Raw genomic sequence first — 56,895 nt, forward strand, 5'->3', positions numbered from 1 at the left:
CCCTCGCCGGGCTCGCGGACCTCGGTGGAGTCCCAGGGCCCGTCGGGCCGCGGCTCCGGCTCGAGCCGGACGCGCTCGGACCGTCCCGCGGCGTCCGCACCGGCGCTGTCGGCCCCGTCGACACCGTCGACCTGCTCGGCCTCGCCCGCCGCGTCCACTGCGTCTTCAGCGGAGCCGTTCTTCTTGCGACGTCCGAACACGTCACTGTCCTTCCCGGTCGGATACGACCGATGCGTATCGATTCCCACCCTGTTGACCGTCCGCGCCCACCGAGGCATGGCCTCCCGTGGACCCGAAGCCCCCCTCGGCCCGCGCGGAGCCGGGAAGCTGCGCCACCTCCTGGAAGCGCACCCTCTCGACCTGCTGGACGACCAGTTGGGCAATCCGGTCGAAGCGCTCGAACCGCACCTTCTCGCGCGGGTCGAGATTCACCACGATCACCTTGATCTCCCCACGGTACCCGGCATCCACCGTCCCCGGGGCATTCACCAGAGCGACACCGCAGCGGGCCGCGAGCCCGGAACGCGGGTGCACGAAGGCCGCGTACCCCTCGGGCAGCGCGACAGACACGCCGGTGGGCAGCACGGCGCGCTCCCCCGGCGCGAGGGTGTGCGCCTCGGTGGTCCGCAGATCGGCGCCCGCGTCACCCGGGTGCTCGTAGGCGGGCAGCGGCACGTCCGGGTCGACGCGCCGGATGAGCACGTCCAGCGGCTGGGTCACGGGTTCACCTCGAAGGCACGGGCGCGCCGGACCTGGTCCGGGTCGCTCATGGCCGCCTGGATCTCCTGCGGGCGGCCGTTGTCGATGAAGTGGTCGACCTTGACCTCGATGAAGAGGGCGTCGGCCCGGACGGCGACGGGGCCGTCGGGGCCGCCGAGCCGGCCGGTCGCGGTCGAGTAGATCTTGCGCCCGGCGACGGCGGTGACCTCGGCGGACAGGTGGAGCACGGTGTCCACCGGGACGGGCCGCACGAAGTCCGTCTCCAGCCGGCCGGTCACGGCGATGACCCGCAGCAGCCAGTTCAGCGAACCGAGCGTCTCGTCGAGCGCGGCGGCGAGCACGCCGCCGTGGGCCAGGCCGGGCGCGCCCTGGTGGGCGGCGCGCACGGTGAACTCGGCGGTGACGCGCACGCCGTCACCGGCGCGCGCCTCCAGGTGCAGTCCGTGCGGCTGCTCGCCGCCGCAGCCGAAACAGTGGCCGTAGTGCGCGCCGAGGAGCTCCCCGGGGGCGGGAGCGTCGGGGTGCCGCACGGGCGCTATGGCGTCGGCGGGGGGCGTCAGAGCTGCTGAAGTACCACTCACAGGCGCAGACCTTACCTGCGCGTCCTGTGCCGTCGCGCATCGTGCCAAGCTTGGCTGCATGGAGCTCTCGACGACGCCTTACGAAGAACGACTCACCGCACCCCGATCGTGGTGGCTCGTCACCTTCCTGGTGGGGGTCGCCTGCGGCCTCACCCTGCTGCCCTTCGGCACGCTGCCGCTGCTCGGCGGGTTCGTCGGCGGGCTGCTCGTGGCGGCCGTCATCACCAGCCAGTACGGCTCGGTGCGGATCCGCGTCATGGGGGACTCGCTGGTCGCCGGGGAGGCGCGGATCCCGCTGTCGGCGCTCGGCTCCGTGGAGATCCTGGACCCGGAGGAGGCGCGCGCCTGGCGCACCTACAAGGCGGACCCGCGCGCCTTCATGCTCCTGCGCAGCTACGTGCCCACGGCGGTCCGCGCTCAGATCACGGACCCCGCGGACCCCACGCCGTACGTCTACCTGTCGACGCGCGAACCTGAAACTTTGGCAAAGGCTCTGGGCGCCTGAGTCCGGCCGGGTCCGGGCCCGCGCCGCTCGCCCGTGCCGGGAGGTCAGTCCTCGATCTCCAGGGCGTCCTCGGGCACGGCCAGCGGCGGCAGCTCGGGCAGGGCGTCCCAGGGCACCTGGAGGCGCCGCAGGTCCTTGCGGACCCGCTCGGCCAGCTTCTTGGTGTCCCTGCGGTTCATGGCCGCGCCGACGGCGGCGCCGACCAGGAAGGGCATCAGGGCCGGGAGGTTGCGGACCATCCGCTTCATGATCTGCTGGCGCAGTTCGCGCTTCATCTGGCCGCCGAGCGCCGCGTTCAGCGTCGACGGCTTCGAGACGTCGATGCCGCGCTCCTCGGACCACGAGGTCAGATAGGCGCTGCTGCGGCTCGGGAGGTTCCCGGGGGGCCGTACCCCGTAGACCTCGTGCAGTTCGGCGATGAGCTTCAGCTCGATCGCCGCGACGCCGGTGATCTCCGCGGCCAGCTCGGCCGGCATCGCGGGCGGTACCGGCAGCATCGCGGCCACGCCGACGCCCGCGCCCACCGTGGACGAGGCGGCCGCCGCGCCGGAGACCAGCTTGTCGGCGATCTGCTCGGGCCCCAGGCCCGGGAAGTGTCTGCGCAGGGTCGCGAGGTCCCGCACGGGCACGCGCGGGGCGATGTCGATGATCCGGTCGGCGAGATGGCCGACCGCTGCTCTGGCGACGCTGCCGCTCTTGACGAGGCCGGTCCGCGCGGCGCTGCCGCCCTTGACCATGCCCGCGCGCGCGGCGCTGCCGCTCTTGCGGACGCCGTCGCGCACGGCGTCCGTACGGCGCCGGGCCGGCTGTATGTCGGTGCCCGTCGCTTCGGCCGCGTCACCGTCGTGCGGTACCACGACGCCGTGCGCCGCTTCGAGCGAGGCGTCTTCACTGGTGGAAGAGCCCCGCTCGTCGTCGTCACGCACGGCCTCTGACGGGCCTTGTGCCGCATCCCTGTCCTTGCTGCGGATGCGGCGCTTCCAGGGCGGGGTCGAGCCACTCATGCCCGACCCCGCCTCAGTCGCAGTCGCGGCAGATCGGCTGGCCGTTCTTCTCCCGCGCGAGCTGGCTGCGGTGGTGCACCAGGAAGCAGCTCATGCAGGTGAACTCGTCCTGCTGCTTGGGCAGGACCCGGACGGCCAGCTCCTCGTTCGAGAGGTCGGCACCCGGAAGCTCCAGGCCCTCGGCCGCCTCGAACTCGTCCACGTCGACGTTGGACGCCGACTTGTCGTTCCTCCGGGACTTCAGCTCTTCGATGCTGTCCTCGTTGAGGTCGTCATCTGTCTTGCGTGGGGTGTCGTAATCCGTTGCCATGTCGCGCTCTCCCCCTCTGGGTGTATGCGGTGTCTCAGCGCACGTAACGCATGAGAGGCCGGACTTGTGCCCGACCTGAGGCGGAGATTTTGCCTCACATCAAGGTCTGTTACTCAATCGACACCCAACCGGACCCCTCTTGAGTGATCGGCTTGGGTGGCGAACGGGACCGTACACGGTCCGATTTCGCACCGCACGGGCGCCACCCCGTGTACTTCCCGTGATCAAGGTGCCCGAAAACTCGGATTTTCCGGCTTTCAAGCGGCTTTTTCGATCACGGAGCGTAGAAGGCGGGAATGTGCGGGAAGTCCGCCCTTGTGATCGATCACACAGGGATCGACCGGTTGCAGGTCCCGAAAATTCCGCTATAAGCGAACTCCTCCAGCGCGTCGGCGGAAGCATGACAGATCCCTCCGCGCGGCGCACCTCGAACCGGCCTAGATCGGCAGGGTGACACGCATCACGAGGCCTCCCCCCTCGCGGGGCACCGCGGTGATCCGGCCACCGTGCGCCCGTGCCACCGACCGCGCGATGGACAGGCCGAGCCCGACGCCCTTGTCGCTGCCGGTGCGCTCCGTGCGCAGCCGCCGGAACGGTTCGAAGAGGTTGTCGACCTCGTAGGCGGGGACCACCGGTCCGGTGTTGGCGACCAGCAGGACCGCCTGGCCGTGCTGGGCCTCGGTGTCGACCTGGACCCAGCCGCCCTCCGCGACGTTGTACCGGATCGCGTTCTGTACGAGGTTCAGCGCGATGCGCTCCAGGAGGACGCCGTTGCCCTGGACGACGGCTTCCTTGCGCTCGCCCCGGACCTCCACGCCCTTCTCGTCCGCCTCGGACCTGGCTTGATCGAGCGCCTGCGAGGCGACCTCCGCCAGATCCACGGGCTTGCGCTCGACGATCTGGTTGTCGCTGCGGGCGAGCAGCAGCAGCCCTTCCACGAGCTGCTCGCTGCGTTCGTTCGTGGCGAGCAGCGTCTTGCCGAGCTGTTGCAGTTCGACCGGGGCGCCCGGGTCCGAGAGGTGGACCTCCAGGACGGTGCGGTTGATGGCGAGCGGGGTGCGCAGCTCGTGCGAGGCGTTGCCCACGAACCGCTGCTGGGCCGTGAACGCCCGCTCCAGGCGGTCGAGCATCTCGTCGAAGGTGTCCGACAGCTCCTTCAGCTCGTCGTCCGGGCCGTCCAGCTCGATGCGGCGCGTCAGGTCCGTGCCGGCCACGCGGCGCGCGGTGCGCGTGATGCGGCCGAGCGGGGACAGGACGCGGCCCGCCATCGCGTAGCCGAAGGCGAAGGCGATGATCGCGAGGCCGAGCAGCGCCATCAGGGAGCGGCTGAGCAGGACGTCCAGGGCGTGCTGGCGCTGCTGGTTGACGCAGTCGTTCAGCGCGTCGTTCAGCTGGCCGTCGGACGGGCTGGAGGGGAAGGTGCAGACGTTGCTGACGAGCTGCTGATTGATGATCTTGAACGGCAGGTCGCTGCCCACGTTGAGCGCCTGCGCCGCGAGCATGTAGATGATCGACAGCAGCAGGATGCCCGCGATGAGGAACATGCCGCCGTAGAGCAGCGTGAGCCGTATGCGGATGGTGGGGCGGAGCCAGGGGAAGGGCGGATCGACCTTCGTGCCCGGTTTCCAGCTCGGCTTCGGGGGCGCGGTGGGGGGCGCTGGGGCGGCCATGGAGCGCTCAGATCCGGTAGCCGGAGCCGGGCACCGTGACGATGACCGCGGGCTCGCCGAGCTTGCGGCGCAGCGTCATCACGGTGACCCGCACGACGTTCGTGAACGGGTCAGTGTTCTCGTCCCAGGCCTTCTCCAGGAGCTGCTCCGCGGAGACGACGGCGCCCTCGCTGCGCAGCAGCACCTCCAGGACGGCGAACTCCTTCGGGGCGAGCTGGATCTCCTTGCCGTCGCGGAACACCTCGCGCCGGTTCGGGTCGAGCTTGATCCCGGCGCGCTCCAGGACGGGCGGCAGCGGCACGCTCGTACGGCGGCCGAGGGCCCGCACCCGGGCGGTCAGCTCGCTGAACGCGAAGGGCTTGGGCAGGTAGTCGTCGGCGCCCAGCTCCAGGCCCTCCACGCGGTCGCTGACGTCGCCGGAGGCGGTCAGCATCAGGATGCGGGTGGGCATGCCCAGCTCGACGATCTTGCGGGCGACGTCGTCGCCGTGCACGAGCGGGAGGTCGCGGTCGAGCACGACCACGTCGTAGTCGTTGACGCCGATGCGCTCCAGGGCCGCCGCACCGTCGTACACGACGTCGACGGCCATGGCCTCCCGGCGCAGTCCGGTGGCCACCGCATCGGCGAGCAGTTGCTCGTCCTCGACGACGAGTACGCGCACGTCGCTGTCCTTCCTCTGGCCACCCGCGGGCAGGTTCGGGCGCACGCGGGCAGGTCTTCCTGGGGTGTGAGCCTCCATCCTGCCCCTTTCGGCCATAAACCGGCGGTAAGGCGGCGGGCCGAAGGGGGAATGCCGGTATTTCTCCCGGGGTTGAGGTTTCCGCGGAAGGGAGCGGGGGGAGGACGGCTTTACACCCGCGATCACGCTTTGTATGTGGCGTGCCACGAGCTGCTCATCTCCGGGCCGTTCGAGTCGTGATCGCCCCTTCCACAGGGCACACCCCCGTGCCACCGACCCACGACCCAGGACGAGGGGGCGCAACCATGGACGCTTTCACCGCAGGACTGCTGCAGCGCATAAAGGCGGCCGAGTCCGACCTCACGCTGGCGCGCGAGACCGGCGACGACTTCCTTGCGGAGGTCGAGCAGGGCGAGTTGGACGACCTCCACCGCCTCGCCGCCGAGCACGGCGTGGAGATCCACGCCGCGAGCGCCTGACCGACCGCGGAGACAGACCGACACAGGGAAGGGCCCCGGCGCCTGATATCGATCCAGGCGGGCGCCGGGGCCCTTCGTCGTGTCCGGACGGCGTCCCGTCAGTCGTGCCAGGCGCCGAGCTCCTCCAGCCGGGCCTGCAGCGGCTCGAAGAGGCCGGGCGGCGCGGCGACGGTCAGCTCGGGCGACACGGGGTCGCCGGGGCGGCCGCCGGTCAGGGCGCCCGCCTCGCGCGCGATCAGCTCGCCGGCCGCGTAGTCCCAGGGGTTCAGGCCGCGCTCGTAGTACGCGTCCAGGCGGCCGAGCGCCACGTCGCAGAGGTCGATCGCGGCCGAGCCGCCGCGCCGGATGTCCCGCACCCAGGGCATCAACTCCCGCACGACGTCGGCCTGGTGGGCGCGGCGCGACTCCAGGTAGCCGAAGCCGGTGCCGACCAGGGCCTGCCCGAAGGGCGGCGCCACGCGCACGCGGGCGGGCCGGTCGTCGACGTGGGCGCCCTCGCCGAGGACGGCACGGTAGGTCTCCGCGCGCATCGGTGCCGCGACGACGCCGACGAGGGTCTCGCCGTCCTTGCGGGCCGCGATGGAGACGGACCACTCGGGGCGCCCGTAGAGGTAGTTCACGGTTCCGTCGATGGGGTCGATCACCCACTGGACACCGCTGGTGCCCTCGCGGGAGGCGCCTTCCTCGCCGAGCACCCCGTCGTCGGGGCGCCGCTCGGCAAGGAAGTCGGTGATGAGCTTCTCGGAGGCGATGTCCATCTCGGTGACCACGTCGACGGCGCTGGTCTTGGTGGCGGCGACGCCGAGGTCGGCGGGGCGGCCGTCGCGCAGGAAGGTCCCGGCGCGGGCAGCCGCCTCCAGGGCGACGGCGAGGAGTTCGGCCTTGAGGTCGGTCACGTCGGCGTCCTTACGCGTACGGGCTGTCGGCGCCCGCGGCGGCGGGCCTGGGGGCGCGGGCGGGGCAGCAGCCCACCGGGCACAGGTCGTGACTCGCGCCGAGGGCGCCCAGCGCGCACGGCGTGACCTCCCGGCCGCTCTCGGCCGCGGCCCGCTCGAGGATCAGCTCCCGGACGGCGGCCGCGAAGCGCGGGTCGGCGCCCACGGTGGCCGACCGGCGAACCGGAAGGCCCAGCTCCGCCGCCTTGTCCGTGGCCTCGGTGTCGAGGTCGTACAGGACCTCCATGTGGTCCGAGACGAACCCGATGGGGGCCATGACGACGGCCGGGACACCGGCGCCGTGCCGCTCCTCCAGGTGGTCGCAGATGTCGGGCTCCAGCCACGGGATGTGGGGGGCGCCGGAACGCGACTGGTAGACGAGCTGCCACGGGTGGTCGACGCCGGTCTCCTCGCGCACGGCGTCGGCGATCAGCCGCGCGACGTCCAGGTGCTGCTTCACGTAGGCACCGCCGTCGCCGTGCTCCGCCACGGGCCCGGAGGTGTCGGCGGCCGCGGTGGGGATGGAGTGCGTGCTGAAGGCGATGTGGGCGCCGTCCCGGACGTCCTCGGGGAGGTCGGCGAGGGACTTCAGGACGCCGTCGACCATGGGCCGCACGAAGCCGGGGTGGTTGAAGTAGTGGCGCAGCTTGTCGATCTCGGGCAGCTCGCGGCCCTCGGCCTCCAGGGCGGCCAGCGACTCCGCGAGGTTCTCGCGGTACTGGCGGCAGCCCGAGTACGAGGCGTAGGCGCTGGTGGCGAGCACGAGGATGCGGCGGTGTCCGTCCGTGACCATCTCGCGCAGGGTGTCGGTCAGGTACGGCGCCCAGTTCCGGTTGCCCCAGTAGACCGGCAGGCCGAGGCCGTGCTCGGCGAAGTCCTTGCGCAGCGCGTCGAGCAGCGCCCTGTTCTGGTCGTTGATCGGGCTGACCCCGCCGAACAGGAAGTAGTGCTGCCCCACTTCCTTGAGCCGCTCCGTGGGGATGCCGCGGCCCCGCGTCACGTTCTCCAGGAACGGGACGACGTCGTCGGGACCCTCGGGGCCTCCGAAGGAGAGCAGCAGCAAGGCGTCGTAGGGGCGGGCGTCGAGGCAGGCAGCGTCTGGCATGTCCTCGATCCTGCCACCCGCCACCGACAGGCGGAGAACTGCCATGCCGCCCGGCTGTGACACGCGTAAGCTGTATCGGTCGCACAGCCGACCCACCCCTTACGCCCCGTCCTGACGCCGGAGTCCCAGTGCCCAGCCCCTACCGCGCCATCTTCGCCCTGCCCGGCACCAAGAGCTTCTCCGTGGCCGGGTTCCTGGGCCGGATGCCCCTGTCGATGATGGGCATCGGCATCGTCACGATGGTCTCGCAGCTGACCGGGCGCTACGGCCTCGCCGGCGCCCTGTCGGCGACGGTGGCGCTGTCCGCTGCGGCGATCGGACCGCAGATCTCGCGTCTGGTCGACCGGTACGGCCAGCGGCGCGTGCTGCGCCCGGCCACGCTGGTCTCGCTCGCCGCGGTCGCCGGCATGCTGCTGTGCGCGACATACGGGGCCCCGGACTGGACGCTGTTCCTGTGCGCCGCGTTCATCGGCTGCGTACCGAGTGTGGGCTCGATGATCCGCGCGCGCTGGGCCGTCCTCTACCAGGACGCGCCGCGGCAGCTGCACACGGCGTACTCCTTCGAGTCCGTGATCGACGAGGTGTGCTTCATCTTCGGGCCGATCCTCTCGATCGGGCTGTCCACGGCGTGGTTCCCGGAGGCCGGGCCCCTCCTTGCGGGCGGTTTCCTCGCGGTGGGCGTCTTCTGGCTGACCGGGCAGCGCGCCACCGAGCCGGCGCCGCACCCGCGCACGCAGCACAGCGGCGGATCGGCGCTCCGCGCGCGCGGGTTGCAGGTCCTCGTGACCACGTTCGTGGCGACGGGCGCGATCTTCGGGGCCGTCGACGTGGTGACGGTGGCCTTCGCCGAGGACCAGGGGCACAAGTCCCTGGCCAGTGTGGTGCTCGCCGTGTACGCGTCGGGGTCCTGCGTCGCGGGCGCCGTCTTCGGCCTGCTGCACTTCACGGGGGCGCCCGCGCGCAGGTGGCTGGTGGGGGTCGTCGCGATGGGCCTGAGTATGATCCCCCTCCAACTGGTCGGGAACCTGGCGTTTCTGGCCGTGGCGCTCTTCGTTGCGGGCCTGTCCATCGCACCGACGATGATCACGACGATGGCCCTCGTCGAGCAGCACGTACCACGCGCGAAACTGACCGAGGGCATGACCTGGGTGAGCACCGGACTCGCGGTCGGGGTCGCGCTCGGCTCCTCCGCGGCCGGCTGGGTGATCGACGCCGCCGGTGCGAGGGCCGGGTACGGGGTGCCGGGGGTCGCCGGCGCCGTCGCGGTCGTCGTCGCGTTCCTCGGCTACCGCCGGCTGCAGCAGCCGGTTCCGCGGCGGGGAGGAACGATCGATGAGCACGGCGCAGACGGGCAGCGGCGCGAAGAGCGGCGCAACGTGGCGTAACTGGGCGGGGAACGTCACCGCGCGTCCCGTACGGGAGGTGACGCCCGCCTCCGTGGAGGAGCTCACCGCGGCCGTACGCAAGGCGGCGGAGGACGGTCTGAAGGTGAAGGCCGTCGGCACCGGCCACTCCTTCACGGCGGCGGCCGCCACCGACGGGGTGCTGATACGCCCTCAGCTGCTGACCGGCATCCGCTCGGTCGACCGGGTCGAGGGCACGGTGACGGTCGAGGCCGGCACCCCGCTCAAGCGGCTCAACCTGGCCCTGGCCCGGGAGGGCCTGTCGCTCACGAACATGGGCGACATCATGGAGCAGACCGTCTCCGGCGCCACCAGCACCGGCACGCACGGCACGGGCCGCGACTCGGCCTCCATCGCCGCCCAGATCAAGGGCCTGGAGCTGGTGACGGCGACCGGCGAACTCCTGAGGTGCTCCGAGAAGGAGAACCCGGAGGTCTTCGCGGCGGCCCGCGTCGGCCTGGGCGCCCTCGGCATCATCACGGCCCTCACCTTCGCCGTCGAGCCGCTCTTCCTGCTCACCGCACGGGAGGAGCCGATGAGCTTCGACCGGGTCACGGCGGACTTCGACGACCTGTATGCCGAGAACGAGCACTTCGAGTTCTACTGGTTCCCGCACACCGGGAACTGCAACACCAAGCGCAACAACCGCAGCGCAGGCCCCGAGGCCCCCGTGTCGCGGCTCAGCGGCTTCGTCGACGACGAGCTGCTGTCCAACGGCCTGTTCCAAGTGGTCAACACGCTCGGCCGCGCGGTGCCCGCCACGATCCCGGCGATCGCCAAGATCTCCAGCAAGGCGCTCTCCGCCCGGACGTACACCGACATCCCCTACAAGGTCTTCACCTCGCCGCGCCGCGTCCGCTTCGTGGAGATGGAGTACGCCGTTCCGCGCGCGGCCCTCGTGGAGACGCTGCGCGAGCTGAAGTCCATGGTGGACCGCTCGGACCTGCGCGTCAGCTTCCCCGTGGAGGTCCGCACCGCCCCCGCGGACGACATCACCCTGTCCACGGCGTCCGGCCGCGACAGCGCGTACATCGCGGTCCACATGTACCGGGGCACCCCGTACCAGCGGTACTTCACGGCCGCCGAGCGGATCTTCACCGCGCACGAGGGCCGCCCGCACTGGGGCAAGATGCACACGCGCGACGCCGCGTACTTCGCGTCGGCCTATCCGCGGTTCGGCGAGTTCACCGGGGTGCGCGACCGGCTGGACCCGGACCGGCGCTTCGGCAACGCCTATCTGCGCCGCGTCCTCGGCGACTGAGCGCGGCTATTCGGCGGGGCTCTGCCGGCCGGAGCCGGCGCCCGGCCCGGTACCCGTCTCCGAGCCCGCGCTCCCCGAGGGGGTCGGCGTGGGCGTCGGGGTCGGCGTCGCCTTGCCGTCACCGGAGTCCCCGCCGCTGTCCGCGCCGTCGCCGTCGTCCGGGTCGGAACCCGGGTCGGTCCCGGTCTGCGAACCGCCGGAGGTGCTCGGCGTCGGAGTGGGCGTGCTGTTCCCGTCCGTGGCCGGATCGCCGCCCTCCTGCGGTGTGCCGCTCTCGGAGCCGGTGCCGCTGCCGTCGGAGGGCTCCGGGGTGGTGCTGGGGGCCGGATCGCTGTCGCCGGACGACTTGTGCCCGCTGAAGGCGTCCCGGAACGTCGTGCTGCCGCTGTCGCCGCTGAAGCTGTGCCCGGCCACCAGCTCGTAGGTGGTGATGCCGCCCATGGTGACGCCGAAGACGACGGCGGCGGCGATCAGCGGCTTCTTCCAGCGCTTGACCCGGACCGTGTGCACGGTCCCCTCGGTGAACTCCTCGTCCCCGGGGGTCGTCTGGTGCGGGAGGCCGGTGGTGGCGGCCGGTCGCAGCATCCTGGTGGTGTCGTCGGCCGCGCCTGCCTGGAGGAGCTGCGTCCTGTCGGGATCGGCCGCCCCGAGGTACTGCGTCCTCTCCGGGTCGGCCGTCCCGAGGAGCTGCGTCCTGCCCGGGTCGACCGTGCCGAGGAACTGCGTCCTCTCCGGGTCCGCGGCACCCTGCGGCCGGCCGTCCGGTCCCAGGAGCTGCGTGCCGTCCGGGTCGGTCGTACCCGCCGGCCGCGTGCCGTCCGGGTCGACCGCTCCCAGGAGCTGCGTCCCCTCCGGGTCGGCCGTTCCCATCAGCTGCGTCCTGTCCGGGTCGGTCGCTGCGGACAGCCGCGTCCTGCCGGTGTCGTCGGGGAAGAGGTCGGCCACCCCTCCGGTGTCGAGCAGGTGCGTCATGTCCTCGTCGTCCGGGCCGTGCGACAGGGCAGCCGCCCCGGCGTCCGCCGCTCCCGGCGTGCCCCACGTCGTGGTCGTCGGCAGCGCGCCCGTGGCGGGCCGGGCGACGGGCGGTCGGGCTCCCGTGGCCATGGCCTTCGTGGCGTCCATCGACGCGTCCGAGCGGAAGGTGCGCGGGACCGGACGCCCTTCGGACGTGACCGGGACCTGTCGACCCTTGGGCTTCGTCTGCACCGCGACGTCACGTATCTGCTCGCCGGTACGGCTGAAGAAGTGCTGGAAGACGGTGCCGCCGCAGGTGGCGAGGGCGCTGACCACGCCCGCGCCCAGGATCGTCCCGTAGACGCCGAAACTGGAGGCGAGCTTCGCGGCCACGACGGCGGCGACGGCGCTGCCCGCCACCTGAGGCACGCTCAGATCCACCCGCTTCTTCCCCTGGGGCTTGTCCTGCTCGTCCTGGGAGTTGTCCGGCCTCACGCCCATTTACGACCCTTACCTGCCTTTCCCGACATCAGTCTGCTTTTCACACTGAAGCCCCCGAGACTACGTGAACTTCCTGTGCCGCACGAGAAAGGGACGTATGGCCGAAGTCCGTAGTTCCGTTTCCGGAGATTCCGTGAAGCACGCCACGCTCATCCCTCACGAAACGGACGGGTGCCCCGGAGGCGCCGGGCTCAACTCCCGCCACCCGTGAGAAGTTCGGCGGCGAGGCGATCCACGCGAGTGGTCCGAATGGAGTACTGTTGCGAGCCCTGGGTCCGGTCTCCCGCCAGGGTGTCCGGGGCCTGCCAGGACCGCCGAGAGGGGGCTCGTTGCACAGGGTGACGACTTCGGTCACTTAGCGTTGCGAACAGGTAACCGTGCCATAACGGCGCTCTCGGGTCGTCGCCCGACACGCCGGGCAACTCGGCAAGGTTGTGGCAGGCTGCACCCGGGCAGGCCACACTCGACTAGCGGAAGCAGCGACGCACGTGACGTCGGCAGGCACCACCCGGGAGGTCCCCATGCCCGAACTGCGTGTCGTGGCCGTCTCTAACGACGGCACACGGCTGGTGCTGAAGGCTGCGGACAGCACGGAGTACACGCTTCCGATCGACGAGCGCCTCCGGGCCGCCGTGCGCGGCGACCGTCCGCGTCTCGGCCAGATCGAGATCGAGGTGGAGAGCCACCTCCGCCCCCGTGACATCCAAGCGCGTATACGGGCAGGCGCGTCCGCCGAGGAGGTCGCCCAGTTCGCGGGCATCCCGGTGGACCGGGTGCGCCGGTTCGAGGGCCCCGTGCTCGCGGAGCGCGCCTTCATGGCCGAGCGGGCCAGGAAGACCCCCGTGCGCCGTCCCGGCGAGAACACCGGCCCCCAGCTCGGCGAGGCGGTGCAGGAGCGACTGCTGCTGCGCGGCGCCGACCGGGAGACGGTCCAGTGGGACTCGTGGCGGCGTGACGACGGCACCTGGGAAGTCCTGCTCGTCTACCGGGTCGCGGGCGAACCGCACTCGGCGAGCTGGACGTACGACCCGCCCCGCAGACTCGTCCAGGCGGTGGACGACGAGGCGCGCTCGCTGATCGGCGAGTCCGACGACATCGGTGCGCCCGAGCCCACGTTCCCGTTCGTGCCGCGGATCGCCCGGCTGCCCCGGGACCGGCCGCTGGACCGCGCCCTCGACCGGCAGCTGGAGCGTCCGACGCCGCCGCCCGAGCCGCCCCTGGAGGAGAACCTCCCGGCGATCGCCTCCTCGTCCGAGCGCGACTCGCTGACGAGCCTCCTGGAGGCCGTGCCGAGCTACCGCGGCGACATCGTGGTGCCCGACCGGCCGACGACGGCGCCCGAGCCGCCGCAGGAGGACCCGGAGCCACCCGTCGTCACCGCCGCAGAGCTGGAGGAACCGCCGGCGCCCGCCGCGTCGGCCGGGGCCGGATCCGCCTACGCGGACGTGCTGATGCCGCGCAGCGTCGCGGGCCACCGGGACCGGCTCACCGGCACCACCGACCGGCAGGCCGAGGCCGACGGGGTGCGCCCCGGGCGCCGGGCCGCCGTGCCCAGCTGGGACGAGATCGTCTTCGGTACGCGCCGCAAGAAGCAGGACTGAGGCAGCACCAGGCAGAGCTGTACGGGATGTGGGCCCGCGCCGAGTGAATCCGGCGCGGGCCCGCACCGCGTAGGGGAACAGGCGGCTACTGCGGGTCCGGGCCCGTCGCCACCGGCCGGGACTCGTCCGCGGACCACTCCGACCAGGAGCCGACGTACAGCTGTGCGTCGATGCCCGCCACCGCGAGCGCCAGGACCTCGTGGGCACCGGAGACGCCCGAGCCGCAGTAGACCCCGACCTGGCCCGGATCGCCGGTGGCGCCGAGGGCCTCGAAGCGTCCGGCGAGCTCCTCGGCCGGGCGGAAGCGGCCGTCCGGTCCGACGTTCTCCGTGGTCGGCGCCGACACGGCGCCCGGGATGTGGCCGCCGACCCGGTCGATCGGCTCCACGTCGCCGCGGTAGCGCTCCGCCGCGCGGGCGTCGAGGAGGAGACCGGAGCGGGCGAGCGCGGCGGCTCCGTCCGCGTCCAGGAGGCCGGTGGCACCGGGTGCAGGGGTGAAGGTGCCGGGCTCGGGCGTGACAACCCCGGTCTCCAGGGGCCCCTCCCAGGTGGCGAGACCGCCGTCCAGGACCCGCACAGCGGGGTGTCCCGCCCAGCGCAGCAACCACCAGGCACGGGCCGCGGCCCAGCCCTGTCCCCCGTCGTACACGACCACGGCGCGGTCGGCCGAGACGCCCGCGGCGCGCAGCGCGGAACCGAGGTCGGCGAGGTCGGGCAGCGGGTGGCGGCCACGGCCCGAGCCCGCGTGACCGGCGAGTTCCGCATCGAGATCGACGAAGACCGCGCCCGGGACGTGCCCCGCGACGTACTCGGCACGACCGTCGAACGCGGGTTCTCCCGTGGCCTTGGCGGTGCTGAGCTGCCAGCGGATGTCGAGCAGGACGGGCGGGTTCTCCCCGGCCAGCTCGCTCGCGAGTTCAGATGCGGTGATGATGGCATTCATGAGGGCCATCCTTGCTCATGGTCTGGCCCGAGGGCTCTCGGTCGGATAGCGTGCTCGATCGACTACCGAGCGTCATCCGGCCGGGCTCGGCCGGAACTGGACGCAGAACCGTCTTCGAAACACCGTTTCGGGCATTCTCTGTGCGGGCTCGACGGTGGTCGGCGCTGTCAGGGAGCGCCGCGCGGCACGGAGTGCCACCATCAGGCACGGGCGTGCTGCGACACGCGGTTTCCGATCGCGGGCCCTGCATGGGTCCGCTCCGAGGAGAGAGTGACGATGACCGAGGCAGCAGCCAGGCGCGCGCCGGGGACACCCTGCTGGGTGAGCCTGATGGTGCACGACATGGCCGCGACCCAGGAGTTCTACGGAGCACTGTTCGGCTGGGAGTTCCGGCCGGGGCCGGGACAGCTCGGCCCGTACGCGCGGGCGCTCCTCGACGGCAGGGAGGTGGCCGGCATCGGCAGGCTGCCCTCCGAGCGCCGGTTGTCGATCGCCTGGACCCCCTACGTGGCCTCGGACGACGTGGACGCGACCGCCGCGAGCGTGCGGCACTGCGGGGGCACGGTGGGCGTCGGCCCGCTGGACGCCGGTGAGGCCGGCCGGCTGGCCATCGGCTCCGACCCGTCCGGGGCGGTCTTCGGCATCTGGCAGGCCGCGGAGCACCTGGGCATGGCGGTGACCGGCGTACCGGGCGCGGTGGCGTGGAACGAGCTGGTGACGCGGGAGAGCGCGAGCGTGACCAAGTTCTACCGGTCGGTCTTCGGCTACACCGAGGAGGCCGTCCTCTCCGCCGACTTCGACTGCGTGACGCTGCTCCTGGAGGACCGCCCGGTGGCTTCCGTGCACGGCGTCGGGCACGCGCTGCCGACCGACCGGGGGTCGCACTGGATGACGTACTTCGAGGTCGCGGACGTCGACGAGGCGGTGGAGCGGGTCGCCGATCTGGGCGGGCACGCCATCAGGGCCGCGCGGGACGGGGCGCGGGGCCGGGTGGCGACGGTGGCCGATCCCGAAGGGGCCCAGTTCGCCCTGGTGACGTCGGCGCCGTGAGCGGTGGCTTCGGGGGGATGGGCGGCGGTCAGGCGACCGGCAGCACGTCGGGTGAGAGGGTTCCGGCGCGCGCCGTCGCGCTCGTCGTACGGCGGCGGTGGTGGCGCCGGCACAGCACCTCGTAGCCGATCTCGTCCTCCGCGTGGTTGACGTCGCCGACGACCACCTGGGCACCTTCCACGACCATCTCGCCGTTGATGGTGCGCGCGTTGTGCGTGGCGCGCGCGCCGCACCAGCAGAGCGCCTCGACCTGCAACACCTCGACGCGGTCGGCGAGTTCGACCAGCCGCTGCGAGCCGGGGAACAGCTTGGAGCGGAAGTCAGTGGTGATGCCGAAGGCGAAGACGTCGAGATCGAGGTCGTCGACCACCCGTGCGAGCTGGTCGATCTGCCCGGGCGCGAGGAACTGGGCCTCGTCCGCGATCACGTAGTCGACCTTGCCGCCCTGCGAGAGCCGGTCGACGACGTACGCGTAGACGTCCAGGTCGTCGGCGACCTCGACGGCGTCGGTGACCAGGCCGAGGCGGGAGGAGAGCTTGCCGGCGCCCGCCCGGTCGTCCCTGGTGAAGATCATTCCCTGGAGGCCGCGGGCCGAGCGGTTGTGCTCGATCTGCAGAGCCAGCGTGCTCTTTCCGCAGTCCATCGTTCCGGAGAAGAACACCAGCTCGGGCATGGCGGGTCGAGCACCTTTCGCGGGACGGACAGGGGTGGATCGGGACGGGGCTGTCAGGTCGGGGCGGATCGTCAGGAGCGTACTTCGAGGAGTGGGACGAGCTGTTCGGCCGGGGTCATGGAGCCGTGGTTGCCGACCATCAGGGACTCCTTCGGCTCGGTGCGCGAGGCGGTGATGAGCACGTCGTCACGGGCGGCCGCGATGACGTCGCCGAGCCGCTCGACCACCCGGGGATCGACCTGCGGGCCGAACCAGCCGGCGGCGATCGCCTCGTCGCGCCCGGCGATCCAGAACTGCTCGCCGAGGACCTCCCGCCAGACGGCCAGGACGTCGCCCTGCGCCCCCGGCACCGCGTAGACGTGGCGCGCCCGGCCCTCGCCGCCCAGCAGGGCGACCCCCGCGCGCAGCTCCCAGTCCTCGTCGAAGTCGATACGGGACTGCTCGTCGAAGGGGATGTCGAGCATGCCGTGGTCGGCGGTGACGTACAGGGCGCTGCGCGGCGGCAGTTGCTCGGCGAGGCGCTGGGCCAGCCGGTCGACGTACATCAGCTGGCCGCGCCAGGGGTCGGAGTCGACGCCGAAGCGGTGCCCCTTGCCGTCCACCTCGCTGTAGTACGTGTACACCAAGGAGCGGTCGCCCCCGGCCAGTTGGGCGGCGGCCAGGTCCATCCGGTCCTCGCCGGAGAGGCGGCCGTGGAAGGTGCCGCCGCTGAGCGCGATCTTGGTGAGGGGCGTCGACTGGAAGGCGGGCGCGGAGACCTGCGCCGTGTGCACCCCGGCCTCGTGGGCGCGCTGGAAGATCGTCGGGTACGGCTGCCAGGCCTGCGGCTTCGTCCACGGGTTCCAGCGGAGCTGGTTCATCAGCTCGCCGGTGGCGGGGTTGCGCACGGTGTAGCCGGGCAGGCCGTGGGCGCCGGGCGGCAGGCCCGTGCCGACCGAGGCGAGGGAGGTCGCGGTGGTGGCCGGGTACCCGGCGGTGATCGGGGTGCCGGTGCCGCCGCGGGAGGAGGCGAGAAGCGAGCTCAGGAAGGGCGCCTCGTCCGGGTGGGCTTTCAACTGCTCCCAGCCGAGGCCGTCGATGAGGAAGACGCAGGCGCGGTCGACGGGCGCGAGCTCCGGGATCGCGGCGGCGCAGCCGGGGACGCCCAGATGGGCGCCGAGCGTGGGCAGCAGGTCGGCGAGCGAGCCGGTGCCGTACGCCGGGACGGGAGCGGTGTGGACGGGCAGCGGCTCCACGTCGTCCCAGGCAGCCTGCGTCATCAGCGTCCCGCGTCCGCGGTGGCCTCGGAGAGGGACTGGGCGAAGGCGAGGGCCTGGCGCACCGTCTCGGGACCGTCGCCCGCTTCGCTGACGCGCAGGCTCAGGTCGTCCGCGGTGGAGCTGCCCGTGTAGCCGTGGTCCGCCTCGCAGTTGGGGTCGCCGCAGGCGGCGGGCTCCAGGTCGATGCGGGAGACGGCGCCCCAGCCGATGGTGAGCACGACCTCGCGGGGCAGCGTGCCCGGGACGTACTTCTCCGGATTGGCGACGACCCGGCTGAGCACGACCGACGAGATCCGGTCGAGCTTCACGGACTCCGTGGACGTCGTGGCGTACGGCGTCGGCGACGTGGTGTCGGCCGCCTGCTCGTCCGTGTGGCTCACGATGAAGCGGTTGTCGGTCAGGACCAGGACGGTGACGTGCCGGCGGACCTCGTTCGCGTCGAACGTGGTCTCCTGGTGCACGAGGTACGACGCGATGGGCTCGCCGCCGACCGCGGCCTCCACCGCCTCGGCCACGAGGGCCGGGTAGTAGCCGCTGCGCTCGATCGCCGCTCGCAACCCTTGGGTCGTCGTACTGGTCTTGGCCATGGGGCCCATTCTAAGGCCCGGGGAGGGGCCCCCGGTGCCCCTGTGGATAACCCCCGGTGCGGGCGGTGCGCGGGGTGCGGTCAGTACGCGGCGGGCAGGGTCCGGGGCCCGAGGTCGTCGCGGGCGGGCGGCGGCGCGAGCCGGACGGTGGCGCCGAGCACGGTCAGCGCGTGCTGGGCGACGACGACCGGTTCGAGGGTGACGCCGACCACCTCGGGGTGGTCGTCGACCAGGCGGGACACGCGCTGGAGCAGCTCCTCCAGGGCGGGGGTGTCGACGGGTGCGGCGCCGCGCCAGCCGAAGAGGATCGGCGCGGTCTTGATCGAGCGGACGACCGCGGCCGCGTCCTGGTCGGTGACCGGGATCAGTCGGTGCGCGGTGTCGCCGAGGAGCTCGGACGCGGCGCCCGCCAGTCCGAAGGAGAGCACCGCGCCGGCCGCCGGATCGATGACGGCCCGGACGACGGTGTCGACGCCGCGGGGCGCCATGGACTGCACGACCGGGCGCAGCTCGGCAGGTCCGCCCAGCTGCTCGGTGAGCTCGTCGTAGGCGCGTCGCAGGTCCGTCTCGTCGGCGAGGTCCAGGCGGACGCCGCCGAGGTCGGCGCGGTGGCGCAGGTGCGGGGCGGTCGTCTTGAGGGCGACCGGGTAGCCCAGGGCGCGGGCGGCGTCGGCGGCCCGGTCGGCGTCGGGCGCGGGCAGCGTCTGCCGGACGGCGATGCCGTAGTCGGCGAGCAGGTCGCGGGTGTCGTCCGGCGTCAGCTCGACACCGCGCGGGTCACCGTCCTTGCCGAGCAGTGCGGTGATCCGGGCGGCGGCCGCGGACTCGTCGATGTCCTCGTACTCGGGCACCTTGCCGGGCTCGGTCGCCTCGCGCCGCCACTGGGCGTACTTCACGGCTTCGGAGAGAGCGCGGACGGCGCGCTCGGCGGCGGGGTAGGCGGGGATCAGGCGGGGTGTCCCCGCGGCGGGCCCGGGGGTCTCGGCGGCCGGTGGGGGTGCCTGGGTGCCGGGGGCGCCCGGTGCGTTCGGCCCCGTGCTGGCCGCGGCGGAGAGCGCCTCGGCGAGCCCGCCCAGTTCCACGTGGACGACGCAGACGGGCTTGGCGGACGCGGCCGCGGCCGCCTCGCTCAGGGCGGCCGCCAGCTCCGCGTCCCCGGCCTGCCCCTCCCCCACGGCCGGCATCGCGGTGACGACGACGGCGTCGGTCTTGTCGTCGGTCAGCGCCTCGTCGAGGGCGGCGCGGAAGTCGGCCGCCGACGCCGCCGTGGTCAGGTCGCGGGGCGGCTTGGGCCGCAGCCCCTCGGAGAGGCACACGTCGTAGGTGAGCAGACCGAGCGACTCCGAGTTGCCGAGGATGGCGACGCGCGGCCCGGCGGGCAGCGGCTGGCGGGCCAGGAGCAGCCCCGCGTCGACGAGTTCGGTGATCGTGTCGACCCGGATGACGCCGGCCTGGCGCAGCAGCGCCGAGACCGTGGCATACGGGAGGCGGGTGGCGCGTACGGCGTGCCCGGTGGGCGCGATGCCGCTGTGCCGGGCACCCTGCACGACCACGAGGGGCTTGGCCTCGGCGGTGCGGCGGGCGAGGCGGGTGAACTTGCGCGGGTTGCCGATGGATTCGAGGTACATGAGGGCGACGTCCGTGTCCGGGTCGTCGTACCAGTACTGCAGGACGTCGTTGCCCGAGACGTCGGCGCGGTTGCCCGCGGAGACGAAGGTGGAGATGCCGGTGGCCCCGGTGACTCCCCCGCCCCTGCGGTGCAGCCGGGCGAGGAGGGCGATGCCGATGGCCCCGGACTGGGCGAACAGGCCGATGCGGCCGGGGCGTGGCATCTCCGGGGCGAGGGAGGCGTTGAGCCGGACGTCCGCCGCCGTGTTGACGACCCCGAAGGCGTTCGGCCCGATGAGGCGCATCCCGTAGGTGCGGGCCTGCCGGACCAGCTCCCGCTGGCGCTCGCGGCCCTCGGCGCCGCTCTCCGCGTAGCCGGCGGAGACCACGATCAGTCCTTGTACGCCGCGTGCGCCGCATTCTGCGACGACGCCGGGCACGTCGGGCGCGGGGACGGCCACGACGGCCAGGTCCACTTGTTCGGCCGGGTCGATGTCGCGCACGCAGCGGTGCACGGGGACGCCGTCGAGCTCGGTGAGGTCGTCGGGGAACGCCCTGTTGACCGCATACAGGCGGCCCGTGAACCCGGCGTCCTTCAGGTTCTCCAGGACGCTGCGGCCCACGCCGCCGGGGGCCCGCCCCACGCCGATGACGGCGACGGAGCCGGGGGCGAGGAGCCGCTGCACGGATCGGGCCTCGGCACGCTGCTCACGGGCGCGCTGCACGGCGACGGAGGCCTCGGTGGGTTCCAGGCCGAACTCCAGGCGGACCACGCCGTCCTCGAAGCTGCGCTTCTGCGTGTACCCGGCGTCCGTGAACACCTTGATCATTTTGGTGTTGGCGGGGAGCACCTCGGCGGCGAACCGGCGGATGCCGCGCTCCCGGGCGACGGCGGCGATGTGCTCCAGAAGGGCGGACGCCACCCCGCGTCCCTGGTGGGCGTCCTGGACGAGGAAGGCGACCTCGGCCTCGTCGGCGGGGGCGGAGGCGGGCCGGCCCTGGGAGTCGATCCGGTCGTAGCGGACGGTCGCGATGAACTCGCCGCCCACGGTGGCGGCGAGGCCGACGCGGTCGACGTGGTCGTGATGGGTGAAGCGGTGCACGTCCTTGGCGGACAGGCGGGGGTAGGGCGCGAAGAAGCGGTAGTACTTCGACTCGTCCGAGACCTGCTCGTAGAAGCTGGTCAGGCGCTCGGCGTCCGCGCTGGTGATCGGCCTGATCCGGGCGGTGCCGCCGTCGCGCAGCACCACGTCGGCCTCCCAGTGGGCGGGGTAGGCGTGCCGGTCCGACGGGGTCTCCATGCCGCAAGGGTAGGGCCGGGCACCGACAGTCGTACGGGTCGCGGCCCGCGCGCGTGGGAGGCAGGCTATGGAAAGCCGCGGAGCGGTGCGCCGGCGGGGCCCAGGTCCCCGTCGATCGCCCGGCCACGGTTGTGTGAGAATGGTCTAGACAACCTTGAGTCACTCGAAGGGCAGCATCACATGGCTGAGCGCCGCGTCAACGTCGGCTGGGCCGAGGGCCTCCACGCCCGCCCCGCCTCCATCTTCGTCCGCGCGGCCACCGCGGCCGGCGTCCCCGTGACGATCGCCAAGGCCGACGGCAACCCCGTCAACGCCGCTTCCATGCTCGCGGTGCTGGGTCTGGGCGCGCAGGGCGGCGAGGAGATCGTCCTGGCCTCCGACGCCGAGGGCGCGGACGCCGCGCTCGACCGTCTGGCGAAGCTGGTCTCCGAGGGTCTCGACGAGCTCCCCGAGACCGTCTGATCCCCCTCGTACCGCCGAAGCCGCGCGTTCCCTTTATGGGCGCGCGGCTTCGTCGTTCCCGCGAAGAATTCACGCGCGAGTACAGCCGCCCGGTCCACACGGAATCAGCGGCCGGTATCTATTGCCCTCCGGACACCATGCAGCGAAGCATGCACCAGAAATGCCAAGCGCCCGATCCGGCGATTACCGCACGTCTTTGTATACGGCCCTTTTATTAATGGGGAAGGCTCGCCGTGTTTACAGGACGTTGCGAAGTCCTCACGTGACCGGCGGCGCGCGGGACGCGGAGCCGGTGGGCGGCCGCCGCGCGCTCGGCGTGCAGCAGGGTCAGCGCGCGGGCACGCTCGGCGTCGCCGCGGGCCACCGCGTCCACGATGGCACCGTGCTCGGCCCAGGACTCGGCCGGCTGGGCCGGGCCCTCCACGACGTACATCCAGGCGATCTTGTGCCGGAGCTGGGTGAGCAGGGCGATCAGGCCGGGGCTGCCGGAGGCCCCCGCGAGGGTCTCGTGGAACCACCCGCCCAGGGAGCGCAGATCCTCGCCCTGACCGCGCCGCACCCGCTCCTGCCCCAGCCTGACCAGGCCGCGCAGGACCTTGAGGTGCGCCTCGGTCCTGCGCTGCGCGGCGCGCGCGGCGCCCAGCGGTTCGAGCAGCAGCCGGACCTCCAGCAGGTCGGCGGCCTCCTGCCGGGTGGGTTCGGCCACGCACGCGCCCGCGTGCCGCCGTGTGACGACGAAGCCCTCGGCCTCCAGGGTGCGCAGCGCCTCGCGCACCGGGACCCGCGAGACCCCGTAGCGCCGCGCGAGCACTTCCTCGGTGAGTCTGCTGCCGCGCTCGTAGACACCCGCGACGATGTCCTCGCGGATCGCCGTGCATACCGAGTGTGCGGGAATGCGCATGTCCCGACCTCCGCCTTCATCCCCGCGAAACGCGGTCGATCGACGCTTGTGCGAGCGCGAATGCCACCCTCCGGTCGCGCCCGCCCGGTGACTCTATTCCACCGCACTCGAATTTCCGACGCCGGACCGGAATCCAGGGATATTTTCTGGCCAGAAATGCGGGGCGCACGCGAAAGCCCCGGCTCGCCGAGCCGGGGCTTTCGCGTGCGGGTGCGTGCGCGTCAGACGTTCACGCCGTGCGAGCGCAGGTACGCGACGGGGTCCATGTCCGAGCCGTAGTCGGGCGTCGTGCGGGCCTCGAAGTGCAGGTGCGGGCCCGTGACGTTGCCGGTGGCGCCGGAGAGGCCTATCTGCTGGCCGGGGGTGACGGCCTGGCCGACGGAGACGCCGATGGAGGACAGGTGCCCGTACTGGGTGTACGTGCCGTCGTTCATCTTGATCACGATGTTGTTGCCGTAGGCGCCGCCCCAGCCGGCCTCGACGACGGTGCCCGCGCCGACCGCGTGCACGGACGTGCCGCTGGCCGCGTGGAAGTCGATGCCGGTGTGGCTGCCGGAGGACCACAGGCCGCTGCTCGCCTGGTAGCCCGTGGAGACGTAGGAGCCGGAGATGGGCGCCACGAAGCTGTTGAGCAGGCGCTTGCGCTCGGCCTCGCGGGCGGCCCGCTCCTTGGCCTCGCGCTCTTCGCGCTCCTTGGCGGCCTTCGCCTCGGCCTCGCGCTTGGCTTCCTCGGCCTTCTTCTTCGCCTCGGCCTCGGCCTTCGCCTTGGCGGCGGCCGCGTCGGCGGCCTTCTTCTGGGCGGCGGCCTGCGCGTCGATCCGGTCGGCCAGGGAGTCGCCGATGGCGATGGCCTGGGTCAGGCCGTTCTGCTCGGGGGCCGCGGTGTCGGCGGCGAGGGCGGGGGCGGCGAGGCCGCCCACCACACCGGTCGTGGTGAGCGCCGCGACACTCGCGACCTGCACGGTGGTACGCGTGAGGCGACTGGGACGACGGTGCTTCCCGGTGGCACGGGTGAACGCCATGTAGGGGCTGATCCTTTCCTTCCCTCTCGCCTACCGGGTTAGCTGACGGGTTCGGAGCAGGAAGGTCTCCTACGGGCGACCGTCCTGGCCTGTACGGCCGGAAGGCTGCCCGATTCACCCCAGGGACTGCGGTGGGTCCCCGGCTCCCCTGGCTCACGCCATGGGGGACTCGGCGATGACTGTCCGGTGTCGCGGGCGCGACGCGTGTCTGGCGAACAGCCGGACCGACGCTAAGCGGGACATCTTTTAATCAACAAACGGATCCCGGCTTTTGTAGCGCATGCCACAGAGCAGACAGGCAACCTCCGCCCCAATTCGGACAAAAGCGATACCCGGCCGCACAAGGGTGAACGTGAGCGACACCACGCAGCCCCGGTGGCCGTGGAGGCCACCGGGGCTGCGAGCGACGTACGGGGCGGGGGTCAGCCCGAGACGACGGTCACCTCGCCGATGCCGAGGGCCCGGACGGGCTCCTCGATCTGCGCGGCGTCGCCCACGAGGATCGTCACCAGCCGGTCAGCCGGGAAGGCGCTGACGACCGCCGCGGTGGCCTCCACGGTGCCCGTCTCGGCGAGCCGGCGGTACAGCTGGGCCTGGAAGTCGTCCTGGAGGTGCTGCTCGACCTGGTCGGCCAGCGTGCCCGCGACGGCGGCCGCGGTCTCGTACTTCAGCGGCGCCACGCCCACCAGGTTCTGCACGGCGGTGTCCCGCTCGGCGTCCGTGAGCCCCCCTTCGGCGAGCGTGCGCAGCACCTTCCAGAGGTCGTCGAGCGCGGGCCCGGTGTTCGGGGTGTCCACGGAGCCGCTGATGGCGAGCATCGCGGCACCCGTGCCGTCCGGCGCGGACCGCAGCACCTGGGCGAAGGACCGCACCCCGTAGGTGTAGCCCTTCTCCTCGCGCAGCACCCGGTCCAGGCGCGAGGTGAGCGTGCCGCCGAGGCAGTACGTGCCGAGGATCTGCGCGGCCCACACCCGGTCGTGCCGGTCGGGTCCGATGCGGCCGATCAGCAGCTGCGTCTGCACCGCGCCCGGCCGGTCCACGATGACGACCCGGCCGGTGTCGTCGGCGGTCACCGGCGGGACCGGCCTGGGCTCCGCGGTGTCACCGGTCCAGGCGCCGAGCGTGTCGGTGAGGAGGGCGTCCAGGTCGGTGCCGGTCAGGTCGCCCACCACGACGACGGTGCCGGTGGCGGGGCGGACGTGCTTCTCGTAGAAGGCGCGTACGGCCGCCGCGTCGATGGCGGCGACGGTCTCCTCGCTGCCCTGCCGCGGACGCGACATGCGCGAGTCGGCCGGGAAGAGCTGCCGGGAGAGCTCCTTGGCGGCCCGGCGGGCCGGGTTGGCGCTCTCGTGCGGGATCTCGTCGAGCCGGTTGCGGACCAGGCGCTCGATCTCGCCGTCCGCGAAGGCGGGCGCCCGCAGCGCGTCGGCCAGCAGGGCGAGGCCCTTGGGAAGCCGGGAGACCGGCACCTCCAAGGAGACCCGCACGCCGGGGTGGTCGGCGTGCGCGTCCATGGTGGCGCCGCAGCGCTCCAGTTCGGCGGCGAACTCCTCCGCGGAGTGCTTGTCGGTGCCCTCGTTGAAGGCACGCGCCATGATCGTGGCGACGCCTTCGAGGGCGGCCGGCTCGGCCTCCAGCGGCGCGTCGAGGTTGATCTCCACGGCCACGACCTGCTGGCCGGGGCGGTGGCAGCGCAGCACGGTCAGGCCGTTGTCCAGCTCGCCGCGCTCGGGGGCCGGGAACGCCCACGGCTTGGCCGTGCCCGCCTCGGGCCGGGGATGGAAGTCCATGGTCGCGAGCTGCTCGGTCACCGGCCCGCCTCCTCGTCGCTCGGGTCGCTCTCGGCGGTCTCGTCGGTCTCGTCGGTCTCGTCATGAGGGGCGGCGGGCACCGTGGGCTCGTAGACGAGCACCGCGCGGTTGTCGGGGCGCAGGCGCGCCTTCGCGACCTCCTGGACCTCGTCGGCGGTCACGGCCAGGACGCGCTGCACTGCGGTCAGGGCGAGCTGCGGGTCACCGAACAGCACGGCGTAGCGGCACAGTTCGTCGGCGCGGCCCGCCACGGTGCTGAGCCGGTCCAGCCACTCGCGCTCCAGCTGGGCCTGCGCGCGCTCCATCTCCTCGGCCGAGGGCCCCTCCTCGGCGAACCGGGCCAGCTCCTCGTCGACGGCGGCCTCGATGGCCGGCACCTCGACGTCTCCCGAGGTCTTCACGTCCAGCCAGCCCAGGGAGGGCGCTCCGGCCAGGCGCAGCAGCCCGAAGCCCGCGGCCACGGCGGTGCGGTCGCGGCGCACGAGACGGTTGAAGAGGCGGGACGACTCGCCGCCGCCGAGCACCGTCAGGGCGAGGTCGGCGGCGTCGCACGCGCGCGTGCCGTCCTCGGGCAGCCGGTAGGCCGCCATGAGGGCGCGCGCCGGAACCTCCTCCTCGACGACCTCGCGAAGCTCGGTGCCGATCACTTCGGGCAGCGAGCCGTCACGCGGCGCGGGCTTCCCGTCGTGGCCGGCGATCGAACCGAAGTACTTCTCGACCCAGGCGAGCGTCTCCTCGGGGTCGATGTCGCCCACCACGGAGAGCACGGCGTTGTTGGGCGCGTAGTAGGTGCGGAAGAAACTCCGCGCGTCCTCCAGGGTGGCCGCGTCCAGGTCGGCCATGGAGCCGATGGGCGTGTGGTGGTACGGGTGGCCCTCGGGATACATGAGGGCGGTCAGCTTCTCGAACGCGGTGCCGTAGGGGACGTTGTCGTAGCGCTGACGGCGTTCGTTCTTGACGACGTCCCGCTGGTTCTCCATCGACTCCTCGTCGAGGGCGGCCAGCAGGGAGCCCATGCGGTCGGCCTCCAGCCACAGCGCGAGCTCCAGCTGGTGGGCGGGCATGGTCTCGAAGTAGTTCGTGCGCTCGAAGCTCGTCGTGCCGTTGAGCGAACCGCCCGCGCCCTGTACGAATTCGAAGTGACCGTTGCCGTGCACCTGCTGCGAGCCCTGGAACATCAGGTGCTCGAAGAGGTGGGCGAGGCCCGTACGGCCCTTGACCTCGTGGCGCGAGCCGACGTCGTACCAGAGGCAGACCGCCGCGACCGGGGTCAGGTGATCCTCGGAGAGCACGACACGCAGGCCGTTGGCCAGCCGGTGCTCGGTCGCTGTCAGGCCGCCGGAGCCGGCCTCGGCGGTGGCCGTGTGACCCATGGGCATGTACGTCCCTTCGATCGCGGGGGAAAGACGGAGAAAGCTATGAAAGCTATGAACGCTGAGAACGCTGAGAACATCGGAAAAGCTGGAGAATGCTGAGAGACGCCGTGTCCGCGGGCAACACTGTGCACACGAAACCGCTCCCCGTCCTGCCACTGTATGCAAGCGTGCGGGCGCCTGGCGAAGTTCCCGTCCGGGCTACGCCCTGAGCGAGCACGAAGGCCCGTCGGCGAGCCGCCGGGCACCCCGTTCCGACGGGTCGCGATCAGCGTTGTCAGTGGGGCGGTCCACAATGGTCCGCGACAGTTCCCGTAGATGTTGGTGAAGGAGCCGCAGCAGCGATGGCCCGCCGCAGCACGAAGACCCCGCGACCCGATGACGACGCTGCCTTCGAGGAGAGGATCCTCGACATCGACGTGGTCGACGAAATGCAGGGCTCCTACCTGGAGTACGCGTACTCCGTCATCTACTCGCGCGCCCTGCCCGATGCCCGGGACGGGATGAAGCCCGTCCACCGGCGGATCGTCTACCAGATGAACGAGATGGGCCTGCGCCCCGACCGCGGCTACGTGAAGTGCGCCCGCGTCGTCGGCGAGGTCATGGGTAAGTTGCACCCCCATGGCGACGCGTCGATCTACGACGCCCTGGTGCGCCTGGCCCAGCCGTTCTCGATGCGCGTGCCGCTGGTGGACGGGCACGGGAACTTCGGTTCGCTGGGCAACGACGACCGTCCGGCCGCCATGAGGTACACCGAGTGCCGCATGGATCCGGCGGCGCACCTGATGACGGAGTCGATCGAGGAGAACACGGTCGACTTCGCGCCGAACTACGACGGGCAGGAACAGGAGCCCCTGGTTCTGCCCGCGGCGTACCCGAACCTGCTGGTGAACGGCGCGTCGGGGATCGCGGTCGGCATGGCGACCAACATGGCGCCGCACAACCTCGGCGAAGTGATCGCCGCCGCGCGGCACTTGATCAAGCACCCGGGCGCCGACCTCGAGACGCTGATGAAGTTCGTGCCCGGCCCCGACCTGCCCACGGGCGGCCGGATCGTCGGCCTGTCCGGCATCAAGGACGCGTACGAGTCCGGCCGCGGCACCTTCAAGATCCGTGCGACGGTCGCGGTGGACAACGTGACGGCGCGCCGCAAGGGCCTGATCGTCACCGAACTGCCCTTCGCGGTGGGTCCCGAGAAGGTCATCGCGAAGATCAAGGAGCTCGTCGGCAACAAGAAGCTCCAGGGCATCGCCGACGTGAAGGACCTCACGGACCGCGAGCACGGCCTGCGCCTGGTCATCGAGATCAAGAACGGTTTCGTGCCCGAGGCCGTCCTGGAGCAGCTCTACAAGCTGACGCCGATGGAGGAGTCCTTCGGTATCAACAACGTGGCGCTGGTGGACGGCCAGCCGCTCACGCTGGGCCTCAAGGAGCTGCTGGAGGTCTACCTGGACCACCGCTTCGACGTGGTGCGCCGCCGCAGCGAGTTCCGCCGCACCAAGAAGCGGGACCGGCTGCACCTGGTGGAGGGCCTGCTCGTCGCGCTGCTCGACATCGACGAGGTCATCCGCCTCATCCGCTCCAGCGAGAACAGCGCGCAGGCCAAGGAGCGGCTCATCGAGCGCTTCTCGCTGAGCGAGATCCAGACGCAGTACATCCTGGACACGCCGCTGCGCCGGCTCACCAAGTTCGACCGCATCGAGCTGGAGTCGGAGCGCGACAAGCTCAACGGCGAGATCGACGAGCTGACCGGCATCCTCGACTCCGACGCGGAGCTGCGCAAGCTCGTCTCCACGGAACTGGCGGCGGTCGCCAAGAAGTTCGGCACGGACCGCCGCACGGTGCTGCTGGAGTCGTCGGGCCCGGCGGTGGCCACGGTGTCGCTGCAGGTGGCCGACGACCCGTGCCGCGTCCTGCTCTCCTCGACCGGCCTGCTGGCCCGTACGGCGAACGGTGAGCCGTTCGCCGCGGACGAGGACGCCAAGCGCGCCAAGCACGACGTGATCGTCTCCGCGGTACCGGCCACGGCGCGCGGCGAGATCGGCGTGGTCACCTCCGAGGGACGGCTGCTGCGCCTGAACGTCGTGGACCTGCCGCAGCTCCCGGACACGGCGTCCGCGCCGAACCTCTCCGGTGGCGCGCCGATCTCCGAGTTCCTCTCCACGTTGGGCGCGGACGAGGCAGTGGTCTGCCTGACGACGCTGGACGAGTCGTCGCCGGGCATCGCGCTCGGTACCGAACAGGGCGTCGTGAAGCGGGTGATCCCGGACTACCCCTCCCACAAGGAGGAGCTGGAGGTCATCACCCTCAAGGACGGTGACCGGATCGTGGGCGCCGTCGAGCTGCGGACCGGCGAGGAGGACCTGGTCTTCATCACCGACGACGCGCAGCTGCTGCGCTACCAGGCCTCCATGGTGCGCCCCCAGGGCCGCCCCGCGGGCGGCATGGCCGGCATCAAGCTGGCCACGGGGGCGAAGGTGATCTCCTTCACCGCGGTCGACCCGGCGGCCGACGCGGTCGTCTTCACGGTGGCGGGTTCGCGCGGCACGCTCGATGACTCGGTGCAGACGACGGCCAAGCTCACGCCGTTCGACCAGTACCCCCGCAAGGGCCGCGCGACCGGTGGCGTGCGCTGCCAGCGCTTCCTGAAGGGCGAGGACTGCCTGAGCCTGGCCTGGGCGGGCCCGTCGCCCGCGCGCGCGACGCAGAGGAACGGCATGCCGGCCGAGCTGACCGAGATGGACCCGCGCCGCGACGGCTCGGGCATCTCCCTGCCGAAGACGGTCGCGGCGGTGGCCGGGCCCGTGTAGGGCGGTCACGCGGGACCGGTGAGGTCCTCTGTTCCGGTGACTCCGTCTGCTCCGTCCGCTCAGTCCGCTCCGGTGAGGTCCTGTACGTCCTGGATCTCGCCGGGCTCGCCGGGCTCGCCGGGCTCATCGGGTTCGTCGGGCTCGGCCTCGCCCTTGTCCTGGACGTAGCGCAGAACGCCCCACATGCCGTGCTGGTCGACGGTGTGCGGGGCGTCGCCCGTCCCGCCGCCCCGGCAGGCGTCCAGTTGGTGGTGGAGCGCCTGTGTGTCGATGCCGGCCCCGATGAGGACGAGCTGCGTGAGCCTCTCCGCGCCGGCCGGCCACGGCTCGGGATAGAAGCGCAGGAACCGCCCGACCGCGTGCACCGCGTACCGGTTGGCCGCGTCGGCCGCGCCGAAGTCGACGTACCCCTTGATGCGGTAGAGGCCCTCGGGCCTGCTGTCGAGGAACTCCATCAGCGCCCGGGGGTCCATGGGCGTCCCGGAGGCGAACGCGACGCTTTCGTAGGCGGCGTGCAGATGCTCGGCGTGCGCCTCTCCCGCGCGCGGGTCGTGTGCCCGGCCCCGGTGCAGGTCGTCGAAGGACAGCTGGCCGATCCGCTCCTCGGTGGGGCGGCAGTCGAAGAGCAGCTCCGGGTCGATCCGTGCGTAGGACGCGCTGACGACGGCGGCACGGCCGGCCGCTCCCCGCACCGCACCCAGCACCCGCTCCCGCTCGGCGTCGGGCACCCGGTCGCTCTTGTTCACCACGACGAGGTCCGCGATACCGAGGTGCCGGTCGATCTCCGGGTGCTTGCGCCGGGTCGCGTCGAACTCGGCCGCGTCGACGACCTCGATCAGCCCGCCGTACACGATCCGCGGGTTCTCGCTGGCCAGCACCATCCGCACCAGCTCCTGCGGTTCCGCGATGCCGCTCGCCTCGATGACGATGACGTCCATCAGCCGGCCGTCGAGGACGGGGCGGGTCAATTTGTCGAGATACACGTCGAGTTCACTGGCGTCCACGGCACAGCACAGACAGCCGTTGCCGAGCGAGAGCGTCGCGTCGCCCAACTGCCCGGCGACCGCCATCGCGTCGATCTCGATCGCCCCGAAGTCGTTGACGATCGCCCCGATCCGCGAGCCACCGCTGTGGTGCAGCAGGTGGTTCAGCAGAGTGGTCTTCCCCGAGCCGAGGAAGCCCGCGAGGACGACGACGGGGATCTGCGGACTCACCTTGGTCACCACGCTCTTGCTCACCACGGACTTTCTTGCGGCCACGGACGAATGCCGCTCCAGGATAGGCGCGGGTACGAAGACAGCCATGTGAACGATTGTTTGCGTCGCCGCATGGGCAGATGTGGGGCATGGCGCCGGTCGCCGCGACCCGACAATGCTTCCGTGCGCCTCCTCTCCGCCTCCCAGCCGATCAGAGCCGCTCGGCACCCTGGGAGACGGCAAGCGCGCCGCCCTTCGCTCGCCGGTCCCCATGCCCTCGACCCGCGCCCGACGACCGGCGGACCGCCGCCTGGATCGGGGGTTGACATGGTCACACAGAGTACGAGGTCATGGCGGACGGTCGTCGCCACAGTCGTCGCCGGCGGGCTCGCGGGCACCGCCACGGCGCATCTATGGCAGTTGTACGGCCCCGGCCGGGCGGGGACGGCGGCGGAGTGGCGCCGCCAGGCCCGCGCCCATCAGCAACGCATGCACTGGGAACTTCTGAGCAAGGCCCTCGACGACCCCGCTCTGGCCGTCGTCATCGACAGCTACGGACTCGATCTGCCGCCGGAGAAGCTGCGGCAGTTCCTCTACGCCAACCTCTGGTACATCAACGCCTTCCACCTCTACGACGCCGGCCTCCTCGACCAGCGGCAGCTGCGCGGGCACCTGCGCGACCTCTTCCAGAGCCCACACATCCGCGAGTACTGGGAAGCGACGCGGCCCCATCGCGCCTCGCTTGACCCGTCGTCGACGGAGGCGGAGGTCGGGCAGATCGCCGAAACGCTTCTGCAGGAGCGGGAGGAGTCGGACACGGACGAGTGGTGGGTGGTGGGCGAGCCGCCGCCACTGTGAGGCCCACAGCACCCGGAAGCCCGCCACACACCCGTGCGACCGCAAGGCCGCCACACACCCGTGGGCTCGGAAAGCCCGCCACACCCGTGGGACCGGAAAGCCCGGCACACACTCGTACGGAGGACGCCCATACCGGTGAAATTCTTGGCCAACTCCCCCTGGAGACAAGGGTTTCGGTACTCTGCAGCCCCAGTGGGCGCATTACTGTGACGCAGTCACATCGCTCTCCAGAAGGACCGGTTCGCCTTGAAGATCGTACGCCGCATCGGGGTGCCCCCGAGCGCCCGCGGAAGTGCCTCCGGCACCACCTGCCCCGATGTATTCGAACTCAGCGACGGGAACTTCGCGGTGATCGGCACCGAGGCCACCGCCGAGCTCCGCGAGGAGCTGCCGGCGGACGCGGGGGTCGCCGACTACGAGCGCATCGTCATCGTGAACCGAGAGACGCTGCTGCGCGCCAAGAGCGACATTCCGGACGCCTGACAGCGGCGTCCGCCAAGGCGCCCGGATCCGGCGTCCGCGCCGCTGTCCGCATGGCCGTTCGCCGTACTGTCCACACCGCCGACCGGTCTGCCGTTTGTTCGATATCGCTGTTCGCATCGCCATCGCTGTTCGTTCCCCGTCCGCGCCGCTGTCCGACACTGACGCATGACACTGCCGTCCGACACCGGTACCCGGCCCTCCGTCCGGCGCCTCACGCCCGGCGCCCGACAGGTCACCAAGCCTCCCGCCTGGAGAGATCCTCCGTGCGGGTTAGGCTCGCCTTCGTGAGTACGTGTGCAGCCTCGTCGCTGGATCTCGACGAACCCCTCGCGGGGACCGCGGCCACTGCCCGGACCTGGCTGCTGATCGAACAGCCGGGCCCCTGGGGAGCCAAGGCCCTGACCTCCAGCCATCTCGACCCCGGCGTGGGGCGGGCCCTGGAGAGCGCCGCCGAGGGCACCGGCGTACGCGTCGCCCTCATGCGCCGCCCCGGCCGGCACGCCGACGGCCACACCCCCGCGCGGCGCCGGATCCACCTCGCCCACACGCTCCCCGGGAACACCTGGCTCCGGAGCGCCACCGTCGAGGCCCCCGAAGAGCTGGTGCGGCTCGACTTCGCCGCCTTGGGCGCCGGCGACCACGGTGGCTTCGGCGCACCCCACGAGGGCGCTCCCCTCGCGCTCGTCTGCACCAATGGGAAACGCGACCGCTGCTGTGCCCTGCTCGGACGGCCGCTGGCCGCCGAACTCGCGCTCTCCACCGAGGAAGGCGTCTGGGAGGTCACCCACCTGGGCGGCCACCGCTTCTCCCCCACCCTCCTGGTGCTGCCGCACGGATACGCCTACGGACGCGCCACAGCGGCGGCCGTGAAGGAGATCCTGGAAGCGGTGCGCGCCGACCGCGTCGTACTGGAGGGGTGCCGCGGCAACTCCGCCTGGGACCGACCGGGCCAGGCCGCGGAACTGGCCGTGCGCCGCGCAGCCCATGAATACGACGCGGGTGCCCTGTATGTCGTACGAACGGACGCTGTCGTACGTAGGCATCTCGCGACGGGGACGGACAGCGACGTACGCACGGACGCCGCCCTACGTAGGCACGCGGTCACATCCACGTCTGGTGTCACGTCTCCTCCTGCCGTCGTAGAGAACGAGGGCCCGGAGGTACCGGAGTGGGACGTGACCGTCGCGCACCGCGACGGCCGGCGCTGGCGGGTGGCGCTCGTCCAGGGGACGTCCCTCCCGCCCCGCGCGGAGAGCTGCGGAGCCGCCCTCGGGTCGCCGGCTCGCATGGATGTCGTGGCGGTGCGGGAGGTTGCCTCCGGGCTCGACTGAGCCCGCCCGGAAATCGGACGTACGAGATCTGTGCCCCTCCGGGCTCGACTGAGCCCGCCCGGGGGCGGGCGTACGAGATCGGTGCCCCCTCCGGGCTCGACTGAGTTCGCCCGGGGCCGGACGTACGAGATCCGTGCCACAAGGGCTTCGGTCGGCGGTGGGAGGGCCCGTACCGTTCGTCTCCATGAGCCCGTCCTCCCCTGCCCGCCGTCTGCGCCTCGCTCTGCCGCGGCGCATGTTCGCGCAGGTACTGCTCATGCAGGTGGCGATCGCGGCGGGGGTGGCGGTCCTGGCGACCGGGCTGTTCCTGGCGCCTCTCGGCGACCAGCTGGACGACCAGGCCATGCGGCGCGCGCTGGCCATCGCGCAGACCACGGCGGCGCAGCCGCGGATCGCCGAGGACCTGCGCTCCTCGCGGCCGGCCGCGGACGGGCCGGTCCAAGCCGCCGCGGAGCGGATCAGGCGGGCCAGCGGCGCCGAGTACGTCGTGATCATGGACAAGCGGGGGGTCCGCTGGTCGCACCCCGACCGCGGGCGGATCGGCCGAGTCGTCTCGACGGACCCCAGCGACGCGCTGGCGGGCCGCGAGGTGATGGAGATCGACGACGGTACCCTCGGCCGCTCCGCGCGCGGCAAGGTGCCCCTGAGGGCCGCGGACGGGGCTCTCGTGGGCGCGGTGTCGGTCGGCATCGAGTACGACAGCGTCCGCGCGCGCCTGATCCACGCGATCCCGGGCCTGTTCGCCTACGCGGGCGGAGCCCTGGCGGTGGGGGCGCTCGCCGCGTATCTGATCGCCCGGCGAGTTCAGCGGCAGACCCGTGACCTGGCGTTCTCGGACATCTCCGCGCTGCTGGCCGAGCGGGAGGCGATGCTGCACGGCATCCGGGAAGGCGTCGTCGCGCTGGACCGCACCGGCCGGATCCGGCTGCTGAACGACGAAGCGCAACGCCTCCTCGGCGTCGGCGCCGAGGCGATCGGGCTGCCGCTCGACGACGCGCTCGGTGCGGGCCGCACGACGGACGTGCTCGCTGGGCATGTCACCGGCACCGATCTGCTGACCGTCCGCGGCCAGCGCGTCCTGGTGGCCAACCGGATGCCCACCGACGACGGGGGCGCCGTCGCGACCCTGCGCGACCGCACGGAGCTGGAGCAGCTGGGCCGCGAGCTCGACTCCACGCGGGGCCTCATCGACGCCCTGCGCGCACAGGACCACGAGCACGCCAATCGCATGCATACGTTGCTGGGGCTACTGGAGCTGGAGATGTACGAGGAGGCCGCGGAGTTCGTGGGCGAGGTGGCGGGCGCGCACCGGGTCACCGCGGAGCAGATCACCGAGAAGATCCAGGATCCGCTGCTCGCGGCCCTGCTGGTGGGCAAGGCTACGGTCGCTGCGGAACGCGGCGTCGCGCTGGGCATCTCGCCGGACACCGCGCTGCCGGACCGGCTCGTCGACCCGCGCGGCCTCGTCACGATCGTCGGCAACCTTGTGGACAACGCGCTGGACGCCGCCGCCGCCGGTTCGGGGCGCCACGCGCGCGTGGAGGTGGTCCTGCGCGCACAGGGCCCCACTGCGGTCCTGCGAGTCCGCGACTCCGGGCCCGGGGTTCCCACCGAGCAGCGGGAGAGCGTCTTCGTAGAGGGCTGGTCCACGAAGGAACCGCCGGCCCACGGCAGGCGCGGCATCGGCCTTGCCCTGGTGCGCAGGCTCGCCGAGCGGCAGGGTGGCAGCGCCGAGGTGACGACCGCGCCCTCCGGCGGTGCCGAGTTCGTCGTCGTCCTCCCGGACGCCGTCGCCGAATCCGTCCCGACCGCGGCCGAGGAGGTCCGGTGATCGAGGTCCTGGTCGTGGACGACGACACGCGCGTCGCCGACGTGAACGCCGCTTATGTGGCGAAGGTGCCCGGGTTCCGGGTGGCCGCCACGGCTCACAGCGCCGCCGAGGCCCTGGCCCGCATCGACACCCTCCGCATCGACCTGGTCCTGCTCGACCACTACCTGCCGGACAAGACGGGACTCGACGTGGCCCGCACGGTACGCGAACGCGGTCTGCAACTCGACGTGATCATGGTGACCGCGGCGCGCGACGTGGCCACCGTGCGGGCCGCGATGCGGCAGGGAGCCTTGCAGTACCTGGTCAAACCGTTCTCGTTCGCGGGTCTGCGCGGCAAGCTGGAGGCCTACGCGGCCCTGCGCCGCACGCTCGACGGCGGGGGCGAGGCCGAGCAGGCCGAGGTCGACCGGATCTTCGGCGCCCTGTCGGCGACGCCCGCGCCCGAGCTGCCCAAGGGGCATTCGCCCACCACCGCCGAACTCGTGCGCCGGGCCATGATGCACGCCGACGCGCCGCTCTCCGCCCAGGAGGTGGCCGACCGCACCGGGCTCAGCCGCCAGACCGCCCAGCGCTATCTGAAGCTGCTGGAGCGCACGGGACGGGTGCGGCTGAGCCTGCGGTACGGCGACACGGGACGGCCGGAGCACCGGTACGAGTGGGGCCCCGGCCGCTGAGCCGGGTGGGCGCAGGCGTCCCGGGGCCGGCCGGCTGCGCTCAGGCGGCTCCGGCCCCGGTCAGCGCCCGCACCTCCGTCTCCGCGTGCTTCGCCTCGTCCGCGGGCTCGTCGGAGGTCATGGTGCCCAGCCAGCCGGCCAGGAAGCCGAGCGGGATGGAGACGAGCCCCGGGTTCTCCAAGGGGAAGAACTGGAAGTCCACCCCGGGGAACAGCGACGTCGGGCTCCCCGAGACGACCGGCGACAGCACGACCAGGACGAGCGCGGGGACCAGGCCGCCGTACACGGACCACACGGCCCCGCGCGTGGTGAAGTTCCGCCAGAACAGCGAGTACAGCAGCACGGGCAGGTTGGCGGACGCGGCGACGGCGAAGGCGAGGCCGACCAGGAACGCGACGTTGAGATCGCGGGCCAGCAGCCCGAGCCCGATCGCGAGCACGCCGATGCCGGCCGCGGCGATCCGGGCCACCGCGACCTCGCTGTGCTGCTTCCCGCCCGGCCTGCGCAGCGAGGCGTACAGGTCGTGGGCGACCGACGCCGAGGAGGCGAGCGTGATCCCGGCGACGACGGCGAGGATGGTGGCGAAGGCGACCGCGGCGACGATCGCGAACAGCACCGTGCCACCGGTCGACGCGGCGCCGCCGCCCAGGTGGAGTGCGAGCAGCGGAACCGCCGTGTTCCCCGCGGCGTTCGAGTTCCGTACCGCGTCGGGGCCCACGAGCGCGGCGGCACCGAACCCGAGCACGATCGTCATCAGGTAGAAGCTGCCGATGAGCCCGATCGACCAGACGACGGAGCGGCGGGCGGCCCGGGCCGTCGGCACGGTGTAGAAGCGCGACAGGATGTGCGGCAGGCCCGCCGTGCCCAGGACGAGCGCCAGGCCCAGGCTGATGAAGTCGAAGCGCGCGGTCAGGCTTCCGCCGTACTTCAGGCCGGGGACGAGGAAGTCGGAACCGTGGCCGCTGCGGACCGCGGCCGTGTGCAGCAACTCGTTCACGTCGCCGTGGAACCGGGCCAGGACCAGCACGGTCAGGGTGATCGTCCCACCCATCAGGAGGACGGCCTTGACGATCTGGATCCACGTCGTGGCCCGCATCCCTCCCATCGACACATAGATCACCATGAGCGCGCCCACGCCGACGACGGTCCAGGCCTGCGCGGCGCCGCTCTCTCCGCCGAGCAACAGCGCGACCAGGCTGCCCGCCCCCACCATCTGCGCCACCAGGTAGAGAACGGACACGGTGACCGAGGAAGTTCCCGCCGCGATGCGCACCGGCCGCTCCCGCATCCGGGAGGCCACGACGTCCGCCATCGTGAAGCGGCCGCAGTTGCGCACCAGTTCGGCGACGAGGAAGAGCACGACGAGCCACGCGACGAGGAAGCCCACCGAGTAGAGCAGTCCGTCATACCCGAAGAGGGCGATCAGCCCGGAGATGCCGAGGAACGAGGCGGCCGACATGTAGTCCCCCGCGATGGCGAATCCGTTCTCCAACGGCGAGAAGAGCCGCCCGCCCGCGTAGAACTCCTCGGCCGAGCCGTGCCGCTTGCGTCCCACCCAGGTGGTGATGGCGAGGGTGACCGCCACGAACGCGCTGAACAGGAGCAGTGCCAGGGTCTGGTGCGACACCGTCATCGCGGTCCGCCCCCGCTCCTCGCGGAACCGTTCAAGCGGGCCGCGTCGTCGAAACCGCGGGTCATCTCCTGCGTATCCCAGCGCAGTTCGAGCGCGAGACGGTCCCGGCGGAGCCGGGCGTGGCGGGCATACAGCCAGGTCAGCAGGAAGGTACTGGCGAACTGGCCGAGTCCCGCGACCATCGCCACGTTCACCGAACCCGCGACCGGCCGGGCCATCAGCCCGGGCGCGCTCGTGGCGGCCACGACGTAGGCGACGTACCAGGCGAAGAAGATCGCGACCGCGGGGACGACGAACCTCCGGTAGCGTCCGCGCACTTCCTGGAAAGCAGCGCTGCGCTGCACCTCCAGGTAGACCACCGCCGCGCTCCGCTCCCGGGGCGCGGGCTGGGCGGGCACGGCGGACACCGGAGCGTCCGTGCCGTCCCACTCTCCCCATCCCGGGGCCGGCGCGTCGTACCAGGGATCGCCCGTGCTGCCGCGATCACCCGCCCGGGGCCGCGCCGTTTCGCGCCCGTCGTGCATCTCCACCGAACTCTCCTTGTCCGCGGCCCAATGTGACCGCGTGCCCAAGGATGGACAGACCCGGAAGATCCCGGACTCTCCTCTCAAGTCCTTCACCCCATTAGGTGATGGACGCCCCCGGTGGCCGCGCGAGCCCGTGCCGGTACGCGTAACGGACCGCTTGGGCCCGGTCCTTGAGGCCCGTCTTCGCGAACAGGTTGTTGATGTGGGTCTTCACCGTCGCCGTGGAGACCTGGAGTCTGCGGGCGATCTCCTGGTTGCTCAGTCCGTCGGCGATGAGTACGAGCACCTCGGCCTCCCGGGCCGTGAGGCCGTCCGGTGGCTCCTGGGCCGCGGGCGCCGCGGCCTCGGGCGCCGAGAGTCTCTCCAGGAGCCGCCGCTGGATCCGTGGTGAGAGTCCCGCGTCACCGGACAGCACGTCCGTCACGGCCCGGACGATCTCCTCCCCGCCGGCGTCCTTCGTCAGATAGCCCCGCGCCCCCGCGGTGAGCGCGGGGAACAACGACGCGTCGTCGGCGTACGTGGTCAGGATCACGACCTGGGTGCGCGGGTACGCGGCGCGGATCCGGCGCGTCGCCTCCACACCGTCGCAGCGCGGCATGCGCAGGTCCATCAGGACGACGTCCGGATCCAGTTCGGCCACGAGCGTGAGCGCCTGCTCGCCGTCTCCCCCGGAACCGACGACCTCGATCCCGGGCAGCAGACCCAGGAGCATCACGATGCCTTCGCGTACGACGGTCTGGTCGTCGACGACCACCACGCGCGCCGGCGGCCGTCCGGCCCCGGCCGCCCCACTCGTCCCGGTCGTCCCGCCTGCCCCCGCCTCTGCGGCGCTCACCGGGGAACCTTCAACGTGACCACAAACCCCTCCTCGTCCGGCCCGGCGTCCAGCGTGCCGCCCAGCAGCTCGGCGCGCTCTCTCATCCCCAGCAGACCGTAGCCGGAACCGCTGCCGGCCAGCTCGGCCTGTGGACAAGCCGCTCCCGAGTCCCGTACCTCCAGGGTGACTCCGCTCGGGGCGTACTCCAGCCGCATCGTGGTCCTTGCCCCTGGAGCGTGCTTGCGTACGTTCGTCAGGGCCTCCTGCGCGACCCGGCGCACCGCCTGCGAGGCCTCCGCGGACATCGGTCCGGGGTCGCCGTCGACGGACAGGGAGGCGCCGTCGCCGGACGCGACGAGCTCGCGCAGGAAGTCCTCAAGCGGGGTCATCTCGCCACGCAGCGCGGACAGCGCCTGCCGGGTCTCGGCGAGGCCGTCCCGGGCCATGCCCCGGGCCGCGACGACCCGGTCCAGGATCTGGTCCCGACCGGCGCCGCGCTCGATCAGCAACCGGGCCGCCTCCAGGTGCACGAGCTGTGCGGAGAGGCTGTGCGCGAGGACGTCGTGGATCTCCCGGGCGATCCGGGACCGCTCCGCGAGCGCCGCCGACTCGGCCTCCGCGGCGCGAGCGGCCCGCTCCTGGACGAGCAGCCGGTGGGCATTGCCCCGGGCCTCGGCGTCGAGGCGCAGCACGTACCCCGAAAGGCAGAGTCCGGCCGCGATGACGGCGGTGGTCAGCCAGGCGTCGTCGTTGCTGAGCGCGAAGCCGGCGAGGGAGGCCGCCGTGGCGGGCAGCGCCGCGGCGAGGGGCATGCGCTCCAGCGCGGAGACGGCGCAGCCGCACCAGAGCACGATGGCGGGGCCGAGGAAGCCGATCTGCCGGGCGCCGAAGGCGATCAGTACGAGCACCGCGAGCAGTCCGAGCGAAGGCCACAGCCGGTGCTCCAGCGTGGTGCGGTAGAAACCCCAGGCCGCGGCGGCGCAGGCGAGCAGGCCCACCGGTGCCGCGACGAGGGCCCAGTCGGCGACGCCCCGCTGGGTGATCGCGGTCCACAGCAGGATCGCCGTCGCCACCACACGCACCGTCCCGGCCAGCATCCGGCGGGCACGGGTCAGCCCCTCACGGGAGAGCGCCTCCCGCGAGGGCCACGTCGTCCACAGGCTCGCCCTCACCTGCGGCCCTCCCAGGCGGGCTGCGTGAGAGGACGGGCGTACGCCGACCGCAGTCCACCGGCTCGCCATATCAGCAGACCTGAGCGGACCAGGAGCGAGAGGGCGAACCCCAGCATGAGGGCGGACGTGCCGAGGTGGATGCCGAGAGCCAGGCCGACGCCGACGATCGCGGCGCGCACGGCTATGCCGCCGAGCCAGGTGCCCGCCGTGGCCATGGTGCCTTTGGTCCACACGTCGCCGTCCTCATCGGACCAGACGTGCGTGGTGAACGCCCAGCCGATGCCGATACCGAGGCTGACCAGCAGCTCGACGGCGAGCAGGGCGACGGAGCCCGTCAGGTGGTGCGGGTCCGTGAGGGAGCCGTCCCGCAGGGCGAAGAACCCGAGGAGGCCGGGAAGCAGCCACCACTTGCGGTCCAGCGACAGGCGCTCGGTCCTGAACTGGCGGACGAGGACCAGCGCCGCCACTGCGACGATCACGAGGATCTCGGTGAACCCGGACATGACGGCCTCCGTGGAGCGGTCGATGGCGGAATGTTTCTACGCCTTCGACGGTACGGAGATCGGCCGGCCGGGGGATCGGCGCGGGGGTGGATCCGAGGTGGATCATGCGGCTCCACCCGGGGGTGGAGCCGCACAGGGTCACGCGTCGATGCGGGAGCGGTCGAGCGTGGCCGCGGAGCTGCTGATGAACTCCTTGCGCGGTGCCACGTCGTTGCCCATCAGCAGATCGAAGACCTGCTCGGCCGCGTCCAGCTCGCCGATGTTGATCCGGCGCAGGGTGCGGTGGCGCGGGTCCATCGTGGTCTCGGCCAGCTGATCGGCGTCCATCTCGCCCAGGCCCTTGTACCGCTGGATCGAGTCCTTGTACCGCACGCCCTTGCGCTGGAACTCCAGCAGCGTCTCCCGCAACTCACGGTCCGAGTACGTGTACACGTACTTGTCCTGGCCCTTCTTCGGCTGGACCAGTTCGATGCGGTGCAGGGGCGGCACGGCGGCGAAGACGCGGCCGGCCTCGACCATGGGTCGCATGTACCGCTGGAACAGCGTCAGCAGCAGGCAGCGGATGTGCGCGCCGTCGACATCGGCGTCGACGAGCAGGATGATCTTCCCGTAGCGCGCCGCGTCCAGGTCGAAGGTCCGGCCGGACCCGGCTCCTATGACCTGGATGATCGCGCCGCACTCGACGTTCTTCAGCATGTCCGACACGGACGACTTCTGGACGTTGAGGATCTTGCCGCGGATCGGCAGGAGCGCCTGGAACTCGGAGTTCCGGGCGAGCTTGGCGGTGCCGAGCGCGGAGTCGCCCTCGACGATGAAGAGCTCGCTGCGCTCCACGTCGTCGCTGCGGCAGTCCGCCAGCTTCGCGGGCAGCGACGACGACTCCAGGGCCGTCTTGCGCCGCTGCGCGTCCTTGTGCTGACGGGCCGCGATCCGGGTGCGGGCGGCGGCGACGGCCTTCTCCATGACGGCGCGGGCCTGCGCCTTGGCGTCCCGCTTGGTGGAGGTCAGGAACCCCTTGAGCTCCTTGGCCAGGACGTTGGCGACGATCCGGTTGGCCGCGGAGGTGCCCAGGACCTCCTTCGTCTGGCCTTCGAACTGCGGCTCCGCGAGGCGCACCGTCACGACCGCGGTGAGGCCCTCCAGGGCGTCGTCCTTGACGACGTCGTCCTCGGCGACGCGCAGCAGCTTCTGGGTGCGCAGCACCTCGTTCATCGTCTTCGTGAGCGAGCGCTCGAACCCGCTCACGTGGGTGCCGCCCTTAGGGGTGGCGATGATGTTGACGAACGACTTGATGGTCGTGTCGTAGCCGGTGCCCCAGCGCATCGCGATGTCGACGCCGAGTTCACGGGTGACCTCGGTCGGCGTCATCTGGCCGTCGTCGTCCAGGACGGGGACGGTCTCCTTGAAGGAGCCCTGGCCGGAGAAGCGCAGGACGTCGCAGACCGGCTTGTCCTGGGCGAGGTACTCGCAGAACTCGCTGATGCCACCGTCGAAGCGGAAGCTCTCCTCGCCCTTGCTGCCGCCCTCGCCGAGACCGAACTCGTCCCGCACGACGATGGTGAGGCCGGGGACCAGGAAGGCGGTCTGGCGGGCGCGCTGATGCAGGTGGTCCAGCGAGAGCTTGGCGTCCTTGAGGAAGATCTGCCGGTCCGCCCAGTAGCGCACCCGGGTGCCGACGCGGCTCTTCGGGACCTTCTTGACCTTGCTCAGCCGGGCGGAGGAGTCGAAGGGCGCGTCCGGGCCGGGCTTGGAGAAGGCGCCGGGGACACCGCGCCGGAAGCTGATGGCGTGCGTATGCCCGTGGAGGTCCACCTCCACGTCGAGGCGCGCGGACAGCGCGTTCACCACGGAGGCGCCCACGCCGTGCAGGCCGCCGGAGGCCGCGTACGCGCCGCCGCCGAACTTTCCGCCCGCGTGGAGCTTGGTCATGACGACCTCGACCCCGGAGAGGCCGGTCTTGGGCTCCACGTCCACGGGGATGCCGCGGCCGTTGTCCCGGACCTCCACGGAGCCGTCGTCGTGCAGGATGACCTCGATGTGGTCGCAGAAGCCGCCGAGGGCCTCGTCGACCGAGTTGTCGATGATCTCCCAGAGGCAGTGCATCAGGCCACGACTGTCGGTCGAGCCGATGTACATGCCGGGACGCTTGCGTACGGCTTCGAGCCCCTCGAGGACGAGAAGGTGCCGCGCGGTGTAGTTGGAGCCGTCCCGGTCTGCTCCGGTCAGCAACGCTGTGGACGGCACGGACGTGTCGGCGGTCACGCGGTTCGCTCCTCGCTGAATTTCAATGGGGGCCCATGTGGGTAAGGGGCCGGCTTCGGTCGCCCGTCAGAGGGTACCGAGGCCTGGTAGAGCCGTTGTACCGCCACCCTCACCCTCTCCTCAGACTAGTCCAAGGTCGCATACATGTTCGATCCCTCAATGGAGTGAAGCCCACATCACGTTCCCTTCCAGGCATGAACCATTTAGGCTCCGGGCACGTCCTCATGAACAACCGGCAAGCCAGCCGGGGACGACCGACCTGATGGATCGCGCGAACCCGTAAGACACGTAAGAGACGCAATACGGCACATTCGCCGCCACCCGGCAGCAGACAGCCGGTCTCGAAGAAAGATTTCGAGGAAAAGCCGCGAGCGGGAACGTTTTCGGCCTGGTTGGATGTTGACCCTGGTACGACAGCTCGTCGAGCTAGAGAAGAGGCGACGTGACTACTGTTCTGACCCCCGCGAGCCCGCTGACGGCGGCTGACCGCTGTGACCGTTGCGGCGCCCAGGCATATCTGCGCGTCGTTCTGATCAGCGGTGGTGAACTGCTCTTCTGCGCCCACCACGGTCGCAAGTTCGAGCCGGAACTCAAGAAGATCGCCGCTGAGATACAGGACGAGACGGAGCGGCTCACCGCCGTTCCGGCAAGTGCTGAGACCGAGGAACGCTGACGCCTCGCACCCACGACGAGCCAGCACCGGCATCAGGCCGGCGAACGGGCGGTCACCCCTCCACCAAGGGGTGACCGCCCGTCCTCGTTCTTTCGGCGGCCCGATGCTCCGCCGGCCCGGTCAGCCGCTCTGCCGGCCCGGTCAGCCGTGCTGCTGGATCACCTTCACCACGTCGGAGACCCGGGTGTACACGCCAGGGCTCCGTGGACGCCCGCAGCCGCTCCCCCAGGAGACCAGGCCGACCAGCCGCCCCTCGGCGACCAGCGGGCCGCCACTGTCCCCCTGGCAGGCGTCCTTGCCCCCGGCCGGCTCTCCGGCACAGAGCATGGTCTTGGGCACGAACGTCCCGTCATCGTTGCCGGGGTACGCCTCCTCGCAGACGGCGTCCGCCAGGACGTGCACCGGCGCGGAGCGCAGCGTGTCGGGGTACTGACCGGTCCCGGACGTGTCGCCCCACCCGTAGACGGCCGCCCTGGTCCCCGCCTGGTACGCCGGGTCGCCCTCCTCCGCCATCGGGATCACGTCCCCCGCGGGCAGCGGGGTGGCCAGCGTCAGGACCGCCACGTCCCCCGAGTTCGTGCGGGCGTCGTAGGCCGGGTTGATCCACTCGTCCCGGAGCGGGATCTCGGCCCCTTCCGTCGTCCGGAGGTCGGTCCGGCCGGCGATCACCTTGAGGTCGCTCACCCGGGCGCGCGGTACGCCGAGCACCTCCTGGCTCATGCAGTGGGCCGCAGTGACGACCGTCGACCGGGCGATGACCACGCCCCCGCAGAACTGGCCGGAGCGCGTACCTCCGAACCGGTCACGGCTGCCCAGGGCCACCACCCAGGGGTGGTCCGACGTCTTGACCGCGCTACCGCCGATGACGCCCTCGTCGGCGCTCGCGGGGACCGGCGAGGCCAAGGGCAGTACGGCCGCCGCGACCAGCGCGGCCAGCGGCACGGTCAGCGCTCGCGCGAATGGACGACGCATACGAACTCCTCACTCTAGGTGGCCATGGAACACCCAGGGTGATTCAGGAGCACGCGCGACGCACCGCGAGGTGCCGCGCCCCGCGCTCTGCGCGGAAGGCCCGGCACGCCCCGCCGAGGGGGCATGCCGGGCCTTCCGCGCAGAGCGGCGGTGTCGACTAGTCGAGGTAGTCGCGCAGGACCTGCGAGCGCGACGGGTGGCGCAGCTTCGACATCGTCTTGGACTCGATCTGGCGGATACGCTCGCGCGTCACGCCGTACACCTTGCCGATCTCGTCGAGGGTCTTCGGCTGGCCGTCGGTGAGACCGAACCGCATGGAGACGACGCCCGCCTCACGCTCGGAGAGCGTGTCGAGCACCGAGTGCAGCTGTTCCTGGAGGAGCGTGAAGCTGACCGCGTCGGCCGGGACGACGGCCTCGGAGTCCTCGATGAGGTCACCGAACTCGCTGTCGCCGTCCTCGCCCAGCGGCGTGTGCAGGGAGATGGGCTCACGGCCGTACTTCTGGACCTCGATGACCTTCTCCGGGGTCATGTCGAGTTCCTTGGCCAGCTCCTCCGGGGTGGGCTCGCGGCCCAGGTCCTGGAGCATCTGGCGCTGCACGCGCGCGAGCTTGTTGATGACCTCGACCATGTGCACCGGGATACGGATGGTGCGGGCCTGGTCGGCCATGGCGCGGGTGATCGCCTGACGGATCCACCAGGTGGCGTACGTGGAGAACTTGTAGCCCTTGGTGTAGTCGAACTTCTCGACCGCGCGGATCAGACCGAGGTTGCCCTCCTGGATGAGGTCCAGGAAGAGCATGCCGCGGCCCGTGTAGCGCTTGGCCAGGGAGACCACCAGACGGAGGTTGGCCTCCAGGAGGTGGTTCTTGGCGCGGCGCCCGTCCTCGGCGATGATCTCCAGCTCGCGCTTGAGCTTGGGAGCGAGCTTGTCGGCGTTGGCCAGTTTGTCCTCGGCGAACAGACCGGCCTCGATGCGCTTGGCGAGCTCGACCTCCTGCTCGGCGTTGAGCAGCGGGACCTTGCCGATCTGCTTGAGGTAGTCCTTGACGGGGTCGGCGGTGGCGCCGGCGGCCGCGACCTGCTGGGCGGGCGCGTCGTCCTCGTCGTCGTCGGACAGGACGAAGCCGCCCTGGCTCTCCTCGGCGGGCTCGCCCTCCTTGCCGGCCGCCGGGGTCTCCTCGGTCGCCTCTTCCTCGGTGACCTCGTCGTCCTTCTTGCCGCCCGCCTTCTTGGCGGTGGCCTTCTTGGCGACGGTCTTCTTGGCGGTGGCCTTCTTGGCGACCGTCTTCTTGGCGGCGGCCTTCTTGACCGGCTCGGTCTCCTCGGCGCCGGTCTCGGCGACCGCGGGTTCGGGAGCGGTCGGGGCAGCGACCTTCTTGGCGGTGACCGTCTTGGCCGCAACAGTCTTGGTGGCGGTGCGCTTGACCGGACTCTTGGCCGCGACGCTCTTACGAGGACGCTTGGGTTCAGCGGCACTGACCATCAGCGTCACACCCTCTTCCTCGAGGATCTGGTTGAGGCTGCGCAGAACGTTCTTCCACTGAGTGGCCGGAATCTGGTCGGCCTCGAACGCACGGCGTACGTCATCGCCGGCGATCTGGCCATCAGCCTTTCCCCGCTCAATGAGCGCCATGACAGAGACGGACTCGGCGATCTCCGGCGGGAGCGTACGGGATGTGCTGGCCGACACGAACAACCTCTCGGAACGTTGGAAAACGGCTTCCGGCCCCGTCCTGTGAGGACCGGAGCCGACGACCGACGACTTGGGGATGGGCCGACGGCGCGGGCGGAGGCCGGGGAGAAGGACAGCGCCACGCACGGCTGCTGTATTCCCTCCTCGGCTGTCACCTCTTAGGTCATCGCATTGCCCCGTGGAGCGTTACGCCCAATCTGCGTGGCCCGAGTCACACCCCGTATTCGGTCAAAAACTGACGGATACGGGCGGAGCGGGTCATCACGGAACGCTCTGACGCGCCGGACTACACCCGACCGGCACATTCTGGGCAACACACCCACATGGCCGAGTCGCCGGACGGCGCCCTTCCACACATGCGCCGCGCACATGGAAGGGCGCCGTCCGGCGACACCAGATTCGTACTCCCCCGCTCCGCTTCGCTGCGGAGCCGTCAGTGCTCGCGCGGGGCAGGCACCACGCGCTCCACCTCGGGGTGGACCACGAGCAGCTGCCGCATGGCCGCCTCGGCCCCGGAGCCGTCCCCGGCGGCGAGGGCGTCGGCGATGCGGGCATGGTGCGCGACCGCCGACTCGTTCGGCCGGTCGCAGCCGGTCACGGGGCCCCCGGAGACCTGGAGGGCGGCGGAGACGATGCCGGAGAGGTGCTCCAGCATGCGGTTGCCGGCGAGCTGGATCAGCAGCGAGTGGAACTCCGCGTCGGCGCGGGAGAACGTGATCGAGTCCCCCTGCCCGAGCGCGTGCCCCATGATCTCGACCATGTCGACAAGACGCTGCTGCACATCGTCACGGCCGTGCCCGGCCGCCAGGCGCGCGGCGAGCGGCTCGATCGTCCAGCGCATCTCGCTCAGCTCCCGACGCTGGTCGTCGCGCTGCGGCCCGAAGGCACGCCACTCGATGATGTCGGGGTCCAACAGGTTCCAGTCGCTGACCGGGCGCACGCGCGTGCCGACGTTCGGCCGGGCGCTGACCAGGCCCTTGGCCTCCAGGACACGGAGAGACTCACGGACGACGGTCCGGGACACCTCGAAGCGCTGGCCGATCTCCTCGGGCACCAGCGGCCGGTCCGCGCCCAGGTCGCCCGAGACGATCATCTGTCCGAGCTGCTGGACGAGTTGGCCATGCAGACCGCGGCCCCGGCTGCCCGCGGGGCGTCGGCCCACCCGGCCGAGGTCCTGGTCCGGGCCGTCCCAGACGGGAGCGCCGACACGGTCGGCGGGCGACCCCGCGTAGGGGTAGCGATCGAGTTCACCCGGTCCGGCGAGGCCGGAGTCGGCGGAGCGGGCGGCGGTCATCATGGTGTGCGCAAGGGTACTCACGGAATGTGTTGTCGGCTCTGTCTCCAACTCCCTTGAGGTCTTTGGTGAAAAGCACACGAAAGGGTGATCTCCCCCCTCACCGCACTTGACGCCTTATCGGAAGCAAGCGGGCGTTACAGAGGAAGTTGTGTGCAGCGACGGTCGTGAAGGTCCCTGATAAGGGTCATCTCACCCTGGGGCGCAGCACCATGAGCAGATATGCGCAGAGCAGCGCGGTGATCGACAACGTCATGGCACCGCCTACGGGTTGAGCGATCATCCGCACTCCGGCGGCGAAGAACCGCTCCGCGCCGAACGGCCAGTGCACCAGGGCGACATCACGCAGTCTGGTCGGCAGACCGGCGGCCGTTCGTACAGAGGGGCCCACCAAGGCCTTCTGTACGAGCGGCACGATGACGACGGGCACGGCGACCACGGCGGCGAGCCCCGCGGCGGTGGAGCGGAACACTCCGGAGGCGAGGACTCCGGCCCACGCGCACGCCACGACGAGCGTGACCCAACTCGCGCTCTGCACGGGCCAGTCGGCGGGAACTTCCGCGATCTCCGATCCGTATACGAGAGACAGCAGCGCCACGTCGCAGCCGACGACGAGCAGGGCCAGGAGGACGGCGGTCGCGGCGCTGACGAGCAGTTTGGCGGCGAGCAGCCCCAGCCGGCGCGGGACCGTGCCGCGGTCGGTGGCGAGCGCGGGGTGGCGGAACTCGTCACCGAAGGCGAAGGCTCCGAGAAGCCCCGCGCCGAGGGCGGCCGGGGGCAGGGGCAGTTCTCGGGGCCAGGCGGCGAGCAGGCGGGGCTGCGGGGTGTGTCCGGTGCGGGCGAGCAGCACGGAGAGGAGCGCGGAGACGGCGAGGACCAGTGCGGCGGTGAGGTGTCCGGTGGCGATGCCGGTCGCCCGCTGGAGTTCGTAGCGCACGGGGCGCAGCGGGCCGCGTGCGGGGCGGACCCTGATCGGCGGCGGCAGCGGGGAGACGGCGGCCGCGTGCGGTCCGGTTACCCGGGTGGCCGCCGGTGGACGGCTGGGCGCGCCGTTCCCGACGGTTGTCGGGCGGGCTGTCGTGTCGACGAGAGGGACGAAGGTGCTTGGTGTGGGGGTTGGGGTGGGGGCAGCGATGGGGGTAGGCGTGGGGGCAGCGCCGGAGGCTTGAAGGCCTGGTGCCAGGCGAGGTGGGGCGGCAGCAGCCGTGCCGTTCCGCGGGACAGGTCGCGCCCCCACCGGTCCCGCGTCCCCGATCTCGTCGGCGAGTTGGTGCACGAGGATGTTGTGCCGGAACGCCGTCTCGCCCACGTCCGCGCAGGTACTGCCGTACACGGAGAGGCTATTGCCCCCCTCGGGGACCACCTCTACGGTGCGCCGGGCGTTGCGCGCCTCTCTGGCCAGCAGGACACCGAGGCGGGAGGCGTGCGGGCTGCGGACCGCGACCCGGGGCCGCAGCCGTGTCCGGGCGAAGTCGGCAGCGGCCTGGTCGGCGACCGTTCTGCCCGCGACGAGCGTGACGACGCGGTCCGCGGCCCAGGCCGCCTCCTTGGCGTCACCCGTGGTGAACAGGACCGTGCCGCCGAGGTTCGCGTGGGCACGCAGAATGCCGTGCATCCATCGGCTCTCCCGGGCCACCAGTCCGTCCGTCGGGCCGTCGAGCACCAGTGTGTGCGGGTCCGCGAGCAGCGCGCACGCCAGGCCGAGCCGTCGGTCCATGCCACGGGACAGGGTCCCCAACCGCTCGTCACGCAGGCTCACCAGCCCTACGGCTTCGAGGACTTCGTCGGCGCGTCCACCAGGCACTCCCGCCGCCGCGCACAGCATCCGCAGATGGCCACGGACCGATCGGCCCGGATGGCCGGGCACATCACCCAGCAGAACGCCGACTTCCCGTACCGGGTGGGTGAGGCGATGCAGAGGACGGCCGCGGAAGTAGGCGATCCCCCGGCCGTGTTGGAGTTCGAGCATGAGTCGCACCACGGTCGTCTTGCCGGCCCCCGGCGCGCCGAGCAGGGCCGTGACCTGACCGGCGGGCGCGTCGAACGACACGTCGTCGGCCGCGGGCGGAGACCCCTTGCGGACGTTGCTGGTGAGTCCGATGGCCTGGATCATCGCTTCTCTCACAGGATGGGCGACCGCCCGGCGGCAGGGCCCCGCCCACCGCTCGGGCGGCAGGCGAGCCCTGTGGGTACTCCTGCAAGATAACGCGATATATGTGGCTTTTCGGGCAGGGGACGGGCGCGGCTGTCGACGAGATGCGCGGCCCACCCCTCACGGAACCGCCCACCGCGGAGCCACGTCACACGGGTCGGCGCCGAGCGGCCTCTGACATCTGCCGGAGGGGCCTCCCCCGTACGTGACCTGCACGCGCGGCGGCTCTACCCCCATCGCCCTCACCGCGTCGGCGTCGGCGTCGGCGTCGGCGTCGGCGTCAGACTTCCGGGCGGAGCATCGGCGGGTTGAGCAACGTGGCGCCGCCCGCCCGGAAGAGCTGCGCGGGCCGACCGCCCTGGCGCGTGGTGGTACCTCCGGTGGGCACCAGGAAGCCCGGCGTCCCGGTCACCTTCCGGTGGAAGTTGCGCGGGTCGAGGGCGACGCCCCAGACCGCCTCGTACACGCGGCGCAGCTCACCGACCGTGAACTCCGGCGGGCAGAACGCCGTGGCGAGCGACGAGTACTCGATCTTCGACCGGGCCCGTTCCACACCGTCCGCCAGGATCTGCGCATGGTCGAAGGCGAGCGGGGCGGCCAGCTCGTCCTCGCGCCCGTAGCCGCCCTGCTGGAGCAGATCCTCGACCGGGGCCCAGCGAGCACTGTGGGCGTCGCCCCCGGCGCGTGGGGCCGGCAGATCGGGTGCGAGAGCGAGGTGGGCGACGCTCACGACACGCATCCGTGGGTCACGCTTCGGATCCCCGTAGGTCCCGAGCTGCTCCAGGTGCGCGCCGTTGTCCTGCGCGGGCGCGGCGGGATCGTGAGCGCACAGCCCGGTCTCCTCGGCCAGCTCACGCGCGGCCGCCCCCGTGAGGTCCTCGTCGTCCCGTACGAATCCACCGGGCAACGCCCATCGTCCCTGAAAGGGCGGTTCACCGCGGCGCACCGCCAAGGCACACAACGCGTGACGACGCACCGTGAGCACGACCAGGTCGACGGTGACAGCGAAGGGCGGGAAGGCCGACGGGTCGTAGGGCGACATGGAACGATCATAGTCGTCTGCCTGACGATAAACACTCCCTTCGCTCGTTGCTTCCTCCAGTTCTCGCCGCCGTCGGCGCCTTCCTGCACCTTTTCGGGGCGGCTCTGCTGTGCATCCCACGCACCGAGAAGGACGGACCTGTTCCGTGGCCCGCACAGCCTTCGGCGTGGCTCCGCCGGTACGTCGCTCAGCCCGGTAGGTACGACTCCCGTGTCTGTGTCCGCGCAGCCGTGTCGGCGCGGCTCTTCCCTACGACGCTTAGGCAGTCATCTGCCCAACTGCAGCGCGTCCGCGGCCTCCTCGACCATGGCGAGTCCGAGTCTGCTGACCCGCACGGAGAAGGCGTGTCCGGCGACGCGCAGCCCGGCCAGTCCGATCTCGCCCAACGGTGCGCTGCGCATCGGGGAGAGCGTCACCGTCCCGGCGGGCGTGTCGGGCCGGACACCGACGCAGGAGACCAACAGGTGCACACCGGCCGCTGCGCTCACCGCCGCCGGCCTACAGGCGGCCGGGTGCGCCAACGGCGCCCCACCCTCGACACGCTGCTCCCCCGCATACATCTCAGGAAGGCGGTACTCGAAGGCCTTCGCGGCGGCCAGGACTCCGCCGAGCAGCGATACCGCCTCCTTCTCGTACCCGGCGGCGGCCAAGCCGGCGACCGCGACCACGGTCTCCTGAACCCGCACCGCTCCCGCGCGATGACCGAACGGATTGAACGACGCCTCCTTCACTCCCAAGGTCCGTAGCCCCCACCCCGAATCCAGAGCCGGTCCGCCGTACAGCCGCGCGAGCTGCTCGGTCTGCACCTTGCTCAGCAACCCCGGGGCGTAGGAGCCCGCCCCGAGAAGCCCGGTGTCCAACAGATGGGCGGACCCGCTGCCCAGCTGCGGGAACGGGCGCCCGTCTGCGGCGCACGCCGCCGCCGGTCTGCCCCCGCTCCTGTCATCGATCCAGAAGTCCTCGCGGAACCGCGACCGCAGCCGCCCCGCCCACTCCCGCAGCTCATCGCCCCCGGCTCTGCCGTACACGTCGAGGAGATCGGCGCCGAGCACGGCCGCCCGATGGGCATGGGCCTGGGTCTCACTGCGCACGGGTCCACCCGCAGTGGGGTCCGGCACGTACGGGCGTCCTTCACGGACCGCGGCACGCAGCCAATGCAGACACCGCTCGGCTGCGGGAAGCAGCTCTGCCACTTCCTGCTCCGCGAGTCCCCACCGTCTCGCTTCGGCCAGCAGTACGGGGAACAGCAGCGTGGCCTCAATGCCGGTGCAGCTCGGAGGCAGCCCCGGGCCCATGTGCCGCAGCGGGCCCGGAAGGCGCCCGAACTCGGCTCCAGCTGCCAGCAGTTGCGTGCGAGCGAGCGCACGCAACGTGCCGCCTGCCAGTCTGGTCCCCAGCGGCAACGCCATCCTTGCTGCCGCCAGGGCCTCGGCCGGCGCCGGGCCGCAGCGCCAGGGGGCACCCGCCGCGAGGCAGACGTCCGTCGAGTGCACGGGGTCCCGCACGATGAGCGCCTGCAGGTCGTCGATACAAGTCCGCAGCAGCATGCCTACACGCGGGTCGTCCCCGTGGGCCTGCGCGACGGCGAAGGGGCGAACCGCACTGTGTCCTGCGGCTCTCCCGAATCCCGGGCCGTCCGCGCGGACCTTCAACTCGACAGTGCGTACTCCGCCGGGCGGCAGGTCGAACTCCCAGCGCAGCAGGTTGGCGGAGGCGAGTGCGTCCGTAGGTGCAGGCGTGGACGTGACCGTCACGTGGCCGGCGGGGGACGACCACCGCATGCCTGCGTCATGGACTGTCGCGGGCAGTTCGCGACCCGCCTTCCCGGCGGCCACCGCCCCGAGTTCGGCGAGGTCGGTACCGAGCGACACTTCGAGCGGCAACCGCAGGGGACGCGGTGCGGAACTGCGCAAGGTGATGCGTTCCGTACCGTCGGCGTGGCGGACGCGCTCCACGACGACGTCCGGATCCGGTCCCGCGTCCGGGGCCGCCCGCACCGTCCCCACGAAACGCGCGCGGTCGGCCCCGACCATGCGGGCCTGCACGGAGAGCGGCTCGCGGCCGGCGACCAGGACCCGGCACCGCGACAGGAGCCGCCGGCCCGCGCGGTAGAAACCTTCGAGTCCCTGCGCCGTCAGCTGCCCGTCCTCGGAGGAGATCACCATCCCCGGCAGAGCCAGGCAGATCAGAGAGCGGTGCAGGGGTGGCAGGTCGGCCGAGCGTCGGGGCATCGCGGCCGACGCCGTCGCAGTGGGTTGAGGGCCGGCGCCGAGTGAGGGGCGGGATGTCCGCGGTGGGCAGGGAGGTCGAGGCTCGGGTGGGGCAGCGTCCCGCACCGGAGCCGTGCCGGCGTCGGGCGGCGCCATCGGGGGCAGCCATGAGGCGTTCGCGGTCATGTCCGCCGCCCTTCGAAGGCGGTGACGGAGGGGATGCGGGTGATGGGGACGTGTACGTCCGCAGGCGTCACTGGCGCCGGGCCGCGCGATGCCGGCTCCGCGAAAACGTCCTGAGCGTGTGCGCGCGGACCGAGCACCTGCTGGCACGTCGGCTCGCGATGGCGCCCCCACATGACCATGGACCCATAACCCCGTACCCGCACACCGACCGGCCCGCAGGCCCGCCATCGCATGTCTACTGGCCCGCAGCCCCGCCGTCGTGCGCCAAGCGGCCCGCCAGACCTCCGCTGTGGGCCGACGCGCGGATGACCACCGCCACGATCCACGGTCAACCTTCTCTGCGGCCTCCGCATGAGGCGTCTCCTTTCGCGCACGGTCGCGCGAGGCGCCGGCAGTCTGCCGGGACTGTGGACGCGCCACCGAGGCCCGACCGCCGCTACCGGCATACAGGTGAACGGGGCCGCCCCTCTTCAAGTCACGCCCCAGCGGAACGAACCGCCGCTGGCCTCGCTCACCGATCACGACAAGCGCCACGACTATGACTGCGGCTGCGGCTGCGGCTGCGGCTGCGGCTGCGACGAAAGGCGCAAGGGCGACGGCCACACCGACAGCGCCGGCGACCACAGCCCACCTCATCCGTCGTCCCTGGTCCGGGGCCGCCCCACCCGCCGCGTCCCTGCCGGTCGCCGTGGCGCATGCGTTCCCGCCCGGGACGGCCGGGTGCCCGCCCGGTGCCGATACTCTCCGCGCCGCCGCAGCGCGGCCTCCAAGCCGCGGGCCGCGCGGGACACCCCCGGATCCACGGCACCACCCTGCCGCGGGACGGAGGTACGGCCCTCCTCCGGAACCGGGTCCTCCTCGGTCACACCCCCGGCGTCCAGCTGCCCAGCGTCATCGGCGTTCCCCGGCACCACGGTTTCCGTACCGCCAGCGGTCTTCCCCGGCAGCATACTGTGCGAGCCACTGATCCCGTCGGGCAGGACAGCCCCCACGGCACCGGCTCCCTCGGCCAGACCAGCCCCGATGCCACCGGCCCCTTCAGCCACCCCAACCCCCACAACACCGGCCCCCTCCCCCACCGACTCCGCCTCACGCCCCGCCCGCTTGCCCCGCAGCGAACGGCGGACCGGTTCCGGGTCGATCCCGTCGGCCCGTGCCGCGTTGAGGAGGCGGGCGAAGACATAGCGCGGGTCTGCGGTGAGGGCCATTTCCAGCGCCTGATCGGCCTCGACGGTGTCGCCGAGGGACCAGGCGACCCAGCCCGCCAGGGTCAGGGGTGCGGCGGCGTGCTCCGCGTAGGGCCCGACGCAGCGCCGCGCCAGCGCCCGCCACAGACGCAGGGCGCAGGATGCCTCCGGGCCCTCCATCCACTCGGCCGCCCGGTCGCGGGTGTCCCGGTCCTGGAGGCCGAGGATCAGGGTCGCCGCCTCGTCGTGCGCCAAGAGTTCGTCGTCCTTGAGGTCGGCGTCGAGGGCGGTGTCCGCACCCGGCACGTTGCCTTCACCCGGCACGTCGCCCGCACCCGATACGTTGCCTTCACCCGGCACGTCACCCGCACCCGGCACGTCCGCGAACCGACGCATCACACGACGCGCCAGGTCCAAGGTCTCCGCCTCCACTTCTTCGCGTGAGACGCCCGCGAAGATCCTCGGCACGAGATCCATGGCCGCCGCGTCGAGCGCCCGCGTCTGTTCCGCGACGAGCGCCGTCTGCAAGGGGGCCAGCCGGCCCCGCACCTCCTGCGCCGACGCGCGTACGTGGATTCCTGCGTAGGCCGCCGTGGCCGCCATGACCGAGGTGCCGCCGGTCACGATGACGTTGCCTTCCGGCGGGCAGCATTCCGGGCGCGGGCAGCAGTAGGACCAGTACCTTCCGTCCGAGAGGCACAGCGCTTCGGTGACCGGCACGTCCAGGCCGCCGCATGCCGTGCGCAGGAGCTGGGCGAGCGGACGCAGCCGGTCCGCGACGTGCCGGCCGGGGTCCGTACCGAGGGCCGCCGCGTCCTGGCAGAGGAAGGCGACGACGCTGTCGGGCCGTCCGTCCCTGCGCTCGCACTCACCGATCAGACAGCGCGCCATCTGGTGCGCCACGGACGGCCAGTCCTCCGCGCGGTCGGGGATGCCGAGCCGCACCCGGCCGCCGAACCGCCCCTGGTGCAGGGCGACGAGGACGATGCTGTCGTCCGGGCGGAACCCGAGCAAGTACGGCAACGCCTCGGCCAGTTCGCCGGCGGTGCGCAGGGTGATCTTCGCCTCGCCGGTCACGCCGGCGGGCTCGCTGTGATTCGTCATGGGAGGACCATCCCGCGAATCCGCAAGATCCGTTTTGGGCTGTGGATAACCTCGATCAGGGACACGACACGAGTTGTCCACAGGCTCGTGTCCTCGTTCGCGCGATGTCAGTCCCATCGGGTTGCATAGGGGCATGAGCAACGAAGAGCTGCGGACGGCCGCCGATGCGGTACTCGCACGGCTGGTCGGCGACCCGAGCGGGACCGCCCGCCTGCGTGAGGACCAGTGGCACGCGATCGAGGCGCTGGTCGCCGAGCACAGACGTGCCCTCGTCGTGCAGCGCACCGGCTGGGGCAAGTCCGCGGTGTATTTCGTGGCGACGGCGCTGCTGCGGGAGCGCGGCAGTGGCCCGACCGTGATCGTCTCTCCGCTGCTCGCGCTGATGCGCAACCAGGTGGAGGCCGCTGCGCGCGCCGGGATCCGCGCCCGCACCATCAACTCGTCGAACGTGGAGGAGTGGGACGCCGTCCGGGCCGAGGTCGCGGCCGGCGATGTCGACGTGCTCCTGGTCAGCCCCGAGCGACTGAACAACCCGGACTTCCGGGACAACGTGCTGCCGCAGCTGGCCGCCGCCACCGGCCTCCTCGTCGTCGACGAGGCCCACTGCATCTCCGACTGGGGGCACGACTTCCGGCCCGACTACCGGCGGCTGCGCACGATGCTCGCCGAGCTTCCCCAGGGCGTTCCCGTCCTCGCGACGACGGCGACGGCCAATGCCCGGGTGACGGCGGACGTCGCCGAGCAGCTCGGCACCGGCGGCGGTTCGGACGCCCTCGTCCTGCGAGGACCGCTCGACCGCGAGAGCCTCAGCCTCGGAGTGCTGCAACTGCCGGACGCCGCGCACCGCTTGGCCTGGCTCGCCGGCCACCTCGACGAGTTGCCCGGGTCCGGGATCATCTACACCCTCACGGTCGCCGCCGCCGAAGAGGTCACGGCCTACTTGCGCCAGTGCGGCCACACCGTGACGTCGTACACCGGGAAGACGGAGAACGCGGATCGGCAACAGGCCGAGGAGGACCTGCTGGCGAACCGGGTGAAGGCCCTGGTCGCCACGTCCGCACTCGGCATGGGCTTCGACAAACCGGACCTCGGGTTCGTCGTGCACCTCGGCTCCCCCTCCTCCCCGATCGCCTACTACCAGCAGGTCGGGCGCGCGGGACGTGGTGTCGAGCACGCGGAGGTGTTGCTGCTCCCGGGCAAGGAGGACGAGGCGATCTGGAGGTACTTCGCCTCGCTCGCCTTCCCTCCGGAGGAGCAGGTCCGGCGCACTTTGGACGTGCTCGCGCAGTCCGACCGGCCGCTCTCGCTGCCGGCCCTCGAACCTTTGGTGGAGCTGCGTCGTTCGCGTCTGGAGACCATGCTGAAGGTCCTGGACGTGGACGGGGCCGTGCACCGGGTGAAGGGCGGCTGGGTCGCCACCGGCCGCCCCTGGAGTTACGACACCGAGCGCTACGCGTGGGTCGCCAAGCAGCGGGAGGCCGAGCAGCAGGCCATGCGGGACTACGTGACGACGACCGGCTGCCGTATGGAGTTCCTCCGCCGTCAGCTGGACGACGACGCGGCGGCCCCGTGCGGGCGCTGCGA

48 protein-coding genes and 1 riboswitch (2 of these 49 cut by a window edge) are annotated in these 56,895 nt (G+C 71.8%); of the genes, 15 read left to right on the plus strand and 33 right to left on the minus strand.

The genetic code is table 11. From position 1 onward, the window contains the following. The 3 genes in view from ACIBW6_RS09840 to ACIBW6_RS09850 are tightly spaced (at most 1 nt apart) and all read right to left on the minus strand, a layout consistent with a single transcriptional unit that may run on beyond the window. Positions 1-200, minus strand: partial view of a DUF3710 domain-containing protein gene (locus tag ACIBW6_RS09840; RefSeq protein ID WP_399058585.1) — the 5' portion only. 583 nt of this gene lie to the left of the window's left edge; the window shows 200 of its 783 coding nt (coding positions 1-200); its start codon is at positions 198-200; its stop codon lies beyond the left edge, outside the window. 1 nt (position 201) lies between these two features. Beyond that, positions 202-720: a dUTP diphosphatase gene (dut, locus tag ACIBW6_RS09845; protein ID WP_399058587.1), complete on the minus strand. Its 519-nt coding sequence runs from the start codon at positions 718-720 to the stop codon at positions 202-204. Further along, the gene (locus ACIBW6_RS09850; RefSeq protein WP_399058589.1) at positions 717-1,301 is read right to left on the minus strand and encodes a PaaI family thioesterase; all 585 of its coding nucleotides are present in this window, start codon (positions 1,299-1,301) and stop codon (positions 717-719) included. Before ACIBW6_RS09850 ends, dut begins: the two co-directional genes overlap by 4 nt. Before the next feature lie 58 nt (positions 1,302-1,359). Here ACIBW6_RS09850 and ACIBW6_RS09855 point away from each other — a divergent pair, with 58 nt between their 5' ends. Next, entirely contained in the window at positions 1,360-1,806 is a 447-nt protein-coding gene (locus ACIBW6_RS09855; protein WP_399058591.1) for a DUF3093 domain-containing protein, read from the plus strand. A gap of 44 nt (positions 1,807-1,850) precedes the next feature. On the opposite strand, the gene ACIBW6_RS09860 is transcribed toward ACIBW6_RS09855, so the two are convergent. From ACIBW6_RS09860 to ACIBW6_RS09875, 4 genes are all read right to left on the minus strand, one after another. Next, the gene (locus ACIBW6_RS09860) at positions 1,851-2,810 is read right to left on the minus strand and encodes a hypothetical protein (protein WP_399058593.1); all 960 of its coding nucleotides are present in this window, start codon (positions 2,808-2,810) and stop codon (positions 1,851-1,853) included. A 13-nt stretch (positions 2,811-2,823) separates the two neighbouring features. After that, entirely contained in the window at positions 2,824-3,120 is a 297-nt protein-coding gene (locus ACIBW6_RS09865) for a DUF4193 domain-containing protein (RefSeq protein ID WP_018535993.1), read from the minus strand. Between the two features lie 437 nt (positions 3,121-3,557). After that, a complete protein-coding gene (locus ACIBW6_RS09870; RefSeq protein WP_399058595.1) occupies positions 3,558-4,790 on the minus strand; it encodes a sensor histidine kinase in 1,233 nt (410 codons plus the stop codon). Between the two features lie 7 nt (positions 4,791-4,797). After that, positions 4,798-5,451, minus strand: a complete 654-nt coding sequence (locus tag ACIBW6_RS09875) for a response regulator transcription factor (RefSeq protein WP_018535991.1) — start codon at positions 5,449-5,451, stop codon at positions 4,798-4,800. Between the two features lie 323 nt (positions 5,452-5,774). Here ACIBW6_RS09875 and ACIBW6_RS09880 point away from each other — a divergent pair, with 323 nt between their 5' ends. Further along, entirely contained in the window at positions 5,775-5,948 is a 174-nt protein-coding gene (locus tag ACIBW6_RS09880; protein ID WP_356491039.1) for a hypothetical protein, read from the plus strand. Positions 5,949-6,046: 98 nt separating this feature from the next. Here the strand turns inward: ACIBW6_RS09880 and ACIBW6_RS09885 are convergent, their stop codons facing one another. Together ACIBW6_RS09885 and ACIBW6_RS09890 are read right to left on the minus strand one after the other, a co-directional pair. Further along, positions 6,047-6,844 carry an inositol monophosphatase family protein gene (locus tag ACIBW6_RS09885; RefSeq protein ID WP_399058598.1) on the minus strand — a complete coding sequence of 266 codons (798 nt, stop codon included), beginning with the start codon at positions 6,842-6,844 and terminating at the stop codon, positions 6,047-6,049. Between the two features lie 10 nt (positions 6,845-6,854). After that, positions 6,855-7,988, minus strand: coding sequence for a ferrochelatase (locus ACIBW6_RS09890; RefSeq protein WP_399058600.1), 1,134 nt, complete (start codon positions 7,986-7,988; stop codon positions 6,855-6,857). Between the two features lie 128 nt (positions 7,989-8,116). Here ACIBW6_RS09890 and ACIBW6_RS09895 point away from each other — a divergent pair, with 128 nt between their 5' ends. Beyond that, the gene (locus ACIBW6_RS09895; protein ID WP_399058602.1) at positions 8,117-9,373 is read left to right on the plus strand and encodes an MFS transporter; all 1,257 of its coding nucleotides are present in this window, start codon (positions 8,117-8,119) and stop codon (positions 9,371-9,373) included. Next, entirely contained in the window at positions 9,321-10,652 is a 1,332-nt protein-coding gene (locus ACIBW6_RS09900; RefSeq protein ID WP_399058604.1) for a D-arabinono-1,4-lactone oxidase, read from the plus strand. Before ACIBW6_RS09895 ends, ACIBW6_RS09900 begins: the two co-directional genes overlap by 53 nt. 6 nt (positions 10,653-10,658) lie before the next feature. On the opposite strand, the gene ACIBW6_RS09905 is transcribed toward ACIBW6_RS09900, so the two are convergent. Continuing rightward, complete coding sequence (locus tag ACIBW6_RS09905; protein WP_399058606.1) at positions 10,659-12,107, minus strand: hypothetical protein; 1,449 nt, start codon at positions 12,105-12,107, stop codon at positions 10,659-10,661. 521 nt (positions 12,108-12,628) lie between these two features. Between ACIBW6_RS09905 and sepH the strand changes: the two genes are divergently transcribed. Then, positions 12,629-13,708, plus strand: a complete 1,080-nt coding sequence (sepH, locus tag ACIBW6_RS09910; RefSeq protein ID WP_399058608.1) for a septation protein SepH — start codon at positions 12,629-12,631, stop codon at positions 13,706-13,708. An 85-nt stretch (positions 13,709-13,793) separates the two neighbouring features. On the opposite strand, the gene ACIBW6_RS09915 is transcribed toward sepH, so the two are convergent. Then, positions 13,794-14,651: a sulfurtransferase gene (locus ACIBW6_RS09915; RefSeq protein WP_399058610.1), complete on the minus strand. Its 858-nt coding sequence runs from the start codon at positions 14,649-14,651 to the stop codon at positions 13,794-13,796. 276 nt (positions 14,652-14,927) lie between these two features. Between ACIBW6_RS09915 and ACIBW6_RS09920 the strand changes: the two genes are divergently transcribed. Then, positions 14,928-15,701 carry a VOC family protein gene (locus tag ACIBW6_RS09920; RefSeq protein WP_399058612.1) on the plus strand — a complete coding sequence of 258 codons (774 nt, stop codon included), beginning with the start codon at positions 14,928-14,930 and terminating at the stop codon, positions 15,699-15,701. A 28-nt stretch (positions 15,702-15,729) separates the two neighbouring features. Here ACIBW6_RS09920 and ACIBW6_RS09925 read toward each other — a convergent pair whose 3' ends face one another. The 4 genes from ACIBW6_RS09925 to ACIBW6_RS09940 form a co-directional block, all read right to left on the minus strand. Beyond that, positions 15,730-16,374 carry a thymidine kinase gene (locus tag ACIBW6_RS09925; protein WP_399058614.1) on the minus strand — a complete coding sequence of 215 codons (645 nt, stop codon included), beginning with the start codon at positions 16,372-16,374 and terminating at the stop codon, positions 15,730-15,732. 71 nt (positions 16,375-16,445) lie between these two features. After that, complete coding sequence (locus ACIBW6_RS09930; protein ID WP_399058616.1) at positions 16,446-17,633, minus strand: alkaline phosphatase family protein; 1,188 nt, start codon at positions 17,631-17,633, stop codon at positions 16,446-16,448. Then, positions 17,633-18,220 carry a DUF5998 family protein gene (locus ACIBW6_RS09935; RefSeq protein WP_399058618.1) on the minus strand — a complete coding sequence of 196 codons (588 nt, stop codon included), beginning with the start codon at positions 18,218-18,220 and terminating at the stop codon, positions 17,633-17,635. Before ACIBW6_RS09935 ends, ACIBW6_RS09930 begins: the two co-directional genes overlap by 1 nt. Positions 18,221-18,300: 80 nt before the next feature. Then, positions 18,301-21,129 carry a GNAT family N-acetyltransferase gene (locus ACIBW6_RS09940; RefSeq protein ID WP_399058620.1) on the minus strand — a complete coding sequence of 943 codons (2,829 nt, stop codon included), beginning with the start codon at positions 21,127-21,129 and terminating at the stop codon, positions 18,301-18,303. A 180-nt stretch (positions 21,130-21,309) separates the two neighbouring features. On the opposite strand from ACIBW6_RS09940, the gene ACIBW6_RS09945 reads away from it, so the two are divergent. Then, positions 21,310-21,591 carry an HPr family phosphocarrier protein gene (locus ACIBW6_RS09945; RefSeq protein ID WP_324769149.1) on the plus strand — a complete coding sequence of 94 codons (282 nt, stop codon included), beginning with the start codon at positions 21,310-21,312 and terminating at the stop codon, positions 21,589-21,591. A 214-nt stretch (positions 21,592-21,805) separates the two neighbouring features. Here the strand turns inward: ACIBW6_RS09945 and ACIBW6_RS09950 are convergent, their stop codons facing one another. From ACIBW6_RS09950 to ACIBW6_RS09965, 4 genes are all read right to left on the minus strand, one after another. Further along, positions 21,806-22,492 (minus strand): GntR family transcriptional regulator, encoded by a 687-nt coding sequence (locus ACIBW6_RS09950; RefSeq protein ID WP_399058623.1) that lies wholly within the window; start codon positions 22,490-22,492, stop codon positions 21,806-21,808. A 221-nt stretch (positions 22,493-22,713) separates the two neighbouring features. Continuing rightward, positions 22,714-23,514 (minus strand): M23 family metallopeptidase, encoded by an 801-nt coding sequence (locus ACIBW6_RS09955; protein ID WP_399058625.1) that lies wholly within the window; start codon positions 23,512-23,514, stop codon positions 22,714-22,716. 12 nt (positions 23,515-23,526) lie between these two features. Next, a riboswitch (cyclic di-AMP (ydaO/yuaA leader) is annotated at positions 23,527-23,699 on the minus strand. 237 nt (positions 23,700-23,936) lie between these two features. After that, positions 23,937-25,304 (minus strand): M16 family metallopeptidase, encoded by a 1,368-nt coding sequence (locus ACIBW6_RS09960; protein WP_399058810.1) that lies wholly within the window; start codon positions 25,302-25,304, stop codon positions 23,937-23,939. A 17-nt stretch (positions 25,305-25,321) separates the two neighbouring features. Then, entirely contained in the window at positions 25,322-26,698 is a 1,377-nt protein-coding gene (locus tag ACIBW6_RS09965) for a M16 family metallopeptidase (RefSeq protein ID WP_399058812.1), read from the minus strand. Between the two features lie 344 nt (positions 26,699-27,042). Here ACIBW6_RS09965 and ACIBW6_RS09970 point away from each other — a divergent pair, with 344 nt between their 5' ends. Continuing rightward, positions 27,043-29,508, plus strand: a complete 2,466-nt coding sequence (locus ACIBW6_RS09970; protein WP_399058627.1) for a DNA topoisomerase (ATP-hydrolyzing) subunit A — start codon at positions 27,043-27,045, stop codon at positions 29,506-29,508. A gap of 59 nt (positions 29,509-29,567) precedes the next feature. On the opposite strand, the gene ACIBW6_RS09975 is transcribed toward ACIBW6_RS09970, so the two are convergent. After that, positions 29,568-30,812 (minus strand): CobW family GTP-binding protein, encoded by a 1,245-nt coding sequence (locus ACIBW6_RS09975; RefSeq protein ID WP_399058629.1) that lies wholly within the window; start codon positions 30,810-30,812, stop codon positions 29,568-29,570. 219 nt (positions 30,813-31,031) lie between these two features. Here ACIBW6_RS09975 and ACIBW6_RS09980 point away from each other — a divergent pair, with 219 nt between their 5' ends. From ACIBW6_RS09980 to ACIBW6_RS10000, 5 genes are all read left to right on the plus strand, one after another. Next, entirely contained in the window at positions 31,032-31,562 is a 531-nt protein-coding gene (locus ACIBW6_RS09980; RefSeq protein WP_399058631.1) for a DUF6082 family protein, read from the plus strand. A gap of 246 nt (positions 31,563-31,808) precedes the next feature. Further along, on the plus strand, positions 31,809-32,045 hold the full coding sequence (locus tag ACIBW6_RS09985) for a hypothetical protein (protein ID WP_399058633.1): 237 nt from the start codon (positions 31,809-31,811) through the stop codon (positions 32,043-32,045). Positions 32,046-32,329: 284 nt separating this feature from the next. Then, entirely contained in the window at positions 32,330-33,376 is a 1,047-nt protein-coding gene (locus ACIBW6_RS09990) for a sucrase ferredoxin (protein ID WP_399058635.1), read from the plus strand. A 184-nt stretch (positions 33,377-33,560) separates the two neighbouring features. Continuing rightward, entirely contained in the window at positions 33,561-35,207 is a 1,647-nt protein-coding gene (locus ACIBW6_RS09995) for an ATP-binding protein (protein ID WP_399058637.1), read from the plus strand. After that, positions 35,204-35,881 carry a response regulator gene (locus ACIBW6_RS10000; protein WP_399058639.1) on the plus strand — a complete coding sequence of 226 codons (678 nt, stop codon included), beginning with the start codon at positions 35,204-35,206 and terminating at the stop codon, positions 35,879-35,881. The genes ACIBW6_RS09995 and ACIBW6_RS10000 overlap by 4 nt, the downstream gene beginning before the upstream one ends. Positions 35,882-35,921: 40 nt before the next feature. Here the strand turns inward: ACIBW6_RS10000 and ACIBW6_RS10005 are convergent, their stop codons facing one another. From ACIBW6_RS10005 to ACIBW6_RS10030, 6 genes are all read right to left on the minus strand, one after another. Continuing rightward, positions 35,922-37,514: a cation acetate symporter gene (locus ACIBW6_RS10005; RefSeq protein WP_399058641.1), complete on the minus strand. Its 1,593-nt coding sequence runs from the start codon at positions 37,512-37,514 to the stop codon at positions 35,922-35,924. Further along, entirely contained in the window at positions 37,511-38,038 is a 528-nt protein-coding gene (locus ACIBW6_RS10010; protein ID WP_399058814.1) for a DUF485 domain-containing protein, read from the minus strand. The genes ACIBW6_RS10005 and ACIBW6_RS10010 overlap by 4 nt, the downstream gene beginning before the upstream one ends. Before the next feature lie 100 nt (positions 38,039-38,138). Beyond that, the gene (locus ACIBW6_RS10015) at positions 38,139-38,798 is read right to left on the minus strand and encodes a response regulator (protein WP_399058816.1); all 660 of its coding nucleotides are present in this window, start codon (positions 38,796-38,798) and stop codon (positions 38,139-38,141) included. A gap of 74 nt (positions 38,799-38,872) precedes the next feature. Next, on the minus strand, positions 38,873-40,030 hold the full coding sequence (locus tag ACIBW6_RS10020; protein WP_399058643.1) for a sensor histidine kinase: 1,158 nt from the start codon (positions 40,028-40,030) through the stop codon (positions 38,873-38,875). Beyond that, entirely contained in the window at positions 40,027-40,533 is a 507-nt protein-coding gene (locus ACIBW6_RS10025; protein ID WP_399058645.1) for a DUF1453 domain-containing protein, read from the minus strand. The genes ACIBW6_RS10020 and ACIBW6_RS10025 overlap by 4 nt, the downstream gene beginning before the upstream one ends. 138 nt (positions 40,534-40,671) lie before the next feature. Further along, on the minus strand, positions 40,672-42,795 hold the full coding sequence (locus tag ACIBW6_RS10030) for a type IIA DNA topoisomerase subunit B (RefSeq protein ID WP_399058647.1): 2,124 nt from the start codon (positions 42,793-42,795) through the stop codon (positions 40,672-40,674). A gap of 442 nt (positions 42,796-43,237) precedes the next feature. On the opposite strand from ACIBW6_RS10030, the gene ACIBW6_RS10035 reads away from it, so the two are divergent. Next, entirely contained in the window at positions 43,238-43,468 is a 231-nt protein-coding gene (locus tag ACIBW6_RS10035; RefSeq protein ID WP_207826496.1) for a hypothetical protein, read from the plus strand. Between the two features lie 141 nt (positions 43,469-43,609). Here the strand turns inward: ACIBW6_RS10035 and ACIBW6_RS10040 are convergent, their stop codons facing one another. From ACIBW6_RS10040 to ACIBW6_RS10070, 7 genes are all read right to left on the minus strand, one after another. Then, on the minus strand, positions 43,610-44,440 hold the full coding sequence (locus ACIBW6_RS10040; RefSeq protein WP_399058650.1) for a serine protease: 831 nt from the start codon (positions 44,438-44,440) through the stop codon (positions 43,610-43,612). Between the two features lie 157 nt (positions 44,441-44,597). Then, positions 44,598-46,133 (minus strand): RNA polymerase sigma factor, encoded by a 1,536-nt coding sequence (locus ACIBW6_RS10045; protein ID WP_399058652.1) that lies wholly within the window; start codon positions 46,131-46,133, stop codon positions 44,598-44,600. 436 nt (positions 46,134-46,569) lie between these two features. Then, entirely contained in the window at positions 46,570-47,454 is an 885-nt protein-coding gene (locus ACIBW6_RS10050) for a FadR/GntR family transcriptional regulator (RefSeq protein WP_399058653.1), read from the minus strand. A 163-nt stretch (positions 47,455-47,617) separates the two neighbouring features. Further along, positions 47,618-49,543: an ATP-binding cassette domain-containing protein gene (locus ACIBW6_RS10055; RefSeq protein WP_399058654.1), complete on the minus strand. Its 1,926-nt coding sequence runs from the start codon at positions 49,541-49,543 to the stop codon at positions 47,618-47,620. Positions 49,544-49,862: 319 nt separating this feature from the next. Further along, positions 49,863-50,624: an NUDIX domain-containing protein gene (locus ACIBW6_RS10060; protein ID WP_399058655.1), complete on the minus strand. Its 762-nt coding sequence runs from the start codon at positions 50,622-50,624 to the stop codon at positions 49,863-49,865. Between the two features lie 266 nt (positions 50,625-50,890). Beyond that, positions 50,891-52,855 (minus strand): glycogen debranching N-terminal domain-containing protein, encoded by a 1,965-nt coding sequence (locus ACIBW6_RS10065; protein WP_399058657.1) that lies wholly within the window; start codon positions 52,853-52,855, stop codon positions 50,891-50,893. Positions 52,856-53,652: 797 nt separating this feature from the next. Then, on the minus strand, positions 53,653-55,311 hold the full coding sequence (locus tag ACIBW6_RS10070; RefSeq protein ID WP_399058659.1) for a DUF4192 domain-containing protein: 1,659 nt from the start codon (positions 55,309-55,311) through the stop codon (positions 53,653-53,655). A 133-nt stretch (positions 55,312-55,444) separates the two neighbouring features. On the opposite strand from ACIBW6_RS10070, the gene ACIBW6_RS10075 reads away from it, so the two are divergent. After that, positions 55,445-56,895: the 5' portion of a RecQ family ATP-dependent DNA helicase gene (locus ACIBW6_RS10075; RefSeq protein WP_399058661.1), read on the plus strand. 712 nt of this gene lie beyond the right edge of the window; 1,451 of the gene's 2,163 nt are visible here — the first part of the coding sequence; its start codon is at positions 55,445-55,447; the stop codon falls past the right edge of the window.

This window comes from Streptomyces sp. NPDC049813 (assembly GCF_044465085.1).
In the GTDB taxonomy this organism is placed as follows: domain Bacteria; phylum Actinomycetota; class Actinomycetes; order Streptomycetales; family Streptomycetaceae; genus Streptomyces.

Excerpts from the sequence above, each read along its gene's own strand:
- ACIBW6_RS09935 (WP_399058618.1), bottom strand. The coding sequence starts at position 18,220 with ATGGCCAAGACCAGTACGACGACCCAAGGGTTGCGAGCGGCGATCGAG.
- ACIBW6_RS09870 (WP_399058595.1), bottom strand. The coding sequence starts at position 4,790 with ATGGCCGCCCCAGCGCCCCCCACCGCGCCCCCGAAGCCGAGCTGGAAA.
- ACIBW6_RS09960 (WP_399058810.1), bottom strand. The coding sequence starts at position 25,304 with ATGGACTTCCATCCCCGGCCCGAGGCGGGCACGGCCAAGCCGTGGGCG.
- ACIBW6_RS10070 (WP_399058659.1), bottom strand. The coding sequence starts at position 55,311 with ATGACGAATCACAGCGAGCCCGCCGGCGTGACCGGCGAGGCGAAGATC.
- ACIBW6_RS09945 (WP_324769149.1), top strand. The coding sequence starts at position 21,310 with ATGGCTGAGCGCCGCGTCAACGTCGGCTGGGCCGAGGGCCTCCACGCC.
- ACIBW6_RS09970 (WP_399058627.1), top strand. The coding sequence starts at position 27,043 with ATGGCCCGCCGCAGCACGAAGACCCCGCGACCCGATGACGACGCTGCC.
- ACIBW6_RS09880 (WP_356491039.1), top strand. The coding sequence starts at position 5,775 with ATGGACGCTTTCACCGCAGGACTGCTGCAGCGCATAAAGGCGGCCGAG.
- ACIBW6_RS10010 (WP_399058814.1), bottom strand. The coding sequence starts at position 38,038 with ATGCACGACGGGCGCGAAACGGCGCGGCCCCGGGCGGGTGATCGCGGC.
- ACIBW6_RS09980 (WP_399058631.1), top strand. The coding sequence starts at position 31,032 with ATGGTCACACAGAGTACGAGGTCATGGCGGACGGTCGTCGCCACAGTC.
- ACIBW6_RS09920 (WP_399058612.1), top strand. The coding sequence starts at position 14,928 with ATGACCGAGGCAGCAGCCAGGCGCGCGCCGGGGACACCCTGCTGGGTG.
- ACIBW6_RS09925 (WP_399058614.1), bottom strand. The coding sequence starts at position 16,374 with ATGCCCGAGCTGGTGTTCTTCTCCGGAACGATGGACTGCGGAAAGAGC.
- ACIBW6_RS09940 (WP_399058620.1), bottom strand. The coding sequence starts at position 21,129 with ATGGAGACCCCGTCGGACCGGCACGCCTACCCCGCCCACTGGGAGGCC.
- ACIBW6_RS09915 (WP_399058610.1), bottom strand. The coding sequence starts at position 14,651 with ATGAATGCCATCATCACCGCATCTGAACTCGCGAGCGAGCTGGCCGGG.
- ACIBW6_RS10040 (WP_399058650.1), bottom strand. The coding sequence starts at position 44,440 with ATGCGTCGTCCATTCGCGCGAGCGCTGACCGTGCCGCTGGCCGCGCTG.
- ACIBW6_RS09930 (WP_399058616.1), bottom strand. The coding sequence starts at position 17,633 with ATGACGCAGGCTGCCTGGGACGACGTGGAGCCGCTGCCCGTCCACACC.
- ACIBW6_RS09860 (WP_399058593.1), bottom strand. The coding sequence starts at position 2,810 with ATGAGTGGCTCGACCCCGCCCTGGAAGCGCCGCATCCGCAGCAAGGAC.
- ACIBW6_RS09955 (WP_399058625.1), bottom strand. The coding sequence starts at position 23,514 with ATGGCGTTCACCCGTGCCACCGGGAAGCACCGTCGTCCCAGTCGCCTC.
- ACIBW6_RS09995 (WP_399058637.1), top strand. The coding sequence starts at position 33,561 with ATGAGCCCGTCCTCCCCTGCCCGCCGTCTGCGCCTCGCTCTGCCGCGG.
- ACIBW6_RS10005 (WP_399058641.1), bottom strand. The coding sequence starts at position 37,514 with ATGACGGTGTCGCACCAGACCCTGGCACTGCTCCTGTTCAGCGCGTTC.
- ACIBW6_RS09950 (WP_399058623.1), bottom strand. The coding sequence starts at position 22,492 with ATGCGCATTCCCGCACACTCGGTATGCACGGCGATCCGCGAGGACATC.
- ACIBW6_RS09900 (WP_399058604.1), top strand. The coding sequence starts at position 9,321 with ATGAGCACGGCGCAGACGGGCAGCGGCGCGAAGAGCGGCGCAACGTGG.
- ACIBW6_RS09865 (WP_018535993.1), bottom strand. The coding sequence starts at position 3,120 with ATGGCAACGGATTACGACACCCCACGCAAGACAGATGACGACCTCAAC.
- ACIBW6_RS10055 (WP_399058654.1), bottom strand. The coding sequence starts at position 49,543 with ATGATCCAGGCCATCGGACTCACCAGCAACGTCCGCAAGGGGTCTCCG.
- ACIBW6_RS09965 (WP_399058812.1), bottom strand. The coding sequence starts at position 26,698 with ATGGGTCACACGGCCACCGCCGAGGCCGGCTCCGGCGGCCTGACAGCG.
- ACIBW6_RS09855 (WP_399058591.1), top strand. The coding sequence starts at position 1,360 with ATGGAGCTCTCGACGACGCCTTACGAAGAACGACTCACCGCACCCCGA.
- ACIBW6_RS10065 (WP_399058657.1), bottom strand. The coding sequence starts at position 52,855 with ATGCCCCGACGCTCGGCCGACCTGCCACCCCTGCACCGCTCTCTGATC.
- ACIBW6_RS09905 (WP_399058606.1), bottom strand. The coding sequence starts at position 12,107 with ATGGGCGTGAGGCCGGACAACTCCCAGGACGAGCAGGACAAGCCCCAG.
- ACIBW6_RS10025 (WP_399058645.1), bottom strand. The coding sequence starts at position 40,533 with ATGTCCGGGTTCACCGAGATCCTCGTGATCGTCGCAGTGGCGGCGCTG.
- ACIBW6_RS10060 (WP_399058655.1), bottom strand. The coding sequence starts at position 50,624 with ATGTCGCCCTACGACCCGTCGGCCTTCCCGCCCTTCGCTGTCACCGTC.
- sepH (WP_399058608.1), top strand. The coding sequence starts at position 12,629 with ATGCCCGAACTGCGTGTCGTGGCCGTCTCTAACGACGGCACACGGCTG.
- ACIBW6_RS09975 (WP_399058629.1), bottom strand. The coding sequence starts at position 30,812 with ATGGCTGTCTTCGTACCCGCGCCTATCCTGGAGCGGCATTCGTCCGTG.
- ACIBW6_RS09890 (WP_399058600.1), bottom strand. The coding sequence starts at position 7,988 with ATGCCAGACGCTGCCTGCCTCGACGCCCGCCCCTACGACGCCTTGCTG.